52 protein-coding genes (2 of these 52 running past the window's edge) are annotated in these 56501 nt (G+C 72.5%); 18 read left to right on the top strand and 34 right to left on the bottom strand.

Annotated features, from left to right (window positions below; genetic code table 11):
* Window positions 1-214 carry the 3' portion of an alpha-amylase family protein gene (locus ABZ576_RS01500; protein WP_360734492.1) on the top strand. The gene continues 1160 nt to the left of window position 1, outside the view, so the window shows 214 of its 1374 coding nt (coding positions 1161-1374); its start codon lies off the left edge, out of view; its stop codon occupies window positions 212-214.
* A 93-nt stretch (window positions 215-307) separates the two neighbouring features.
* Here the strand turns inward: ABZ576_RS01500 and ABZ576_RS01495 are convergent, their stop codons facing one another.
* On the bottom strand, window positions 308-448 hold the full coding sequence (locus ABZ576_RS01495) for a hypothetical protein (protein ID WP_360734489.1): 141 nt from the start codon (window positions 446-448) through the stop codon (window positions 308-310).
* Between the two features lie 118 nt (window positions 449-566).
* On the opposite strand from ABZ576_RS01495, the gene pulA reads away from it, so the two are divergent.
* Together pulA and ABZ576_RS01485 are read left to right on the top strand one after the other, a co-directional pair.
* On the top strand, window positions 567-5990 hold the full coding sequence (gene pulA / locus ABZ576_RS01490) for a pullulanase-type alpha-1,6-glucosidase (RefSeq protein WP_360734488.1): 5424 nt from the start codon (window positions 567-569) through the stop codon (window positions 5988-5990).
* A gap of 33 nt (window positions 5991-6023) precedes the next feature.
* Window positions 6024-6386: an isomerase gene (locus ABZ576_RS01485; protein WP_360734485.1), complete on the top strand. Its 363-nt coding sequence runs from the start codon at window positions 6024-6026 to the stop codon at window positions 6384-6386.
* Window positions 6387-6393: 7 nt separating this feature from the next.
* Here ABZ576_RS01485 and ABZ576_RS01480 read toward each other — a convergent pair whose 3' ends face one another.
* The 4 genes from ABZ576_RS01480 to ABZ576_RS01465 all read right to left on the bottom strand — a co-directional run bounded on the left by ABZ576_RS01480 (window position 6394) and on the right by ABZ576_RS01465 (window position 11088).
* Window positions 6394-7083 carry a TetR/AcrR family transcriptional regulator gene (locus ABZ576_RS01480; RefSeq protein ID WP_360734482.1) on the bottom strand — a complete coding sequence of 230 codons (690 nt, stop codon included), beginning with the start codon at window positions 7081-7083 and terminating at the stop codon, window positions 6394-6396.
* A 36-nt stretch (window positions 7084-7119) separates the two neighbouring features.
* The gene (locus tag ABZ576_RS01475; protein WP_360734480.1) at window positions 7120-8169 is read right to left on the bottom strand and encodes a PDR/VanB family oxidoreductase; all 1050 of its coding nucleotides are present in this window, start codon (window positions 8167-8169) and stop codon (window positions 7120-7122) included.
* Window positions 8169-9068 (bottom strand): metal-dependent hydrolase, encoded by a 900-nt coding sequence (locus ABZ576_RS01470; RefSeq protein ID WP_360734477.1) that lies wholly within the window; start codon window positions 9066-9068, stop codon window positions 8169-8171. Before ABZ576_RS01470 ends, ABZ576_RS01475 begins: the two co-directional genes overlap by 1 nt.
* Before the next feature lie 100 nt (window positions 9069-9168).
* Window positions 9169-11088, bottom strand: coding sequence for a hypothetical protein (locus ABZ576_RS01465; protein WP_360734474.1), 1920 nt, complete (start codon window positions 11086-11088; stop codon window positions 9169-9171).
* Window positions 11089-11244: 156 nt separating this feature from the next.
* Between ABZ576_RS01465 and ABZ576_RS01460 the strand changes: the two genes are divergently transcribed.
* Complete coding sequence (locus ABZ576_RS01460; protein ID WP_360734472.1) at window positions 11245-11649, top strand: hypothetical protein; 405 nt, start codon at window positions 11245-11247, stop codon at window positions 11647-11649.
* A gap of 82 nt (window positions 11650-11731) precedes the next feature.
* On the opposite strand, the gene ABZ576_RS01455 is transcribed toward ABZ576_RS01460, so the two are convergent.
* The 8 genes from ABZ576_RS01455 to ABZ576_RS01420 all read right to left on the bottom strand — a co-directional run bounded on the left by ABZ576_RS01455 (window position 11732) and on the right by ABZ576_RS01420 (window position 20071).
* A complete protein-coding gene (locus ABZ576_RS01455; RefSeq protein ID WP_360734469.1) occupies window positions 11732-13234 on the bottom strand; it encodes a DUF1996 domain-containing protein in 1503 nt (500 codons plus the stop codon).
* A gap of 136 nt (window positions 13235-13370) precedes the next feature.
* On the bottom strand, window positions 13371-14024 hold the full coding sequence (locus ABZ576_RS01450; RefSeq protein ID WP_360734467.1) for a response regulator transcription factor: 654 nt from the start codon (window positions 14022-14024) through the stop codon (window positions 13371-13373).
* Entirely contained in the window at window positions 14009-15283 is a 1275-nt protein-coding gene (locus ABZ576_RS01445; RefSeq protein ID WP_360734464.1) for a sensor domain-containing protein, read from the bottom strand. Before ABZ576_RS01445 ends, ABZ576_RS01450 begins: the two co-directional genes overlap by 16 nt.
* A gap of 52 nt (window positions 15284-15335) precedes the next feature.
* Window positions 15336-16358 (bottom strand): NAD-dependent epimerase/dehydratase family protein, encoded by a 1023-nt coding sequence (locus ABZ576_RS01440; RefSeq protein WP_360734461.1) that lies wholly within the window; start codon window positions 16356-16358, stop codon window positions 15336-15338.
* 140 nt (window positions 16359-16498) lie between these two features.
* The gene (locus ABZ576_RS01435; RefSeq protein ID WP_360734459.1) at window positions 16499-17074 is read right to left on the bottom strand and encodes a winged helix-turn-helix domain-containing protein; all 576 of its coding nucleotides are present in this window, start codon (window positions 17072-17074) and stop codon (window positions 16499-16501) included.
* Window positions 17075-17559: 485 nt separating this feature from the next.
* Window positions 17560-18591 (bottom strand): glutamine synthetase, encoded by a 1032-nt coding sequence (gene glnII, locus ABZ576_RS01430; protein ID WP_360734456.1) that lies wholly within the window; start codon window positions 18589-18591, stop codon window positions 17560-17562.
* Between the two features lie 238 nt (window positions 18592-18829).
* Complete coding sequence (locus ABZ576_RS01425; RefSeq protein WP_360734453.1) at window positions 18830-19582, bottom strand: hypothetical protein; 753 nt, start codon at window positions 19580-19582, stop codon at window positions 18830-18832.
* Between the two features lie 120 nt (window positions 19583-19702).
* Window positions 19703-20071, bottom strand: coding sequence for an arsenate reductase family protein (locus ABZ576_RS01420; protein ID WP_360734450.1), 369 nt, complete (start codon window positions 20069-20071; stop codon window positions 19703-19705).
* 165 nt (window positions 20072-20236) lie between these two features.
* Between ABZ576_RS01420 and ABZ576_RS01415 the strand changes: the two genes are divergently transcribed.
* Window positions 20237-20551: a hypothetical protein gene (locus tag ABZ576_RS01415; protein WP_360734447.1), complete on the top strand. Its 315-nt coding sequence runs from the start codon at window positions 20237-20239 to the stop codon at window positions 20549-20551.
* A 140-nt stretch (window positions 20552-20691) separates the two neighbouring features.
* On the opposite strand, the gene ABZ576_RS01410 is transcribed toward ABZ576_RS01415, so the two are convergent.
* Together ABZ576_RS01410 and ABZ576_RS01405 are read right to left on the bottom strand one after the other, a co-directional pair.
* The gene (locus ABZ576_RS01410; protein ID WP_360734444.1) at window positions 20692-20946 is read right to left on the bottom strand and encodes a hypothetical protein; all 255 of its coding nucleotides are present in this window, start codon (window positions 20944-20946) and stop codon (window positions 20692-20694) included.
* 98 nt (window positions 20947-21044) lie between these two features.
* Window positions 21045-22034 (bottom strand): DJ-1/PfpI family protein, encoded by a 990-nt coding sequence (locus tag ABZ576_RS01405; protein ID WP_360734442.1) that lies wholly within the window; start codon window positions 22032-22034, stop codon window positions 21045-21047.
* Between the two features lie 133 nt (window positions 22035-22167).
* Between ABZ576_RS01405 and ABZ576_RS01400 the strand changes: the two genes are divergently transcribed.
* Complete coding sequence (locus tag ABZ576_RS01400; RefSeq protein WP_360734440.1) at window positions 22168-22758, top strand: isochorismatase family protein; 591 nt, start codon at window positions 22168-22170, stop codon at window positions 22756-22758.
* A gap of 109 nt (window positions 22759-22867) precedes the next feature.
* Here the strand turns inward: ABZ576_RS01400 and ABZ576_RS01395 are convergent, their stop codons facing one another.
* From ABZ576_RS01395 to glnA, 3 genes are all read right to left on the bottom strand, one after another.
* On the bottom strand, window positions 22868-24961 hold the full coding sequence (locus tag ABZ576_RS01395; protein ID WP_360734437.1) for an ATP-dependent RecD-like DNA helicase: 2094 nt from the start codon (window positions 24959-24961) through the stop codon (window positions 22868-22870).
* Window positions 24913-25311, bottom strand: coding sequence for a hypothetical protein (locus tag ABZ576_RS01390; RefSeq protein ID WP_360734435.1), 399 nt, complete (start codon window positions 25309-25311; stop codon window positions 24913-24915). The genes ABZ576_RS01395 and ABZ576_RS01390 overlap by 49 nt, the downstream gene beginning before the upstream one ends.
* A 268-nt stretch (window positions 25312-25579) precedes the next feature.
* Complete coding sequence (gene glnA, locus ABZ576_RS01385; protein WP_360734432.1) at window positions 25580-26989, bottom strand: type I glutamate--ammonia ligase; 1410 nt, start codon at window positions 26987-26989, stop codon at window positions 25580-25582.
* A 210-nt stretch (window positions 26990-27199) separates the two neighbouring features.
* Here glnA and ABZ576_RS01380 point away from each other — a divergent pair, with 210 nt between their 5' ends.
* Window positions 27200-27667, top strand: a complete 468-nt coding sequence (locus ABZ576_RS01380) for an RDD family protein (protein ID WP_360734430.1) — start codon at window positions 27200-27202, stop codon at window positions 27665-27667.
* Between the two features lie 87 nt (window positions 27668-27754).
* Here ABZ576_RS01380 and ABZ576_RS01375 read toward each other — a convergent pair whose 3' ends face one another.
* The gene (locus ABZ576_RS01375; RefSeq protein ID WP_360734427.1) at window positions 27755-29413 is read right to left on the bottom strand and encodes an FAD-dependent monooxygenase; all 1659 of its coding nucleotides are present in this window, start codon (window positions 29411-29413) and stop codon (window positions 27755-27757) included.
* A gap of 200 nt (window positions 29414-29613) precedes the next feature.
* On the opposite strand from ABZ576_RS01375, the gene ABZ576_RS01370 reads away from it, so the two are divergent.
* Genes ABZ576_RS01370 through ABZ576_RS01340 form a run of 7 tightly spaced genes read left to right on the top strand, consistent with a single transcriptional unit; the run spans window position 29614 to window position 34786 of the window.
* Window positions 29614-30699: a SchA/CurD-like domain-containing protein gene (locus tag ABZ576_RS01370; RefSeq protein WP_360734425.1), complete on the top strand. Its 1086-nt coding sequence runs from the start codon at window positions 29614-29616 to the stop codon at window positions 30697-30699.
* Window positions 30700-30733: 34 nt separating this feature from the next.
* On the top strand, window positions 30734-31171 hold the full coding sequence (locus ABZ576_RS01365) for a cupin domain-containing protein (protein ID WP_360734422.1): 438 nt from the start codon (window positions 30734-30736) through the stop codon (window positions 31169-31171).
* Complete coding sequence (locus ABZ576_RS01360; RefSeq protein ID WP_360734419.1) at window positions 31168-32427, top strand: beta-ketoacyl-[acyl-carrier-protein] synthase family protein; 1260 nt, start codon at window positions 31168-31170, stop codon at window positions 32425-32427. The genes ABZ576_RS01365 and ABZ576_RS01360 overlap by 4 nt, the downstream gene beginning before the upstream one ends.
* Window positions 32428-32434: 7 nt before the next feature.
* Entirely contained in the window at window positions 32435-33676 is a 1242-nt protein-coding gene (locus tag ABZ576_RS01355) for a beta-ketoacyl synthase N-terminal-like domain-containing protein (protein ID WP_360734416.1), read from the top strand.
* Between the two features lie 22 nt (window positions 33677-33698).
* Window positions 33699-33953 (top strand): acyl carrier protein, encoded by a 255-nt coding sequence (locus ABZ576_RS01350; protein ID WP_360734413.1) that lies wholly within the window; start codon window positions 33699-33701, stop codon window positions 33951-33953.
* A gap of 1 nt (window position 33954) precedes the next feature.
* On the top strand, window positions 33955-34434 hold the full coding sequence (locus tag ABZ576_RS01345; RefSeq protein ID WP_360734410.1) for an SRPBCC family protein: 480 nt from the start codon (window positions 33955-33957) through the stop codon (window positions 34432-34434).
* A gap of 19 nt (window positions 34435-34453) precedes the next feature.
* The gene (locus ABZ576_RS01340; RefSeq protein WP_360734407.1) at window positions 34454-34786 is read left to right on the top strand and encodes a TcmI family type II polyketide cyclase; all 333 of its coding nucleotides are present in this window, start codon (window positions 34454-34456) and stop codon (window positions 34784-34786) included.
* Between the two features lie 75 nt (window positions 34787-34861).
* On the opposite strand, the gene ABZ576_RS01335 is transcribed toward ABZ576_RS01340, so the two are convergent.
* From ABZ576_RS01335 to lipB, 6 genes are all read right to left on the bottom strand, one after another.
* A complete protein-coding gene (locus tag ABZ576_RS01335) occupies window positions 34862-35926 on the bottom strand; it encodes a methyltransferase (protein WP_360734404.1) in 1065 nt (354 codons plus the stop codon).
* Window positions 35927-35969: 43 nt separating this feature from the next.
* A complete protein-coding gene (locus ABZ576_RS01330) occupies window positions 35970-37055 on the bottom strand; it encodes a right-handed parallel beta-helix repeat-containing protein (protein ID WP_360734402.1) in 1086 nt (361 codons plus the stop codon).
* 123 nt (window positions 37056-37178) lie between these two features.
* On the bottom strand, window positions 37179-37880 hold the full coding sequence (locus ABZ576_RS01325) for a DUF4191 domain-containing protein (protein ID WP_360734399.1): 702 nt from the start codon (window positions 37878-37880) through the stop codon (window positions 37179-37181).
* A 60-nt stretch (window positions 37881-37940) separates the two neighbouring features.
* Window positions 37941-38138, bottom strand: coding sequence for a hypothetical protein (locus ABZ576_RS01320; protein WP_360734396.1), 198 nt, complete (start codon window positions 38136-38138; stop codon window positions 37941-37943).
* A 231-nt stretch (window positions 38139-38369) separates the two neighbouring features.
* The gene (lipA, locus tag ABZ576_RS01315; protein WP_360734394.1) at window positions 38370-39335 is read right to left on the bottom strand and encodes a lipoyl synthase; all 966 of its coding nucleotides are present in this window, start codon (window positions 39333-39335) and stop codon (window positions 38370-38372) included.
* A gap of 128 nt (window positions 39336-39463) precedes the next feature.
* Window positions 39464-40261, bottom strand: coding sequence for a lipoyl(octanoyl) transferase LipB (gene lipB, locus ABZ576_RS01310; RefSeq protein WP_360734391.1), 798 nt, complete (start codon window positions 40259-40261; stop codon window positions 39464-39466).
* Window positions 40262-40500: 239 nt separating this feature from the next.
* Between lipB and ABZ576_RS01305 the strand changes: the two genes are divergently transcribed.
* Complete coding sequence (locus tag ABZ576_RS01305) at window positions 40501-41970, top strand: regulator (protein ID WP_360734388.1); 1470 nt, start codon at window positions 40501-40503, stop codon at window positions 41968-41970.
* 51 nt (window positions 41971-42021) lie between these two features.
* Here the strand turns inward: ABZ576_RS01305 and ABZ576_RS01300 are convergent, their stop codons facing one another.
* The gene (locus tag ABZ576_RS01300; RefSeq protein ID WP_360734385.1) at window positions 42022-43395 is read right to left on the bottom strand and encodes an NAD(P)/FAD-dependent oxidoreductase; all 1374 of its coding nucleotides are present in this window, start codon (window positions 43393-43395) and stop codon (window positions 42022-42024) included.
* A gap of 180 nt (window positions 43396-43575) precedes the next feature.
* Window positions 43576-44472, bottom strand: a complete 897-nt coding sequence (locus tag ABZ576_RS01295) for a TIGR01777 family oxidoreductase (RefSeq protein ID WP_360734382.1) — start codon at window positions 44470-44472, stop codon at window positions 43576-43578.
* A gap of 72 nt (window positions 44473-44544) precedes the next feature.
* Between ABZ576_RS01295 and ABZ576_RS01290 the strand changes: the two genes are divergently transcribed.
* Complete coding sequence (locus tag ABZ576_RS01290; RefSeq protein ID WP_360735491.1) at window positions 44545-45033, top strand: GNAT family N-acetyltransferase; 489 nt, start codon at window positions 44545-44547, stop codon at window positions 45031-45033.
* A 3-nt stretch (window positions 45034-45036) separates the two neighbouring features.
* Here the strand turns inward: ABZ576_RS01290 and ABZ576_RS01285 are convergent, their stop codons facing one another.
* On the bottom strand, window positions 45037-46221 hold the full coding sequence (locus ABZ576_RS01285; RefSeq protein ID WP_360734379.1) for a MarP family serine protease: 1185 nt from the start codon (window positions 46219-46221) through the stop codon (window positions 45037-45039).
* Between the two features lie 199 nt (window positions 46222-46420).
* Between ABZ576_RS01285 and ABZ576_RS01280 the strand changes: the two genes are divergently transcribed.
* Window positions 46421-47287 (top strand): peptidoglycan recognition protein, encoded by an 867-nt coding sequence (locus ABZ576_RS01280; RefSeq protein ID WP_360734376.1) that lies wholly within the window; start codon window positions 46421-46423, stop codon window positions 47285-47287.
* Window positions 47288-47311: 24 nt separating this feature from the next.
* On the opposite strand, the gene ABZ576_RS01275 is transcribed toward ABZ576_RS01280, so the two are convergent.
* Window positions 47312-47830, bottom strand: a complete 519-nt coding sequence (locus ABZ576_RS01275; RefSeq protein WP_360735489.1) for a DUF4240 domain-containing protein — start codon at window positions 47828-47830, stop codon at window positions 47312-47314.
* A gap of 137 nt (window positions 47831-47967) precedes the next feature.
* Complete coding sequence (locus tag ABZ576_RS01270) at window positions 47968-48948, bottom strand: WYL domain-containing protein (RefSeq protein WP_360734373.1); 981 nt, start codon at window positions 48946-48948, stop codon at window positions 47968-47970.
* A 94-nt stretch (window positions 48949-49042) separates the two neighbouring features.
* Between ABZ576_RS01270 and ABZ576_RS01265 the strand changes: the two genes are divergently transcribed.
* Window positions 49043-50320: a protein kinase gene (locus ABZ576_RS01265; RefSeq protein ID WP_360734370.1), complete on the top strand. Its 1278-nt coding sequence runs from the start codon at window positions 49043-49045 to the stop codon at window positions 50318-50320.
* Window positions 50321-50436: 116 nt separating this feature from the next.
* Here ABZ576_RS01265 and aceE read toward each other — a convergent pair whose 3' ends face one another.
* The 4 genes from aceE to lpdA all read right to left on the bottom strand — a co-directional run.
* Window positions 50437-53139, bottom strand: coding sequence for a pyruvate dehydrogenase (acetyl-transferring), homodimeric type (gene aceE / locus ABZ576_RS01260; RefSeq protein WP_360734368.1), 2703 nt, complete (start codon window positions 53137-53139; stop codon window positions 50437-50439).
* Window positions 53140-53480: 341 nt separating this feature from the next.
* A complete protein-coding gene (locus ABZ576_RS01255; protein WP_360734365.1) occupies window positions 53481-54104 on the bottom strand; it encodes a GntR family transcriptional regulator in 624 nt (207 codons plus the stop codon).
* A gap of 216 nt (window positions 54105-54320) precedes the next feature.
* Window positions 54321-56180, bottom strand: coding sequence for a 2-oxoglutarate dehydrogenase, E2 component, dihydrolipoamide succinyltransferase (gene sucB / locus ABZ576_RS01250; RefSeq protein WP_360734363.1), 1860 nt, complete (start codon window positions 56178-56180; stop codon window positions 54321-54323).
* Between the two features lie 61 nt (window positions 56181-56241).
* Window positions 56242-56501 carry the 3' portion of a dihydrolipoyl dehydrogenase gene (gene lpdA, locus ABZ576_RS01245; protein WP_360734360.1) on the bottom strand. 1129 nt of this gene lie beyond the right edge of the window, so only the last 260 of its 1389 coding nucleotides appear in the window; the start codon falls outside the window, past its right edge — the gene reads right to left on this strand; it ends in the stop codon at window positions 56242-56244.

The following is a 56501-nucleotide window of genomic DNA, read 5'->3' as shown; positions in this document are numbered from 1 at the left end:
CGCGATCGCCTTCGGCCGGGGCGCCAAGGGATACGTGGTGATCAACCACGAGACCGGCAGCCTGACCCGGACGTTCCAGACCTCGCTGCCCGCGGGCACGTACTGCAACGTCCAGAACAACACGACGGTGACGGTGAACTCCGCCGGGCAGTTCACCGCCACCCTGGGCTCGAACACGGCTCTGGCGGTCTACGCCGGAAAGCCGAGCTGCTGAGCCTGGAGGACCACCTCCAGGTGTCGTTCGCCGTGCAACCGGACGAACCGCCCGTCGCGCACGCGCGGTTCGTCCCGGACTCCCCGGTCACGTTCACGACAGTTTCACCGCCTTTGCCGGGTCCCGGCCGCCGAGCGCCGGGACCGGCCCGACGACGTACACGGTGGTGCCGGAGGGCGCGGGCGCCGACGGCAACCACCGGTGGGCGAGGGCGAGCCGAGAAGAGCGCGTCAAGGTGGAAGGTGAAACTTCTTGCCAGGGGTTTCAACCCTCTTGCTGTAAACCTTTCGTCGGCGATACGGTCGCGCGGGGTCGGACCCAAGAGAGCCGCAATCGCAAGGAGTTTCCGCCTGTGATACCGAGATGGCCGGCGCCCCGGACGCGCCGTACCGCCCACCTGAGACGGGCGGCGGCCGTCACCGCCGCCGCCCTCGCCGCCGCGCTGATCCAGCCACTGGCCGCCGAGGCGGCCACCCCGCCCGCACCGCCCTCGGACGCGGCCCTCGCAGCCCAGCCCGCCCGGCACGACGCCACGCGCGAGCAGTTCTACTTCGTCCTGCCGGACCGTTTCGCCAACGGCGACACGTCCAACGACCGCGGCGGGCTCACCGGCTCCCGGCTGAAGACCGGCTACGACCCCACCGACAAGGGCTTCTACCAGGGCGGCGACCTCAAGGGCCTGACGAAGAGGCTCGACTACATCAAGGGGCTCGGCACCACCGCCATCTGGATGGCGCCCATCTTCAAGAACCGTCCGGTCCAGGGCACCGGCAACAACGCCTCCGCCGGCTACCACGGCTACTGGATCACCGACTTCACCCAGGTCGACCCGCACTTCGGCACCAACGGCGACCTCCGGACCCTCATCTCCAAGGCCCACGCCAAGGGCATGAAGGTCTTCTTCGACGTCATCACCAACCACACGGCCGACGTCGTGGACTACGAGGAGAAGTCCTACGACTACCTCTCCAAGGGCGCCTTCCCGTACCTGACGAAGGACGGCGTGCCCTTCGACGACGCCGACTACGCCGACGGGCGGCACGGCTTCCCCGCGGTGGACCGGGACTCCTTCCCGCGCACACCGGTGGTCACCGGGAAGAACAAGGTGCCGTCGTGGCTCAACGACCCGACGATGTACCACAACCGCGGCGACTCCACCTTCGCCGGTGAGAGCTCCACCCACGGCGACTTCTCCGGGCTCGACGACCTGTGGACCGAGCGGCCCGAGGTCGTCCACGGCATGGAGAAGATCTACCAGCGCTGGGTGCGGGACTTCGACATCGACGGCTTCCGGATCGACACCGTGAAGCACGTCAACATGGAGTTCTGGACCCAGTGGGCCACCGCGCTCGACGCGTACGCCGCCAAGCGGGGCCGGGACGACTTCTTCATGTTCGGCGAGGTCTACTCGGCCGACACGGACGTCACCGCCCCCTACGTCACCCAGGGCCGGCTCGACGCCACCCTCGACTTCCCCTTCCAGGAGGCGGCCCGCCAGTACGCCTCGCAGGGCGGCAGCGCCCGGAAGCTCGCGGGCGTCTTCGGCGACGACTACAAGTACACGACCGGCAAGGCCAACGCCTACGAGCAGGTGACCTTCCTCGGCAACCACGACATGGGCCGGATCGGGTCGTTCCTGAAGCAGGACAACCCCGAGGCCACCGACGCCGAGATCCTCGCCAGGGACGAGCTCGCCAACGAGCTGATGTTCCTCAGCCGCGGCAACCCCGTCGTCTACTACGGCGACGAGCAGGGCTTCACCGGGCCCGGCGGCGACAAGGACGCGAGGCAGAGCATGTTCGCCTCACGCACCGCCGACTACCTCGACGACGACCGGATCGGCACCGACCGCACCCACGCCGAGGACGCCTACGACACGCGAGCACCGCTCTACCGGCAGATCAGCGCTCTCGCCAAGCTGCGCAAGGCCAACCCGGCCCTGACCGACGGTGTGCAGCAGGAGCGGTACGCGGCCGACGGGCCGGGCGTCTACGCCTTCTCCCGCACCGACGCCAAGACCGGCACCGAGTACGTCGTCGCGTTCAACAACGCCGGTGAGAAGCGGACCGCGACCTTCCCGACCGGCTCGGCCGGCATGGCCTTCCGCGGCGTCTACGGCACCGACGCCTCGGTGAGGAGCGACGGCGACAAGAAGCTCACCGTCACGGTCCCGGCCGGCTCGGCGATCGTCCTCAAGGCGGCGGGCAGGCTCCCGAAGCCCGCCACGGAACCGGCGATCACCCTCAAGGCCCCCGCGGCCGGCGCCACCGGCACGGTCGAGGTCACCGCGGACGTCGACGGCGGCCGGCTCGACCGGGTCGTCTTCGCCGCGCAGACCGGCAACGGGAAGTGGCGGGTCCTCGGCTCCGCCGACCACGCCCCCTACAAGGTCACCCACACCATCGGCAAGGACGTGGCACCGGGCACGGCCCTGCGCTACAAGGCCGTCGTGGTCGACTCGGCCGGCCGCACCGCGAGCGCCCTGGCCGCCTCCACCACCGGCACCCCGCCCGCCCCCCAGCCGCCCACCGCCTCCTCCCGCGACCACGTGATCGTCCACTACAAGCGCGCGGACGGCGACTACGCCGACTGGGGCCTGTACGCCTGGGGCGACCTCGCCGACGGCGAGGCCACCGAATGGCCGAAGAGCCACCCCTTCACCGGCCGGGACGCCTACGGCGCCTTCGCCTGGGTCAAGCTCAAGCCCGGCGCCTCGAACGTCGGCTTCCTCGTCATCGACAAGGACGGCACCAAGGACGTCGCCACCGACCGCACGATCGACGTCACCAAGACCGGTGAGATCTGGATCGAGCAGGGCAAGGAGACCGTCACCACCGAGCGGCCCGAGTACCCGGCGCCCGACAAGAGCAAGGCCGTCCTGCACTACCACCGGGCCGACGGGGACCACGACGGCTGGGGGCTGCACGTGTGGACCGGCGCCGCGCACCCCACCGACTGGTCGAACCCCCTCGAGCCGGTCAAGACTGACAGCTATGGCGCAGTCTTCGAGGTGCCGCTCACCGAGGGTGCCACCAGCCTCAGCTACATCATCCACAAGGGCGACGAGAAGGACCTGCCCACCGACCAGTCGCTCGACCTCAAGGCCATCGGCCACGAGGTGTGGCTGGTGAGCGGCCAGGAGAAGTACCTGCTCCCGCAGCCCGCGGGCAGCGCCGCCGCGCTCGACCTCACCACCTCCAAGGCGGTCTGGATCGACCGGAACACCGTCGCCTGGAACGGCTCCGACGCCGCCTCCACCCAGCTGCTGTACTCCCGCGACGGCTCGATCAAGGCCGAGGACGGCGCCCTGACCGGCGACGCCAAGTGGCTGCGCCTGTCGAAGGGGAAGCTGACCGACGCCCAGAAGGCGAAGTTCCCGCACCTGAGCGAGTACACCGCCTGGACCGTCGACCCCCGTGACCGCGACCGGGTCCGCGAGGCCCTGCGCGGCCAGGTCGTCGCCACCCGGCGCGCGGCTGGGGGTACCTCCCAGGCTTCCGGCTCTGGGGGAGGGGCCGTGCTCGCGGCGACCGGCGTCCAGATCGCCGGCGTCCTGGACGACCTCTACCCCGGCGCGACCGAGGCCGACCTGGGGCCGACGTTCGACAAGGGCCGCCCCACCCTGTCCGTGTGGGCGCCGACCGCGCAGTCCGTCGCCCTGGAGATCGGCGGCACCACCGCCGCGATGCGCCGCGACAACACCACCGGCGTCTGGTCCGTCACCGGCCCGGCGTCCTGGAAGGGCAAGCCCTACCGCTACGTCGTGAAGGTCTGGGCGCCCAGCGTCCGCAAGGTCGTCACCAACAAGGTCACCGACCCCTACGCCCTCGCCCTCACCGCCGACTCCGAGCGCGCACTCGTCGTCGACCTGGACGACGAGGCGCTCAAGCCCTCCGGCTGGTCGTCGTACACCAAGCCCGAGGCCGTGCCGCTGCGGGACGCCCAGATCCAGGAGCTGCACATCCGGGACTTCTCCGTCGAGGACCGCACGGCGAAGCACCCCGGCACCTACCTCGCCTTCACCGACAAGGCCGGCGACGGCAGCAGGCACCTGCGCGAACTGGCGAAGGCCGGCACCTCCTACGTCCACCTGCTGCCCGCCTTCGACATCGCCACCATCCCCGAGCGCAGGGCCGACCAGGCGAGGACCGACTGCGACCTGGCCTCCCACCCGGCGGACTCCGACAAGCAGCAGGAGTGCGTCGGCAAGACCGCCGCGAAGGACGCCTACAACTGGGGCTACGACCCGTACCACTACACGGTCCCCGAGGGCTCCTACGCCACCGACCCGGACGGCACCGCCCGCACGGTCGAGTTCCGCGAGATGGTCAAGGCCCTCAACGACGACGGCCTGCGGGTCGTCATGGACGTCGTCTACAACCACACCGCGGCGAGCGGCCAGGCGGACACCTCCGTCCTGGACCGGATCGTGCCCGGCTACTACCAGCGGCTCCTCGCCGACGGCTCGGTGGCCAACAGCACCTGCTGCGCCAACACGGCCACCGAGAACGCCATGATGGGCAAGCTGGTCGTGGACTCGGTCGTCACCTGGGCCAAGCAGTACAAGGTCGACGGCTTCCGCTTCGACCTCATGGGCCACCACCCCAAGGAGAACATCCTCGCCGTGCGCGAGGCCCTGGACGCGCTGACCATGGAGAAGGACGGCGTCGACGGCAAGAAGATCATCCTGTACGGCGAGGGCTGGAACTTCGGCGAGGTCGCGGACGACGCCCGGTTCGTGCAGGCCACGCAGGAGAACATGGCCGGTACCGGGATCGCCACCTTCTCCGACCGCGCCCGCGACGCGGTGCGCGGCGGCGGCCCCTTCGACTCCGACCCCCGCGTCCAGGGCTTCGCGTCGGGGCTGTACACCGACCCCAACACCTCCCCGGCCAACGGCACCGAGGCGGAGCAGAAGGCGCGGCTGCTGCACTACCAGGACCTGATCAAGGTGGGCCTGTCCGGCAACCTGAGGTCCTTCACCTTCACCGACACCGCCGGCCGGCGGGTCAAGGGCTCCGAGGTCGACTACAACGGCGCGCCCGCCGGCTACGCGGACGCTCCCGGCGACGCCCTCGCCTACGTGGACGCGCACGACAACGAGTCGCTCTTCGACGCCCTCGCCTTCAAGCTGCCCGCGTCGACGGGCGCCGCCGACCGGGCCCGGATGCAGGTCCTGGCCATGGCCACGGCCGCCCTCTCGCAGGGACCGGCCCTCTCCCAGGCGGGCACCGACCTGCTGCGCTCGAAGTCCCTGGACCGCAACTCCTACGACAGCGGTGACTGGTTCAACGCGATCCACTGGAACTGCGCCGACGGCAACGGCTTCGGACGCGGGCTGCCCATGGCGGCCGACAACGCGTCCAAGTGGGAGTACGCCCGGCCGCTGCTGGGCTCCGTGAAGGTCGGCTGCCCGGAGATCACCGGGGCCTCCGCCGCCTACCGGGACCTGCTGCGCATCCGTACGACCGAGGAGGCGTTCTCGCTGGGTACGGCCGCGCGGGTGCAGGAGCGGCTGTCCTTCCCGCTGTCCGGCACGGACGAGACGCCCGGCGTGATCACGATGCGCATCGGTGACCTGGTCGTCGTGTTCAACGCCACGCCCGAGCGGCAGGAGCAGCGGGTGCCCGCGCTGGCCGGCGACCGGTTCCGGCTGCACCCGGTGCAGGCGGAGGGCGCCGACGCGGTCGTGAAGACCTCCGCCTACGCGGCCGGCTCGGGCACCTTCACCGTGCCGCCGCGGACCGTGGCGGTGTTCACCCGGACCGGGAACTAGGGTGAGGCCGTTGCCGTAGAACAGGAGCGCGCCATGCCGCAGATCACCGTCGACTACTCCGACACCATGGAGAACGCCTTCGACCGCGCGGGCCTCGCGCGGGCGCTGCACGAGGCGACCGTGGAGATCGCGGCGGCCAAGCCGGAGGCGTGCAAGACGCTGTTCCGGCCGAGCACGTACACGGCGTTCGGGTACGAGGATCCCGGGGCGCGCGGGCACGCCATCGTGCACGTGACGATCGGGCTCCTCGCCGGACGCGGCGAGGAGACGAAGGCGCGGCTCACGGAGGCGGTCCTGGAGGTGCTGCGCGCGCACGTGGCGGACGCGGCGTTCACCCTGCACGCCTCGGCCGAGATCCGGGACCTCGACCCGTCGTACCGGAAGTTCGACCGGTAGCCGTCGCTCAGGACGCCAGGGACACGAGCCGGCCGGCCAGCTCCGCGAAGGGGCCGTCGGCCGGCTCGTCCCGCACCATCGTGCGCAGCAGCCCGGCCATGTCCGCGTCGTAGGCCGCGCTGACGGCGGCGAGCGCGGCGAAGTCGTGCACCAGCTGGAGCTCCAGCTCGGCGCGCGGGATGCGCCGGCCCTCCAGCCAGAGCAGCGCCGTCGACTCGGCGAGCGAGATCCAGGAGCGGACGACCAGCTCCAGCCGCGCCGACGCCTCGGTCACACCCAGGTGCGAAAGGATCTGGACATAGGCGGCCTGCCGTACGGAGTCGACGAGCGCGTTGGTCGTCGAGGACCCGACGGCCGGGCCGCCGCGCATCAGCGCCGAGAAGCCGGGGCCGTGCTCGTCCACGAAGTCGAAGAAACGGCGCATCACGCGCAGCAGCCGGGCGCCGAGCGGACCCTCGTGCGGCTCGGCGAACCGGCCCGCGAGATCCTCCGACGCGCGTTGCAACGCGGCCTCGTACAGGCTGAGTTTGCCGGGGAAGTAGTGGTAGACGAGCGGACGCGAGATGCCCGCCGCCGACGCTATCTCGTCGATGGAGACCTCGTCCGGCGAGCGGCGGCTGAACAGCTCGAGGGCGACACCGATCAGCTGCTGCCGACGTTCCTCGACACCCATCCTGCGGCGAACCCCGGTACTCATGGGCACACCTTACCGATCGGATTCGGCCGCGGCTGTTCACATGTCGAGCACCAGGCGATCACTCCGCGCCCGGGACACGCAGATCAGCATCGAGTTCTGCCGTTCCGCGTCCGTCAGCAGCTCGTCCCGGTGATCGATCTCCCCCTCCAGCACCCGCTGTTGACAGGTCCCGCAGAAGCCCTGCTCGCAGGAGTAGGCGAGGTCCGGCAGCTCACGGCGCACGGCCGCCAGCACCGTCGAGCCGGCCGGCACGGTCAGCGTGCGCCCGCTGCGGCGCAGTTCCAGCTCGAAGGCGGTGTCGCCGCCGGCCGCCGCGGGCGGCGCGAACCGCTCCAGGTGCAGGGTGGCCGTCCCGGGCAGTGCCTCCGCCACCGCCGCCGCCAGCCCGTCCGGGCCGCAGCAGTAGACCGCGGTGCCCTCTGGTATGCCGGCGAACAGGGCGGGAAGGTCCACCCGCCCGTCCTCGTCGTCGGCGACGACCGTCGCCCGGTCCCCGGCGAGCGCCCGCACCTCCTCCAGGTACGGCATCGACGCCCGCGTCCGCCCGCCGTACAGCAGCCGCCACGCGGTGCCCTCCGGCAGGGCCCGCAGCATCGGCAGGAGGGGGGTGATGCCGATGCCGCCGGCGACGAACACGTAGGCGGGCGCGTCGACCAGCGGGAAGCGGTTGCGGGGGCCGCGCACCTCCAGCTCCATGCCCTCGGCGAGCCGCTCGTGCACCTCGCGGGAGCCGCCCCGGCCGTCGGCCACCAGCCGGGTGGCGACCGTGTAGCAGGAGGTGTCCCCGGGGTCCCCGCACAGCGAGTACTGCCGGACGAGCCCCGAGGGCAGCACGAGGTCGACGTGGGCCCCCGGCTCCCAGCGCGGCAGCCCGGCGCCCGCCAGGCGGAGTTGTACGACCCCGTCGGCGATCGTCTCGTGGGCGGCGAGCCTCAGCCGCAGGGCCCGGGAGCGCGGCCGGCCGGAGACCGGCGGGTCCAGGGCGGGCAGCGGCCACAGCGGCGAGGTCCGCACCCGGCGGCGCAGGGCCCGCCGGGTGAGCAGGGCGGCACCCGTCACGAGCGCGAGGGTCAGCGGCTTCGGCATCAGGCGGCCCCCCTCTCCTCGGCGGCGAGCGCGGCGGGGGAGCCGGCCAGGTAGGCCACGGCCTGGGCCGTGGAGCACTCGTGCGAGGGGTGGTAGGCGCGGCTGAGGTAGCGCGGGACGGACTTCAGCATGTCCCCGGTGGCGGGCAGGGTGCCCTGCCGGCCGCGCCGGTGGAAGTCCCGGAGGGACGCCTTGGCGCCGACGAGCGTCGGGTCGTTCTCCAGGAAGAAGCGGATCCCGCGCTGCCACAGGAACACCAGCGCCGAGAAGGCCGTCGCCCAGGTGCGCACCCGGCGCCGGTAACCGCCGTCGACGTGCAGGAACAGGTCGAAGGCGACGGACCGGTGCTCGACCTCCTCGGCGCCGTGCCAGCGCAGCAGGTCCAGCATGGTGGGGTCGGCGCCGCGCCGGTCCAGCTCGGTGGCGTTGAGCACCCAGTCGCCGAGGAAGGCGGTGTAGTGCTCGATGGCCGCGATCAGCGCGACCCGCTCCAGCAGCCACCAGCGCCGGGCCCTGCCGGGCGGCAGGGTCCGGTCGCCGAGCAGCTTCTCGAAGAACCAGTCGACCTGCGCGGTGTACGGCGTCGGGTCCAGACCCTGTGCGCGCAGGTGCGGCAGGACCTCGTCATGGGCCTGGGAGTGCATGGCCTCCTGCCCGATGAACCCCAGGACGTCCGCGCGCAGCCGGTCGTCCCGGATCAGCGGCAGCACCTGCTTGTACACGTGCACGAACCACCGCTCACCGGCGGGCAGCAGCAGGTGCAGCACGTTGATGGTGTGCGTGGTGAACGGGTCGCCGGGCACCCAGTGCAGGGGGGTGTCCTGCCACGAGAAGGACACATTGCGGGCCTTGAGCGCGACGCGCTCGGACTCCACCGGCCGGGCCTGCGTGTGAGACATGGCGTCAATGTACTGGCGGGTAGCTGCCCTGAGAACCCCTGCGGCGGGGCTTGTTTACGCCGGTGTCAACAAGCCCTCCCGGGCCGTGGCGGTGCCGCCCCTACCGCAGCCCGTGGATCGATCCGCCGTCCGCGAGCGTCCCCGCCAGGTCGGCCCGCGCCCCCCGCGCGGCCTTCACCGCCAGCAACGGACCCTGCCCCGAGGCGGTGACCCCGCCGGTCGCCGAGATCGACGACGTCCCCTCGCCGCCCGCCGCCAGCAGGTACCAGCTCCCGGCCGCCGACTTCCACAGCACCCCGGCCAGCACGTGCGGGTCGCGCGGCCCGCAGGCCGGCACGTCCGTGCCCTTGGCGACGACCGCGCCGGCCGCCCCGCCCGGCGTACGGAACTGGGCCAGCGCCGCCGTGCCGTCCCCGCGCCAGGTCTCGGCCCGGGTGCACACCCACGCCGCGGACCCGCTGCCGTCGGGCAGGGGCTGCTCGGCGTAGGGCCAGGCGTTGACGCTGCGGACGCCCGCCGTGCGCTCGGCCGCGAGGGAGCAGGCGAACGGCGCCCAGGAGCGCAGGCCCGCCGCGCCGGACACCTCCCCGGCCGAGCCCGGCCGCCCGGCCGTCAGGTGGGCCGGCACCAGCTCGCCCAGGTCGGTGGCCAGCCGCGTCCCGGAGGCGTCGGTCAGCTGCAGCACGGTCCACGAGGTGCAGGCGCCCGGCCGCATCACGGGGCTGGCCAGCGGCGCGGTGACGCCGTCGGCCAGGGTCAGCGGGGTCGCCGCCGCCTCCGGCTTCGTCAGGTCCCGCTGGGCGGCCTTCCGCACCCAGGGGGCGGTGAGGTAACGGACGTTGCCGTCGGAGCGGCCCAGCACCAGTGCCCCGGCCTCGGCGCCGGACGCGCCGTCGGCCCGGGCGAAGTCCAGCGCCGCGCCCTGCGTGCCGCTCCTCGGTTCGGCGTAGCGGACGACGCGCAGGCCGTCGTAGAGGATCACCACACGGGCGGCGTCCACCTCGCCCGCGTACAGCAGCTGGGGCGGGCCGGCCGGGCCGCCGGTCTGGGTACCGGGAGTCGACGAGACGCGGACCGTCCCACCGGGGCGGGCCCAGACGGCGAGGGCGCGGCGCAGCAGGGCCCGGTCGCCGGTGAGCGGGCCGCGCGCGGGCCACACCGAGAAGTCGGTGCGGGCCGAGGTGCGCCAGGCGGTGGGGGAGACCCGGGTCAGCTTGCCGGGGTCGAGCGCGGCGACGGCGGCCGGGTTCTCGGCGGAGGCGGGGGCGGCGGCGCCGTCGGGGCCCCAGCCGCCGCCCGGCAGCGCGACCAGCGCGCCGCACACCGCGAGCGCGGCCGCGGCGGCGAGGGCGGCCTTGGTGTGCTGGCGGCGGCGCATCAGATCGGTGGGCCGGGCCTGCAGCGCGCACGGGTCGAACTCGGCGGAGGAGAGCAGCCCCGGCTGCGCGGGCACGCCGTTGGCCGAGGCCAGCGCGCCGCCCGGATCGGCCACCCCGGCCGCCGCGAGGAGTTCGCGGATGCCGGTGTCGGGCAGCTGCTCAAGGCCGCGCAGGACGTAGGCGGCGCGGGCCGGGCCGGACAGGGCGGACAGCCGCTGGTCCAGGGCGAGTTCGTCGGCGCCGCCCGAGCGCGGGAACAGCCGCAGGCCCCACACCTGGGGGAGCAGCGGCGGGAGCTGGGAGAGCCGGGGCAGCCCCTTGCGCGGGCGCGCGGCCTCCAAGGCCGACCGCAGGACCCGCTCGCGCAGACAGGCGTACGCCGGGTCGCCCTCCCGGCCGGTGGCCTGGGCCGGGAGCACGGACGGCCGCTTGCGGCCCCGGGGCAGGGCGCGCTGGGCGAGGGCGTGTGCGGTCAGTACGCGGCGGCCGCGGCCGAGGCCCGGCGGCAGCACCAGGTAGGCGAGCCGGACCAGCCGGGGGTAGTGCTCGACGAGCGCGGCCTCGGCCTGCTCGACGTCGACCGGGCCGGTGCTCGGGGCGGAGGCGGGCGCGTGACGCTGGTCTACATCCTGTGACTGCACGTCCGGGAGAACGAGCCAACGTCGAGTTGGTCACCGCCGTACGGGTGACGCCACGGCCCGCGGCCCGGCCGGCCGGGCGACGGTGAGCGGAACGCCGGGCACAGCCGTATCCCAGGGGGCTGGGGCATGCTTGGGCGACCGAGACCGGAGGAACAGATGAGGTTGGCAGGAGCGCTGCTCGGAGCCGCCGCCGTACTGGCGCTGGCGGGGTGCGGCGCGGGAGGGGACACCGCGTCGGTGCCGCCCACGGCGACCGGCAGCCTGGAGCACCTGGCCGCCGAGGTGAAGTGCGAGCCGGACATGCAGACCGACGCGGACGAGATCCGCCAGGCCATCTGCCGCACCGGCGAGGGCAGGTTCGTCCTCGCCACCTTCGCCACCGACCGCGGCCAGCGCGAGTGGATCGACGAGGCGAAGGACTACGGCGGTCACTACCTGGTCGGCCGCAAGTGGGTCGCCGTCGGTGACGACGGGGTGGTCGAGACGCTGCGCGGCACGCTCGGCGGCGATCTGGAGGAGGGCGTCGACCACCACGCGCACACCGGCGCGCACGGCGGCTGACACGGCCGAGGGACACGGCGAAGGCCGGTGACGGGAGGGGGATCTCGTCACCGGCCTTCTGCCGGGGGGCCCGCGGTGGGGGTCAGGCGCAGTTCTGACCGCGGTTGATGCAGTTGGCGATCTTGTTGGCCAGTCCGTTCCGCGTGACGCTGATGAAGTCGTCGTGGTCCGTGGCCGCCTTGTGCAGCTGCTCCGGGAAACCGTCCACGGCGTAGGCGTTCTTCACCTGGCCGTTCTGGATGGTCGGCGGGTTGATGTTGTAGACGAGCCGCATGGTCAGCTGCGGGATCGCCTTGAACCCGTTCGGGCAGACACCGCTCGCGGGGTCGGCGAAGGCCACGTGCGTGCGGTGGTTGGCGCTGTCGACGTTCTGCCCGTCCCAGCAGCTCTGGAAGGCGAACGTCCGCACCACCTTGCTGCCCTGCGGGCAGATCGGGTACTGCTCGGTCAGCTGCACCTTGTTCTCGAAGCCGGTGCAGCTCCAGTGCGCGTTGGCGTTGGCCAGACCGTTGGTCGTGGTCTTGGCGTCACCGGTGATGATGCGCAGGAACTGCGGCATCGCGACCACCTTGCTCGCCGGGCTGCCCACGTACTTGATCTGCGCCTGGACCGGGGTCAGGATCCGGCCGACGTTGCCTTCCTTGCCGCCGCCGTCCCGGTTCTGGTCGAAGTCCTGCGTGCCGTCCTGGACGCGGACCACCGGCCAGTAGTACGACGACAGGTCGTTGCGGTTCTGGCAGCTGGTGCCGCCCTGCAGGAACGTGTTGTTGCCGGCGAACGCGTTGATCTTCTGGTTGCCGACGTAGTCGTGCAGGTGGTGCGCGCCGTTGGTCACACCGGGCGCCACGATCACGTTGTCGGTGTTGAAGTTCTTGTTGGCGTTCACACCGCAGCGCGTGGTGAAGGTGCCGGTGGAGGCGTTGCCGGTCCGGCGCGGCTTGCCCTGGACGTTCGGCGCCACCTTGGTGATGTCGACGAAGTCGGCCGCCACGGGGCCGTTTCCGGCCTGCCCGCCGATGTTCCCCTGCTGCCCGTTCTGGCCTTGCTGCTGGCCGCCGTTCTGCTGCTGGCCGCCGTTCTGCTGCTCGCCGCCGGCGGTCGTCTGGTTCGCGGTCCGTGTCGTACAGGCGGCGAGCTGCTTGAGCGCGTTGTCGAAGGAACCGCCGGCCCGCTGGATGTCGATCCGGATGCGGTCGATCGTCGCGGCCCGCTTCTCCTTGAGGGGGCCGACGATCGAGTTCTGCACGAAGCTCGCGTCCCTGGCCTGGGCGTCCCTGGTGGAGGCGAGCCGGTTGTAGGCCTCGGTGATCTGCTTGTCGAGGTTCGCCAGCTCCGTCGCCACCCCCTGGCGGGCCGCGTTCGGCACGTTCGTCAGCTTCTGGCCGACGTCCGGGCAGGAGATGGTCGCGACCTGCGCCGTCGCGGCCTTGGTCGAGTTGCCTCCCCATGTCTGGTTGCTCGACTCGTGCGCCGAGGCGTAGAAGTTCGCCCAGATCAGCCCGCCCCCACCGAGCGCTAGGGCCGCCGATGCGGCAATGGCCTTGGCGGCCAGCGGCGTACGGCGTTTTCGTGTGTTGCGTCCCATGGAACTCCTCTGACTTCCTTGCGGGGCAGCATCGAGGCGCCCGACAGGAGTGAAGCGGCGCCCCTACATACGGACTCCGTCCCGGAGGTGTTCACCGGTCCCGCGAATTCTCCGTGGCCACACAGGAGTTGGCAGGTCAGCGGTCGCGGTCCAGATGGGCGAGCACCGCGAGGACGCGCCGGTTGTCGTCGTCCGACACCTCCAGGCCCAGCTTGCCGAAGATGTTGGAGGTGTGCTTGGCGACCGCCCGCTCCGTCACCACCAGCTGCGCCGCGATACCGGCGTTCGACCGGCCCTGCGCCATCAGCTCCAGCACCTCCCGCTCGCGCGGGGTGAGCCGGGCGAGCGGCCGGTCGCCGCCCGCGCCCCGGGACAGCAGCTGCTGGATCACCTGCGGGTCCATCGCCGTACCGCCCGCGGCGACCCGGCGTACGGCGTCCACGAACTGCTCCGCGTCGAACACCCGGTCCTTCAGCAGGTAGCCGATCCCGCCGGTGCCGTCGGCCAGCAGCTCGCGTGCGTACAGCTGCTCCACGTGCTGGGAGAGGACCAGCACCGGCAGCCCGGGCCGCGCCCGCCGGGCCGCGAGCGCGCACTGGAGGCCCTCGTCGGTGTGCGTCGGCGGCAGGCGTACGTCGACCACCGCCACGTCCGGGCTCAGCTCGGCCAGCGCCCGGGCCAGTTCGGGACCGGACTCGACGGCCGCGGCGATCTCGAAGCCGTGGGCCTCCAGCATCCGCACCAGCCCGTCGCGCAGCAGGAAGAGGTCTTCGGCTAGGACAACACGCACGGGATCTCCATGGTCACCATGGTGGGGCCGCCGACGGGGCTGCCGACGGCCAGGACTCCGTCGAATGTACCGAGCCGGCGCTCGACCCCGGCCAGCCCCGAGCCGGCTCCGACGCGGGCACCGCCCCCGCCGTTGTCGGTCACGGTGATCCGCAGCCGGCCGTCGGTGTGGTGCACGTCGATCCAGACCCGGTCGGCCCCCGCGTGCTTGACGGCGTTGGTGAGCACCTCGTTGACCGCGAAGTAGGCGGCCGACTCCACCGGCGCGTCCGCCCGGCCGGACAGCTCCACGGTCACCTCCGCGGGCAGCGGCAGCCGCAGCGCCAGCGCCCGGACGGCGTCGCCGAGGCCCCGTTCGGCGAGGACCGGCGGATGGATGCCGCGCACCAGGTCGCGCAGCTCCTCCAGGGCCTCGGCGGAGTTCCGGCGGGCCTGGGCGAGCAGCTTCTTCGCCTGGGCCGGGTCCCGCTCGACCAGCATCTCGATGGTGCCGAGGTCCATGCCCATGGCGACCAGCCGGGCCTGGGCGCCGTCGTGCAGGTCCCGCTCGATGCGGCGCAGCTCGGCGGCGGAGGTGTCCACGGCGTCGCGCCGGGTCTCGGTCAGCACCCGTACCCGTTCGGCGAGTTCCGCGTCGCCGCCGAGGACGGCCCGGGTGAGCCGGAAGTGGGCGGTCAGCAGTGCGGGGGTGTAGCGGTGGGCGACCACCAGCAGCACGGCGCCGAGGGCCGCGGCGAGGAAGGCGGTGGCCTGACCGGTGACCGGCACGAACGCGTACCAGTAGGTGTCGCCCGGGCCGGGGACGTACGCGCGCCACAGCCCGGCCGGCAGCAGGAGCCCCTCGACCGGGAAGAGCAGCAGCACCGCCGGGAGCAGCGCGGTGACGAAGCCGGCCGTCATGTCGACCAGCAGCCAGCGCACGTCCCGCCAGGTCTGCGGGTCCCGGAGCATGGTCAGGGCGCGCGTCCAGGGGGCGGCGCCCGCCGGGACCGGCCGGTACGCCGCCGGGATCCGCACCCCGCACCACTCGGCGGCCAGCCGGCGGCGCGTGTTCGCGTACTCCCTCAGCGCGCCGAGCGTCCAGGGCAGGAGGAACAGGCCGAGACCGATCGGCAGGAGTTCCAGGGAGACGACGGTCAGCACGAAGAGCAGCACCGTCACCGGCAGCATCGCCAGGGCCAGGACCAGTCCCCGTACCGCGGCCAGCACCACCTCCCGGGCGCGGGTGCGGACGTCGTACCCCTGCGTGTCGGTGTTCATGGCGCCAGTTTCTCCGACCCGCCCGTCGCCGGTCACTGGGCGCAGGCCCACGTCAGGGGGTGGTGCCGGGTACACCCCCGGCGCGGGCCAGCACCTCCGCCTCCACCGCGGGGTCCAGGCCCAGGCGGGCGCGGTCAGGCCGCCGGGGCGCGCTGCCGCCGATCTCCCTCAGCCACCGCCAGGTGTCCGCGACGGTCTCCTCCACCGGCCGGCACACCAGCCCGGTCGCCAGCGCCCGCGACACGTCCGCGCCGTGCGCCGCGTCGTACATCTCGCCGCCCGGCGGCACCCACACCGGCAGTTCGGTCCACGGCTGCACGCCCGCGTCCAGGATGACCCGCGGGTCGGTCCAGCGCAGCTCCGCGTCCGCGCCGGTGACCCGCAGGCACGCGTCCAGCAGCTCGCCCATGGTGGTGTGGCCGGGCGGGCTCACCAGGTCGTAGGGACCGCTCAACTCCCGCTCCAGCGCGCCGAGGAGCCAGTCGGCGAGATCGCGCGCGTCGATGTACTGGAGCGGCAGTCCGCGCGGCCCCGGGGCCAGCACCGGGCCGCCGCGGGCGATCCGGGTCAGCCACCAGGGCAGCCGGCCGACGTTCTCGTGGGGCCCGAGGATCAGCCCGGCCCGGACCAGCAGCGAGCCGTCGTCCCCGAAGGCCCCGGCGGCGGCCAGTTCACCGCCGCGCTTGTCGGCCGCGTACTCCGTCGCCTCCGCGTCGGCGGCGCCGTCGACCAGCGGCGCGCCGTGCGAGCTCCCGCGCGGCCAGGGCCAGGCGTACACCGACCGGCTGGAGACGTACGCGTACCGCCCGGCCCGGCCGCGCAGCGACCGGGCCGCCTCGTGCACCGCACGCGGGGCGGCCGACCAGGTGTCCACCACGGCGTCCCAGCCGCCGCCGGCCGAGGAGAGCGCGGCGAGGCCGTCGGGTGCGGTGCGGTCGCCGTGCAGCGACCGCACCCCGGCGGGGGGCCGGTGCCGTCCGCGGTGGAAGACGGTCACCTCCCAGCCGCGGCCGAGCGCGGCCCGCACGACGGCCCGCCCCACGAACTCCGTTCCGCCCAGCACGAGAAGTCTCATGCCGGCATCCTGCCCGGCCCGGACCGCCGCCGACCCGGACCTCTGCCGAGGGCAGAAGGCCCGGGGGTGTCTCGCCGGTCTCGCCGGGCTCCCGGCGCCCGGCACCGTGCCGCGCCTCGCCTCGCCGGACGAGACGGCCCCTAACGGCCGGCCGGCGGGGCGTACTTGTAGCCGACCCGGCGCACCGTCTGGATCGTCTGGCGGTGCTGGGCGCCCAGCTTGCGGCGCAGCCGGGCGATGTGCACGTCGACGGTGCGGCCGTCGCCGACATGGCCGTACCCCCACACCGTGGTGACCAGCTGGTCGCGGGTGTGCACCCGGTGCGGGTGCGCCACCAGGTGGGCGAGCAGCTCGAACTCCAGGTACGTCAGGTCGAGTTCGCGGCCGTCGACGTCGGCGGTGCGCCGCACGGTGTCGATGCGCACCAGCGGCCCGGTGCCGGGCTCCGCCGCGTCCTCCGGCCGGTCCGGCACCGCGACCGGCAGGAACGGGGGCCGCCGGTCGGCCGGGACCAGCACCAGGTAACCGACCATCGGCGGCTGGCCCGGCAGGGTGGGCAGGGTGTGCTGCGGTGCGGGCAGCCAGGTGGCGCCGGGCGGCAGGAAGTCCGTCACGTCGGCCACTTCGTCCCGGTCGACGGCGCGCAGCCGGTGCCGGGGGCCGTTCGCGACGGGGGTGGTCAGGGTGGCGGTGGAGAGGGAACGGGTGGTCGCCATGAGAGGTCAGCTCTTTCGCGCGAGAGGTTCGTCGGACGATGCGGCGGCCGCGATTCGTGGTCGGGCGCGCCGGAGGACGTACGTCGTTTCGCGCTGGCCGAAGCCGGGGGTACGGCTTTCAGAGGGCCCGCGCGTGCGTCGCGCGGCAACACACACGGTCGAAGTCGTGGTGCTGACGAGAAGGCCAGAACGGCTCCAGGTCGTGACGACCCGTCGCGGGGATGTGCTGGATACCGGCCATGGGCCCATTGAAGCAGAGGCGCGCGGCGGGCAGGAGTCTCCTCTCACTGCTTGGACGCTTCGGTGGCGTGAAAGTGCCGTGGCAACCGTGCCGTTACGCGGTGTAAGGCCCTGGTCAGCGCCTTGCGCGCGCGTTTTCGTGGCCGGAACGGCGTCTCACTCCTCGGACAGTGCGCCCGCGGCCCGGACATGCCCGAAGGGGCGCCCGCCGTGTCGGCGGGCGCCCCTTCGGGACGTCGGGCGGCTCAGACCTGGCCGGCCTTCTCCAGCGCGGAGCAGCAGGTGTCCACCAGCAGGCGGGTCACCACGTACGGGTCGACGTTGGCGTTCGGGCGGCGGTCCTCGATGTAGCCCTTACCGTCCTTCTCGACCTGCCACGGGATGCGCACCGAGGCGCCGCGGTCGGAGACGCCGTAGGAGAACTTGTCCCACGGGGCCGTCTCGTGCAGACCGGTCAGGCGGTCGTCGATGCCGGCGCCGTAGTTCTTGACGTGGTCCAGCGGCTTGGAGCCCTCACCGAGCGACTCGCACGCGGTGATGATGGCGTCGTAGCCCTCGCGCATCGCCTTGGTGGAGAAGTTGGTGTGCGCGCCCGCGCCGTTCCAGTCGCCCTTGACCGGCTTGGGGTCCAGGGTCGCGGAGACGCCGAAGTCCTCGGCGGTGCGGTACAGCAGCCAGCGCGCCACCCAGAGCTGGTCGGAGACCTCCAGCGGGGACAGCGGGCCGACCTGGAACTCCCACTGGCCCGGCATGACCTCGGCGTTGATGCCGGAGATGCCGAGACCGGCCTTGAGGCAGTGGTCCAGGTGGGCCTCGACGACGTCACGGCCGAAGATCTCGTCGGCGCCGACACCGCAGTAGTAGCCGCCCTGCGGGGCCGGGAAGCCGTTCTCCGGGAAGCCCAGCGGGCGGGAGCCGTCGAAGAAGGTGTACTCCTGCTCGATGCCGAAGATCGGCTCCTGCGCGGCGAACCGCTCGGCGACCTCGGCCAGCGCGGCCCGCGTGTTGGACCGGTGCGGGGTCATGTCGATGTCGAGGACCTCGCACAGCACCAGGATGTCGTCGCCGCCGCGGATCGGGTCCGGGCAGGTGAAGACCGGCTTGAGCACACGGTCCGAGGAGTGCCCCTCGGCCTGGTTGGTGGAGGAGCCGTCGAAGCCCCAGATCGGCAGTGCGTCGAGACCGGCCGGTGCACCCGTGATGATCTTCGTCTTGGAACGGAGCTTGGCCGTCGGCTCGGTGCCGTCGATCCAGATGTACTCAGCCTTGAAGGTCACGGGGGCCACATCCTTCGGGGGTGGGTCGGGCGCACTCGCGGGTGCTGCGGCGCTGCGGCACGGGGGCGCCGCTCGATCTGCCGGGCAGCCTGTCAACAGGCCGTTTCCCGGTCATTGCTCGTATGTGAACCCCGTGTTACCTGGTGCTTCTGTGGCGCGTCACACATGGTGAGGTGAAGGGTGGTGGGGTATGGGACGGCCGGCGACCGCCACCCCCGTAACGGTCGCCGGCCCCGCCTCATCCGACCTTCTCGATCACCGCCCGGCGGATGAGGAACTTGCCGGGCTCCCGGACCTGCTCGAAGGCGGCGTTGTTGAGCAGGACGCAGCTGCCGGAGACCGAGGTGACCTTCACCGTCGTGGACTTGTCGTTGTCCAGGTTGGTGACCTTCAGGGTGGTGCCGGCCGGGAACTGGTTGCTGGACGCGGCCGGGGCGCCGCCCTCGCCGGAGAGCGTCACGGTCGAGCCCTTGCAGACCTGCTCCCCGGAGGCCGCGGCGCCGCCGCCGTCGCCGGCGGCCTGGCCCTGCCCGGTCTTGGCGCCCCCGGCCTGCTCGCCGCCCTTCCCGCCGGCGGCGCCCTGACCGCCTGCGCCCTGCTGGCCCGCGTTGCCCTGCTCGCCGGCGGCGCCCTGCTCGCCGGCGGCGCCCTGCCCCGACTGGGAGCCCTGAGCCGACTCCCCAACGGTGCAGCCGGCCGCCTTCTGCTGGACCTTGATCTGCTCGATGACCGCCTTGCGGTTGGCGATCCGGGCCGCCGACTGGGCGTCCGGTTTCGCCTGCTGGTCCGCGATGAACCTCTCGTTGTTGCCGAGGGCGGTGGCGAGTCCCTGGCAGGTGGTCGAGTCCGCGGACAGCGTCTTGGCGTCCTTCGCGGGCTGCGCGGCGTTCGAGGTGGTGGCGAGCGCGAAGGCTCCGCCGCCCGCCACCGCCGCGGCGCTGACGAGCAGCGCGAGCTTCTTCTTCGTGCCGAGTGTTCGCCTACGCGACATGCGCGCCTCCTGAAGAGGTAGGGGAGCGTACGCCGCTATGTACGAGATGCCGAACGAGGTTACTCAGTGGTCACCGGAACCATCCGTAGTTACCTGTGTCACAAGGGAGTTGAGCTCTTCTCAGCTCCTGCTGCGGGCGAGGGCCTCCTGTACGGCCTCCTCGGTGCGGGCGACCAGGGCCGTTCCGTCGTCGGCGGTGATGATCGGGCGCTGGATCAGCTTGGGGTGCTCGGCCAGTGCGGTGATCCAGCGGTCGCGCGCGGTCTCGTCCCGCGGCCACTCCTTGAGGCCCAGCTCCTTCGCGGCCGCCTCCTGGGTGCGGGTGATGTCCCACGGTTCGAGGCCCAGCCGGTCCAGTACGGCCCTGATCTCGTCCTCGCCCGGCACGTCCTCCAGATACTGCCGGACGGTGTAATCGGCCCCCTCCGCGTCGAGCAGACCGAGCGCGCTGCGGCACTTCGAACAGGCCGGATTGATCCAGATCTCCATGCCGCACACGGTACGCCAGACCCACCCGGCACGTCTGTCACCGGCACCCCGAAAGCCCTTGTGGCCAGGGGCTTTTGTCAGTGGTGGGCCGTAGAATAGAAGCAGTGTTCGAGGACGGGCGCCGGATCCCCGGTGCTGCGTCCTGACCGCGACAGGAGGATGCCCGTGCCCGCTGCCGCCGTGAAGCCGAAGCCGTTTCCGACCCAGTCCACCGCCCACCGTTCCGTACTCTTCGACTCGCCCTACGAGCCCGTGGTGAAGCGGCCGCTGCCGGCCGGACGGCCGCGGGAGTGGTACGTCACGCACAACCGGCGCCTGAAGGCCATGCGCCTCGCCATAGCCCTGCTCGACTCCGGGGTCTACCTGCCGGGCCAGGCGCAGAACGAGACCATCCGCGGCGCCGCGGAGCGCATCGGCATGCGTCCGCCGTCCGACACCACGTGCCACATGGTCCGCGCGCTGATGCGCTACTCGCGCTGAGCCGCCGCCGGGTGGCCCGCACCGCCGCGGGGCACCCGGCACCCCAGGCCGCCACCTGCCCGGGCCGCGTATACGAACCGCCCGGCGCGGCGACGGCCGGCGGTGGCCGGCCGTCGAGCCGATGGGGGACCGGCGGGGGACTAGTAGGGGGAACGCATCTGCGCGTAGCCCAGCAGCACGATCACCACGGCCACGCAGCCGAGCACCACGGCCGTCGACACCCACGACGACCGGCGCGGCACCGGGTCCGGGTCGGCGCGGAAGGGCAGCGGCTCGGGCGGGTTGTCCTTCCAGCGGGCGGCGAGCATCCGGGCCCGCGCGGAGGGCTCCTTGTGCTCGGCGGAGTTCGCCCACGTGTGGTCGAACTCGCGCTCCCAGTCGTCCTTTTCCGGCATCCCCGTTCAACCTCTCTCGTCCGACAGAGTCCGGAGGGATGATCCCCCGACAATAGGAAGTCTGGGAAGCCGGAAAGGTTGCACGCTGTTCCGCACGGCTAGCCGGAGTGGCGGAAACGCGTGCGGTACTCCGTGGGCGTTGTGTCGAGAGTGCGGCGGAACGCCCGTATGAGGGTGTCGGTGGTGCCGAAGCCGCAGCCGGATGCGATGCGGTCGAGCGTGTCGTCCGTGGTCTCCAGCCGGTTCCGCGCCGCCTCCACACGGGCCGCCTCGATGTAGGCGGCCGGGGTGGTGCCCAGTTCCGTCTTGAAGATCCGGGTCAGCTGGCGCTCGCTGACGTGGGCGTGCCGGGCGAGGTCGGCGATGGTCAGCGGCCCGGCGAGGTGCTCGGTGACGAAGTGGCGCAGCTCGGCCATGCGCCGGGTCGGCGAGACGGGCTCCAGGGGCACGCTGAACTGGCTCTGCCCGCCCGGCCGCTTCAGGTACATCACGAGCTGGCGGGCGACCCGCAGGGCGACGGCCTCCCCGAAGTCCTCGGCGACCAGCGCGAGGGACAGGTCCAGGCAGGCGGTGACGCCCGCGCCGGTCCACACCCGGCCGTCCCGGATGTAGACCGGGTCGGCGTCGACCTTCACCGCAGGATGCTCGGCGGCGAGTTGCCGCGCGGTCGACCAGTGGGTGGTGGCGCGCTTGCCGTCCAGCAGGCCGGCGGCGGCGAGCAGGTGGGCGCCGACGCAGACGGACGCGATGCGCCGGGCCCGGCCGGCGAGCGTCTTCACCCAGTCCACGAGGTCCGGATCGGTCACGGCCCGCACCCGGCCCTGCTCGTCCGAGTCGACCGAGCCGGGCACCAGCAGCGTGTCGACGGCCCGCCGGGACACCTCCGCGAAGGTGAGGTCGGGCAGCAGCCGGACCCCGGCGGAGGTGGTGACGGGGTCCAGGGTCGCGGCGGCCAGCGCCACCTCGTAGCCGGTCTCGCCGTCGGTCTCCCGCCCGAGCAGGGCGAACACCTCCGGCGGCCCGGTGACGTCCAGCAGATCGACGCCGTCGAACAGCATGACGACGACCAGCCGTCGGACACGGCTCACGTGTTCCCCCCTCGGCTCGCGCGCCCGGGCCCTCCCGTGCATGTCCGGATCTGCAAGCTACATGACATTGCTGCCGTCCCGAGCGGCTCCTAGCGTGGTCGGCACACCCACTGCTCCCTGGAGAAAGGCCGTCATGCCGACCACGACCCTGCGCGAACTGAACGGTTTCGACCAGACCCCGGCCTCGCTCGCCGGCTCGACGCTGATCATGGTCGACTACCAGAACACCTACACGCGGGGTGTCATGGAGCTGACCGGCTGGGACGCCGCGCTGGACGCCGCGGCCGACCTGCTGGCCAGGGCGCGGGCCGCGGGGGCGCGCGTCGTCCACGTCGTCAACGACGGCGGTGCGGGCAGCCCGTACGACATCCGCGCCGAGATCGGCGCCATCCACCCCCGCGTGGCCCCCGCCGACGGCGAACCCGTCGTCGTGAAGCACACCCCCAACGCGTTCCTCGACACCGACCTGGCCGAGCACGTCGACGCCGCCGGCGGCAAGGACGTGGTGATCGCCGGCTTCATGACCCACATGTGCGTCCTGGCCACCGCCCAGGGCGCGTTCCTGCGCGGCAACCGGCCCACGGTGGTGGCCGACGCCTCCGCGACCCGGCCCCTGCGGACGGCCGTCGCCGAGGTGCCCGCGGAGCAGATCCACCACGGCGCGCTCGCCACCGTCTCCGACCTCTACGGGGTCGTCGTGCCGTCCGCGTCAGCGCTGAGCTGAGGCGGCGAGGGGGGAACGAGGGGGAACGCCGGGGCCCCGCCGCTCCACGGGGGGAGCGACGGGGCCCCGGCCACGCCCGGGAGCCCCGCGTGGGCGCCGGCACCCGCGGCTACGGCTGCCGGCGGGCCGTCTGGATCCTCGGTCGCCTGGCGACCGGGGTCACGCCCCGGCGGACCTTCAGCAGGTGGTCGTCCCTGCCGTTCTCGCGCACGGCGAGACGGCTCAGGACGCGTTGCTGCGTCTCCGGAGTCCAGAAGACTTCGAGACGCTCACGGGCGCGGGTGATCGCGGTGTAGAGGACGCTGTGGGAGATGCTCTCCTCGTTGGCGTCCGTGATGACCACCTTCACCGACGTGTACTCAAGACCCTGCGCCTTGTGGATGGACACGGCGTACGCGATCTGGAACGGCACCAGGGTGTTGACCGTGTCGTCGTCGTCATCGCTGTTGCCGCGCTCGAAGACGTCGAACCGGACGGTCGAACCCTCCACCAGGTCGAGGTCGGTGAAGGCCACGTCGGCTTCCGTGACGTCCCGTTCGAGATCCACGTCGAACGTGATGCGGCCGGGCGCGCGGTCGATCCCGACGATCCTGCCCTTCAGGTTGTTGAAGACGACCGGACGGAACCGGCCGGACTCGTTGAAGAGCACGGGATCGCCGACCTTGTACGTGGCCTCGCGCCAGGTCACGGCCGGATTCGGGTTGCTCGCCTGCAGGAACCGGTTGACGTTGTTGATGCCGTAGAGGCCGTCGTAGTTCAGGCAGAGCACGATCTCGTCGCCACTGTGCCGCTGGAAGAGCGACTCTCCGAGCACGGTCGAGTAGCCGTTCTTGGCCAGCGATTCCTCGATCCGGTCGTCCAGTTTCCGCACCCGGTCCCACAGGGTGAGCAGGGCCTGGTCGGTGGTCCTGAAGGGCTGGGTCAGTTCGAACACGGACGCGCTCGGGATGTACGAGCGTATGGTGCCGAACCAGTTGCCGAACTCGATCGACTCGATCTGGTAGACGTCGCCGACGAGGACGAGCAGCTCGAACGAGGTGGTCTCGAGGACGTCGAGCAGGCTCGCGTTGCTCACCGTGCTGCACTCGTCGATCACCAGCACGTCGTACGTCACGCCGAACGACGTGCCGCCGCGCACGTGCTTGCTGACGGTGCTGAACTCGGAGTTCGGAGCCTTCACCCGTCGCTTCAGGTTGTCGACGGCCGGGTTGGTGTGCGCCAGGAACAGCTTCCGGCCGTCCTTGAAGTAGTGCGCGATGTGATCGACCATCGTCGACTTCCCCGTGCCGGCCGCGCCGTACACGAGGGCCACTTTCGAGTGCGCGAAGAGCTGCGTCAGGGCCTCGGCCTTCAGGGGGTCGTCGATGGCCTGCGGGTGTGCGCGGAGCCATGCCCGCACGTCGCCGCTGTGGCCGGGGACGCCATCGACGGCGATCGCCTGCAGCTTTTCGATGATCGCGACCGTGTCGTCCTCGTACCCGACGATGAACACGTGCCCGTTCGCATGCGCCAGCCTCCGCCGCGCGTGTCGTTCCTTGGCCGGGAGCAGCCGGTTGTGGCGCGCGATCAGCTCGTCGACGTCGCCGAAACCCTTCAGTTCGGATGCCGGTGTGTAGATCACACCGTGCTGCTCGACATTGCTCCTGACCCGTCTCGCCAGCAACTCGTGGGGCCGGCTCCCCGCGTCCAGGCTCTCGGCGAGGTCCGTGAAGGAAGGGTTGTGTCTGCGCGGTGACGTGCAGAACGGCATCGTGTCGAAGGGCTTGCAACTCCAGGAGACGCGCAGCCCGGACAGTCCGGCGCAGGCGTCGCGGTGGAACTGGTCCTTGATGACGCGATTGTTCATGCGCAGCATCAGGTACCGCACCAGACGGGCGCCCGGCCGGTCCTCGCGGACGAGTTCCCGCGCACGGTCGAGTACGGGGAAGATCAGCGGAGCACGCTGCGCACCGTCGAGCGCCCGGGACCGGACCCGCTCGTAGTCCTTGTCGGTCATGTCCATGAGATCGAGGAGATTCGACCGGGTCGCCGTGAGGTGCTGCATCAGCTTGCGGTACTCGGAGTGCGAGGAACTGACCTGTTCCTGCGGGACCTCGAAGAAACGCGCGAAGTTGTTGAACTCGCACGGACGGATCGACACCTCCCACGAGCGGATCAGCGTGATCGGCATCGTCTGGCCCAGCACGTCGATCGTGTCGCCCACCAGCTCCAGGACGGCCGCGTACTTGTCGGTGAGGTCGATGTCAGGTACTCGTGGTACTTCAGCATCAGCCGCTCGGAGGGATCGCGGTCCAGCGTGTAGTGCGAGACGCTGGCCTGGAGCAGGCCGTGGAACCTGCCGAGCAGCCTGAACCTGGCGAGCCCCCTGACCGCGTCCAGAGCCGGTCCGACCTGGTGGTAGTGGAACTCGGCCGCACCGTCCCCGCGGTGCGCCCAGACGACGAGCCCCTCGACGAGGTTCCGGAGCTGGGCCAGCACGTTCTGCGAGAGGAAGCCCCGGTCGCCGGCCGAGTGGGCGATGTTCTCGCGGATCACCCTGTCGGAGCTCGTCACTTGCTGTTCCACCGATGCCATCGCTCCCGCTCCACTTCCCCGTCGGATCGTGCTCGCAGTCACCCTCGATGCCGGGGTGCCCCCGGTGATCAGCTTGCCAGCGCACCCGGACCGCGGGGGCGGAAAGCAGCCCCGGCTCCCGGCGGCCGATCGGGGCGCGGGGCACGAAACGGGCCGCCGGCCGTGCCCTTCCGGTGGGGAAGGACACGGCCGACGGCCCGAAGACGGCCCGGGCCGAAGCGGTCGCCCGCTCCGGCCCGGGGTGCTGTCACACGTCGAAGTACAGCTCGAACTCGTGCGGGTGCGGGCGCAGCTGGAGCGGGGCGATCTCGTTGGTGCGCTTGAAGTCGATCCACGTCTCGATCAGGTCGGACGTGAACACGTCGCCCTGGAGGAGGAACTCGTGGTCGGCCTCCAGGGCGTCGAGCACGGCGTTCAGCGAGGTCGGGACCTGGGCGACGTTCGCGTGCTCCTCGGGAGCCAGCTCGTACAGGTCCTTGTCGATCGGCTCGGCCGGCTCGATCTTGTTCTTGATGCCGTCCAGGCCCGCGAGGAGCAGGGCCGAGAAGGCCAGGTACGGGTTGCCGGAGGAGTCGGGCGCGCGGAACTCCACACGCTTGGCCTTCGGGTTGGAACCCGTGATCGGGATACGCATCGCGGCGGAGCGGTTGCGCTGCGAGTACACCAGGTTGATCGGCGCCTCGAAGCCCGGCACCAGACGGTGGTACGAGTTCACCGTCGGGTTGGTGAAGGCCAGCAGCGACGGGGCGTGCCGGAGGATGCCGCCGATGTAGTAGCGGGCGGTGTCCGACAGGCCCGCGTAACCGGCCTCGTCGTAGAAGAGCGGGTCGCCGTTGCTCCACAGCGACTGGTGCACGTGCATGCCCGAGCCGTTGTCACCGAAGATCGGCTTCGGCATGAAGGTCGCGGTCTTGCCGTTGCGCCAGGCGACGTTCTTCACGATGTACTTGAAGAGCTGGAGGTCGTCGGCGGCGGCGAGCAGCGTGTTGAACTTGTAGTTGATCTCCGCCTGGCCGGCGGTGCCCACCTCGTGGTGCTGGCGCTCGACCTTCAGGCCGGACTTCTCCAGCTCCAGGGAGATCTCGGCGCGCAGGTCGGCGAAGTGGTCGACCGGCGCCACCGGGAAGTAGCCGCCCTTGTAGCGGACCTTGTACCCGCGGTTGTTCTCCAGGGCGCCGGTGTTCCAGGCGCCCGCCTCGGAGTCGATGTGGTAGAAGGACTCGTTCGCCGAGGTGGCGAAACGGACGCTGTCGAAGACGTAGAACTCGGCCTCGGGACCGAAGTACGCGGTGTCGGCGATGCCCGTCGACGCCAGGTACGCCTCCGCCTTCTTCGCCACGTTGCGCGGGTCACGGGAGTACTGCTCGCCCGTGATCGGGTCGTGGATGAAGAAGTTGATGTTGAGGGTCTTGTCCCGGCGGAACGGGTCCACACGGGCGGTGGACAGGTCCGCACGCAGAGCCATGTCGGACTCGTGGATGGCCTGGAAACCACGGATCGACGATCCGTCGAAGGCGAGCTCCTCGTCCGGGTCGAACGCCTCGACGGGCACCGTGAAGTGCTGCATGACGCCCGGCAGGTCGCAGAAGCGGACGTCGACGAACTTGACGTCCTCGTCCGCGATGAACTTCTTGGCTTCGTCGGCGTTCTGGAACATCCAGCTCCTCCTACTCCCGACCGTTCTCGCCGGGGTGGTAGATCGTTCGTGCGGCCAGTGCGGTGGCACACGCTGGTCTCGACCCTAGGGACGGGTGATTTCTCGGGCGTGACCCGTTTGTTTCGCCGAAGTTAACCGGCCACGTGTCCACCGTAGCCCCGACACACCCCTGCGCGTAGTGCCCGAAACCGGGCGCAGTACCGTGGACGGGTGGACAACAGGCAGGCAATCGGATCGTGGCTCTCCGGGCCGCGCGCGGCCATGGAAGAGGCGGGCGCCGACTTCGGATACCGGGGCGAACAGCTCGGTCTCCCGGAACACGGCCCGCACTCGATCGCACGGCCCGGACGGCGGCTCGGCGCACTCGCCGTGGACTGGGCGCTGTGCGTCCTGATCGCATACGGCCTGATCACGCAGGGCAACACGCCCGCTACCAGCAACTGGGCGCTGGCCGTCTTCTTCGTCCTGAGCGTCCTGACCGTCGGCACGGTCGGCTACACCCCCGGCAAGCGCCTCTTCGGCATCCGGGTGGTGGCCCTGGCGACCGGCGCGGTCAGCCCGCCGCGCGCCCTGCTGCGCACGGTCCTGCTGTGCCTGGCGATCCCCGCGCTCGTCTGGGACCGCGACGGCCGGGGCCTGCACGACCGGCTCGCGAAGACGGTCGAGGTCCGCCTCTGACGAGGTGACGTACGGCACGAAGGCCACCCGCACCGCCCGGTGCGGGTGGCCTTCGCCGTGTGCGCGCCGCTCTCACCCCCGCCGCTCTCACCCCCGCCGCAGGACCGCCGTCAGCACCTGCCGCAGCTCGGCCTCCGGGTCCGCCGCGGCGCCGGACGCGCGCCAGGCGACGAACCCGTCCGGCCGCACCAGGACCGCGCCGTCGGCCGTCGTGCCGTGCACCGCCGCCCAGTCGCCGCCGCCCGCGGGCCCCTCCCCGTCACAGGTCAGCTCGGCGTCCGGCCCGGCCCCGATCCGGTACGCCTCCAGCCGGACGCCGTCCGCGCCGGCCACGCGGCGGGCGGCCGCGTGCCAGGCGGTGCCCGCGGCCGATCCGGCGTCGCTGAGCAGCACCATGGACCGCTCGTAGAGGTCGACCGTGGAGAGCCGTTCGCCCGCGCGGCGCAGCCACAGGTGCGGGGCCCGGCTGCCCGGCTGCCCGGTCAGGTCCATCCCGTCGGGTACGACCGGCTGGGCGGGGTCGGCGCCCACGACGGCGCCCTCCAGGTAGCGGTAGCCGAGGACGACGGGGAGGATGCCGCTGCGCGGGCCGCCGCCGACGCCGGGAGTGGGGGCGAAGCCGGGGTGGCTGTGCTCCACGGAGCGGGCCGAGGCCCGGGCACTGGTGGCCAGGGCGACGGGCCGGCGCTCGGTGTCGTAGGTCTCCAGCAGCTCCTGTCCGGCCCAGCCGTCGAGGACGGCGGCGAGCTTCCAGGCCAGGTTGTGGGCGTCCTGGATGCCCGTGTTGGAGCCGAAGGCGCCGGTCGGGGACATCTCGTGGGCGGAGTCGCCGGCGAGCAGGACCCGGCCGGCGGTGTACCGCTCGGCGACGCGTTCCGCGGCGCGCCAGGACGCCTTGCCGGTGACCTCGACGTCGAGGTCGGGGACGCCGACGGCCTGGCGGATGTGCCGCTGGAGCCGCTCCTCGGTGAACTCCTCCAGCGTCTCGCCCTGCTCCGGGTGCCAGGGGGCGTGGAAGACCCAGTGCTCCTTGTTGTCGACGGGCAGCAGCGCACCGTCGGCCCCGGGGCTGGTGAGGTAGCAGCAGATGAAACGCCGGTCGCCGACCGTCTCGGCGAGCAGCTTGGAGCGGAAGGTGACGCTCACGTTGGCGAAGAGGTCGCCGGGGCCGCTCTGCCCGATGCCGAGCCGGTTCCGGACGGGGCTGCGCGGGCCGTCGCACGCCACCAGGTACCGTGCGCGGACCGTGTGGAGCCGGTCGCTGTCGCGGTCCCGGACGAACGCCGTCACCCCTTCGGGGTCCTGCTCGAAGCCCTCCAGCTCATGGAAGTAGCGCAGGTCGCCGCCGAGCGCGCGGGCCCCCTCCAGCAGCACCGGCTCCAGGTCGTTCTGGCTGCACAGGCACCACGTCGTCGGGCTCCACCTCGCCAGTCCGCCGCCCGGGTCGATGTGCTTGAACAGCCATTCCCCGGCGTCCCCGGCCAGCGTCGGGGTCTGCAGGATGCCGTGGTTGTCCGCGAGGAGCGAGGCCGCCGCCTTGATGTCCGGCTCGATGCCGGCCACCCGGAACAGTTCCATCGTCCGGAGGTTGTTGCCGCGGCCACGCGGGTGGATCGAGGTACCGGAATGCCGCTCGACGAGCATGTGCGGTACGCCGAGACGGCCCAGGAACAGGGAGAGGGACAGGCCCACCAGAGAGCCGCCCACGACGAGGACGGGGACCTGGTGATCGGCTTTCTGCTGCATCGGGGCTCCAGAGACATGCGTCGGATTGTGCTGCGCGTTGCTGTTTGTGTGCCCTGTGTGAGGGCTTTCGCGTGCTCAATCACCCACGTGGTTCACGCGAGTCGCGCGCACCGCGGGAAGCGGCACAGGATCAAGAAGCGCTGACGTCGCGTCATCGGCGGCCGGCGTTCGCCTCTGCCCCCGTGAAGGAGATGCGCAGCATGACCACCTTGTCGGAAAAGCCCTCGGCCCCGTCGACGCGGCAGGTGTCGAAAAGGGTCTCCCAGTCCGTGTTCGACGGCTCCCGTCTCCGGGTCGTCCTGCTCGTGGACGTCAACGACGGAGCCCAGCAGCAGTTCCTGGAGGCCTACGAGCAGCTGTGCAACCAGGTGGCGCAGGTGCCCGGCCACGTCAGCGACCAGCTGTGCCAGTCGATCGAGAATCCCTCCCAATGGCTCATCACCAGTGAGTGGGAGAGCGCCCCGCCGTTCCTCACCTGGGTGAACAGCGAGGAGCACGTGCGGATGGTGGAACCGCTGCACAGCTGCGTCCGGGACACCCGGTCGCTGCGCTTCCACATCGTCCGTGAGACGGGCGGCGAGCCGGCGGCCCCCTCGGCGACCCGGCGCCGGCTCCAGGCGTCCCCGCGGATCGGCGACGGGGTGATCCGGCACGCGCTGACCTTCACGGTCAAGCCGGGCAGCGAGGCGGAGGTCAAGCGGATCCTCGCGAACTACTCCTCGCCCCGGGCGCGGGTCGACGATTCCACCCGGCTGTGCCGTACCTCCCTCTTCATGCACGGCAACCGGGTCGTACGGGCCATCGAGGTGCGCGGCGACCTGCTCGCGGCCCTGCGGCACGTCGCCCGGCAGCCCGAGGTGCGCGCCGTGGAGGAGGCCATCAACCCCTACCTGGAGCAGGAGCGGGACCTGGACGACCAGGAGTCCGCGCGGGTGTTCTTCACCCGGGCGGCGCTGCCCGCCGTGCACCACGTCACCGCCGACGAACTCACCGAGGGCGAGCGGCAGGCGCTGTACTACCCGGCCCGGCCGGGCGACGGCATGCGGCTGGCCGAGCAGCTCGCCCAGCAGGACACGGTGGCGGCCGACGACCCGGCCAGCCCGGTCCTGCGCAGCACGATCTTCCAGCGCGACGACGTCGTCGTACGGCTGCTCGACGTACGCGCCGGCCTGCGCGCCGATGCCGTCCTGCCGGAGGCCGGACACCGGGCCGCACTGCGCGGCCTGCTGGACGGCGAGCCCGTCGGCATGGACCTCGTCACCGACCGCCGCTCGCCGGACGCCTGACCCGGCACGCCCAGCACACCAACGGAGGAACGCCGTGATCCAACACCTTCCGAAGATCATCGACCTGAGCGACGTCGAGCCCAACACCCGGCGCGGCGGCGACCTGCGCGCCATGCTCACCCCGGCCACGGTGGGCTCCACCAGCGGTTTCATGGGCGTGGCCATCGTGCAGCCCGGCGACCGCATCGGGGAGCACTACCACCCCTACTCCGAGGAGTTCGTCTACGTCGTCTGCGGACAGCTGGAGGTGGACCTGGACGGCGAGCCGCACCCGCTGCGGCCCGAGCAGGGGCTGATGATCCCCATGAACATGCGGCACCGCTTCCGCAACGTCGGCAACGTGGAGGCGCGGATCGTCTTCCACCTCGGTCCGCTGGCCCCGCGGCCGGCCCTCGGCCACGTCGACACCGAGGAGACGGAGGCCGTCGCCGCCACCGCCGAGCCGGCCGGCCGGGAACAGGTCCGCTCATGACCCGGCGGGTGGCGGTCACCGGCATAGGCATCGTCGCTCCGGGCGGGATCGGCGCACCGGCGTTCTGGGACCTGCTGGCCGAGGGACGCACCGCGACGCGGGGCATCACGTTCTTCGACCCGGCCGGGCTCCGGTCCCGGATCGCCGCCGAGTGCGACTTCGACCCCGCCGCGCACGGACTGGACGCCGAGCAGGTCGAGCGGGCGGACCGGTACATACAGTTCGCCCTGGTCGCCGGCGAGGAGGCGGTCCGCGACTCCGGCCTCGACCTCGCCGGGGAGGACCCCTGGCGGGTCGGCGTCTCGTTGGGCACCGCGGTCGGCGGCACCACCCGCCTGGAGCACGACTACGTCCTGGTCAGCCATCGCGGGCAGCGCTGGGACGTCGACCACACCGAGGCGGAGCCGCAGCTGCACCGGGCGTTCTCGCCGAGCACCGTGGCCTCCGCGGTGGCGGAACGTTTCGGCGCCCAGGGGCCCGTCCAGACCGTGTCCACCGGGTGCACCTCCGGCCTGGACGCCGTCGGATACGCCTTCCACACCGTGCAGGAAGGCCGGGCCGACATATGCATCGCGGGAGCCTCGGACTCCCCGATCTCCCCGATCACCATGGCCTGCTTCGACGCGATCAAGGCCACCTCCCCGAACAACGACGACCCCGAGCACGCGTCCCGGCCCTTCGACAACAACCGTGACGGCTTCGTCATGGGCGAGGGCGGCGCGGTGCTCGTCCTGGAGGAACTGGAGCACGCCCGGGCCCGCGGTGCCCACGTGTACTGCGAGTTCGGCGGCTACGCCACCTTCGGCAACGCGTATCACATGACCGGTCTGACCAAGGAGGGCCTGGAGATGGCACGAGCCATCGAGCAAGCCCTCGGCCAGGCGCGGCTCGACCCGACGGCGATCGACTACGTCAACGCGCACGGCTCCGGCACCCGGCAGAACGACCGCCACGAGACGGCGGCCGTGAAGCGGGCGCTCGGCCACCACGCCTACGACACCCCGATGAGCTCCATCAAGTCGATGGTGGGGCACTCCCTCGGGGCGATCGGCGCCATCGAGCTGGTCGCCTGCGTGCTGGCCCTCGCCAAGCAGGTCGTACCGCCGACCGCGAACTACGAGATCCCCGACCCCGAGTGCGACCTGGACTACGTCCCGCGCGTCGCCCGCGAACGGAAGCTGACCAGCGTGCTGTCGGTGGGCAGCGGGTTCGGCGGCTTCCAGTCCGCGGTGATCCTGACCCGTCCCAGGGAGTGAGGACACGATGAGCGAACCGCACGACCGGCGTGCGGCCATCACCGGTATCGGGGTGGTCGCGCCCAACGGCACCAGCACCGACACCTTCTGGAAGGCGACCCAGGAGGGTCTCAGCGTCCTCGACCGGGTCACCCGCGAGGGCTGTGAGCACCTTCCGCTCAAGGTGGCCGGCGAGGTCCGCGCCTTCGACCCGGCGGCGACGATCGAGGAGCGCTTCCTCGTCCAGACCGACCGGTTCACGCACTACGCCATGGCCGCGGCCGACTTCGCGCTGGACGACGCCCGGCTCGCGCTGGCCGACATCCCCGACGCGCCCTACTCCATCGGCGTGGTCACCGCGGCCGGATCCGGCGGCGGCGAGTTCGGCCAGCGCGAACTCCAGCAACTGTGGGGCAAGGGCAGCCGGTTCGTCGGGCCGTACCAGTCCATCGCCTGGTTCTACGCCGCGAGCACCGGCCAGGTGTCCATCCGCCGCGGCTTCAAGGGGCCCTGCTCGGTCGTCGCCTCCGACGAGGCCGGCGGTCTCGACGCCCTCGCCCACGCGGCCCGCGCGGTGCGGCGCGGCACCGACGTGATCGTGGCCGGCTCCACCGAGGCGCCGCTCGCGCCGTACTCGATGGTCTGCCAGCTCGGTTACGAGGAGCTGAGCCGCGAGACGGACCCGTCCCGGGCCTACCGCCCGTTCACCGACGGGGCGTGCGGTTTCGTGCCCGCCGAGGGCGGCGCGATGCTCGTCGTCGAGGCGGCGGACTCCGCCCGGGAACGCGGCGCCGAGCTCCGGGCCGTCGTGGCCGGCCACGGGGCCACCTTCACCGGGGCCTCCCGCTGGGCGGACTCCCGGGACGGCCTCGCCCAGGCCGTCCGGCGGGCCCTGCACGAGGCCGAGTGCGCGCCCGAGGAGATCGACGTCGTCTTCGCCGACGCCCTCGGGGTGCCGGAGGCGGACCGGGCCGAGGCGCTGGCCCTCGCCGACGCCCTCGGCGAGCACGGCACCCGGGTGCCGGTCACCGCACCGAAGACCGGAATCGGCCGCGGCTACTGCGCGGCCCCCGTCCTGGACACCGCGGCGGCCGTGCTCGCGATGGAGCACGGCCTGATCCCGCCGACGCCGAACGTCTTCGACGTCTGCCACGACCTCGACCTCGTGACCGGCCGCGCCCGGGTCGCCGAGCTGCGCACGGCGCTGGTGCTCAGCCGCGGACTCATGGGGTCGAACTCGGCGCTGGTGCTGCGACGCGGCACCGCGTGAGCAAGCAAAGGAGGAAACCACCATGCCCCAGATCACCGTGGAAGAACTCGCCGCACTGATGAAGAAGGCAGCCGGGGTCACCGTCAGCCCGGAACAGCTCCAGGCGAAGCCGGACACCGGCTTCGACGTCCTCGGCGTCGACTCGCTGGGCCTGCTCGGCATCGTCGGCGAGCTGGAGAACACCCACGGCACCCCGATGCCGGTCGACGCGGAGCGCTGCAAGACGCCCCAGCAGTTCCTCAACCTCGTCAACAGCACCCTGATGGCAGGAGCCTGAGATGGCAGGACACACCCAGAACGAGATCACCATCGCCGCCCCGCTGGACCTGGTCTGGGACATGACCAACGACCTGGAGCGGTGGCCCCAGCTGTTCAGCGAGTACGCCTCGGTGGAGGTCCTCAAGCGGGAGGGCGCGAAGACGACCTTCCGGCTGACCATGCACCCGGACGAGAACGGCACCGTCTGGAGCTGGGTCTCCGAGCGGGAGCCGGACCGCGACTCGCTCACCGTCACGGCGCGCCGGGTGGAGACCGGGCCCTTCGCCTTCATGAACATCCACTGGCGGTACGAGGAGGTACCGGCCGGCACCCGGATGGTCTGGACGCAGGACTTCGGGATGAAGCCGGACGCACCCGTCGACGACGACTGGATGACCGACAACATCAACAAGAACAGCAAGGTCCAGATGGCCCTCATCCGGGACAAGATCGAGAAGGCGGCCGCCGGACACCGGCCCGCCCCGGCGCTGGCCGACTGAGCCGGACGAGGAGACGACCGTGCACCAGGCCCTGATCGTCGCCCGCATGGCCCCGGGCTCCGCCCCCGACATCGCCAAGGTGTTCGCGGAGTCCGACCGGGGCGAGCTGCCCCACCTCGTCGGCGTCGTCCGGCGCAGCCTCTTCCAGTTCGGTGACGTCTACATGCACCTCATCGAGTCCGACCGCGAGCCCGGGCCGGCCATCGCCGAGGTCACCTCGCACCCCGAGTTCCGCGAGGTCAGCGAGCGCCTGTCGGCGTACGTCAGCGCGTACGACCCGGAGACCTGGCGGTCCCCGAAGGACGCGATGGCGCAGCGCTTCTACCTCTGGGAGCGCGACGCCCGCGGCTGAACCCCGTCCGGACCACCGGTGCCGGGCCCGCGTACCACGCGGACCCGGCACCGGTGTGTCCGGACGGGGAGCCGCTCACCCGGAGACCGTGCAGTCGAAGGCGTGCAGGAAGGGGTTGACCGGCCGGATGTCGCCGACGGCCAGGCCCGCGGCCTCCAGCCGGCCCACCATGCTGTCGGTGGTGTGCTTGGCACCGCCGACGTTGAGGAGCAGCAGCAGGTCCATGGCGGTGCTGAACCGCATCGACGGGGTGTCGTCCACGAGGTTCTCGATGACCACGACCCGGGCGCCGGGGCCGCCCGCCTCCACGACGTTGCCCAGCAGCCGCGCGGTGGACTCGTCGTCCCACTCCAGGATGTTCTTGATGATGTAGACGTCGGCCTCGACCGGGACGGACGCCCGGACGTCGCCGGGCACGATCCGCGTCCGGTCCGCGAGGTCGCCGCCCTCCCGCAGCCGCGGCAGCGCCTTCTCCACCACCCGGGGCAGATCGAGCAGGTAGCCGCGCATCGCGGGGTACTTGTCGAGCAGGCTCGCCACGACGTGGCCCTGCCCGCCGCCGATGTCGGCGACGGACGAGCTGCCGGACAGGTCCAGGAGGGCGGCGACCTCCCGGGCCGACTGCTCGCTGGACCTCGTCATCGCCTGGTTGAAGACGTCGGCCGACTCCGGGGCGTCCTCGTTCAGGTAGGTGAAGAACTCCTTGCCGTACAGGTCCTCCACGACGTTCCGGCCGGTGCGCACCGCCTGGTCCAGCCTCGGCCAGGCGTCCCAGGTCCACGGCTCGGTGCACCACAGGGCGATGGCCCGCAGGCTGTTCGGGTCGTCCTCGCGCAGCAGCCGGGACATCTCGGTGTGGGTGAACGTCCCGTCGGGCCGCTCGGCGAAGACGCCGTAGCAGGACAGGGCGCGCAGCAGCCGGCGCAGCGGCTTGGGCTCGGTGCGCAGCGCGGCCGCCAGGCCCTCCACGGTCATGGGGGCGTCCCCGAGCGCGTCGGCGACGCCCAGCCGGGCGGCGGCGCGGACGGCCGCGGCGCAGGCCGCTCCGAACACCAGCTCGCGCAGCCGCATCGAGGGCGGAGGGGAGGGGGCTGCCCCCGGCTCCAGCGGAGCCGAGAGCTCGGAGGATGGTGCGGTCATGTGCCGCCTTCCTTCCTGGTGTGGGCCGGGTACGGCCGTCCGGTCAGCACAGGCCCGCGGGCTTGGAGGCCCGGCAGGCGTTGCCCTGGAAGGAGTTGCCGCTCTTGGCGGCCTCCTGGTTGACGAGGTCCGCCGGCGCGTTGTTCTCCAGGCGGTTGTCGGTGATGCGGTTCTTCTCGCTCTTGACGCCCACGAAGCTCTTGAACAGGACGATGCCGCCCGACAGCGGGGACTTGCCGGTGTGGCCGACGACCGTGTTCCGCGTCACCAGGGCCTTCTCGGTCCCGGTCAGCACGATGCCGGTGCCCTTCAGATAGGGCAGACGGGCGGTCTTCGGGCAGTACTTGTTGTTCCGCTCGACGAGGTTCTCGGCGACGGCGAGGGCGCCCGCCCGCGGCTTGTTCTCGTCACCGACGACGAACACGCCCGCGCAGTTGCCGACGACGTGGTTGTGGGCGACGGTGAGGTTGCGCAGCCGGCGGACGGTGATGCCGATCCGGTTGTCCTCCAGGTGGTTGCGCTCGATCAGCGCGCCCTTGCTGTCCCTGGCGCCCTGCTCGGCCTTGACGCTGTTGGCGAGGAACAGACCGGCGTCCTTGTTGCCCCGGGCGGTGTTCTCCCGGAAGACCCCGCGGGTGGAGTGCTCCTGGGCGATGCCCCACTGGCCGTTGTCGTCGGCGGTGACGTGCTCCACGGTCAGCCGGTCGGTCCCCATGGACCACAAGCCGGTCTTGGCGAAGCCGGTCACCTTGAGGTCGGCGACGGTGACGTTCTTGAGGGCCTTGTTCTTGCCTCCGACGACACAGATGCCGTTGCCGGCCGCGAGGCAGGTGGGGGAGGCCTTCTTCCCGCGCGAGGCGGACCCGGCCTTCTTCGGCGGCTTGATCACCGTGCGGTGGTCCACACCGCGCAGGGTCAGGCCCGGTGTCCGCACCGTGACGCTCTCGCGGTAGGTCCCGGCGAGCACGAGCACGGTGTCACCGGAGCGGGCGGCGTTCACCGCTTTCTGGATCGACTCGCCCGGATGCACGACGAGGGTCCGGTGGGCGGCCGAGGCCGGGGTGGTGCCGACGAAGGCACCGACGAGTGCTGTGGTGCATGCGAGGTACGCAATATGGCGTTTTGTCACATGCCGAAGGCTAGGAGCGCATGAGCCGATTACCCGCTGGATGCTCCGTTCGGCGGCGTGTCAGCGGGCCGGGAAACGGCGAAGCGCCCCCGCGGGGGCGCTTCGTGACGGGTGCGGTGCCGCTCAGCGGCCCCGGGGGCCGCCCTTGGGCAGCCGCATGCCCTTCGGCATCGGGCCCTTGGGCAGCGGCATGTTGCTCATCAGGTCGCCCATGGCGCGCAGCCGGTCGTTGGTGGCCGTCACCTGGGGCCCGGTCAGCACGCGCGGGTACTTCAGCATGGTCGTGCGCAGCTTCTTCAGCTCGACCTGGCCCTCGCCGGTGCCGACGATCACGTCGTGCACCGGTACGTCGGCCACGATGCGGTTCATCTTCTTCTTCTCGGCGGCGAGCAGGGTCTTCACCCGGTTCGGGTTGCCCTCGGCGACCAGCACGATGCCGGCCTTGCCGACGGCCCGGTGCACGACGTCCTGGTTGCGGTTCATCGCGACCGCCGGGGTCGTCGTCCAGCCGCGGCCGATGTTGTCCAGCACCGCGGCGGCGGCGCCCGGCTGGCCCTCCATCTGGCCGAACGCGGCCCGCTCGGCCCGGCGGCCGAACACGATCGCCGTCGCCAGCAGGGCGACCAGCAGGCCGAAGATGCCCAGGTAGACCGGGTGGCCGATCAGAAAGCCGATCGCGAGGAAGACACCGAGCGTGCCGATGCCGACGGCCGCGAGTACCAGGCCGATCTTCTTGTCGGCCTTGCGGGTCATCTTGTACGTGAGGGCGATCTGCTTCAGTCGCCCTGCGTTCGCGGCGTCCGCCGCGGTTTCCTTCCTCGCCATGCCACGAAGTCTACGTGCCCCCGGGAGCGCCGACGACGGCAGTGCCCGGCGGGGGAGGCGTCAGGGGCGGGTGGCGGCCCGGTCCAGGACCTGCTGGGCCTCGACCCGCGCCCTGGCGCGGCGGCGGTCCTCCAGGACGGAGGTCCAGGCGTTGCGGCGGGCGGTGCGCTGGCCGCCGCTCATCAGCAGGGACTCGACGGCGCGGAGGGCGGCGGTGAAGGACGGGATGGCGGTGGCGCGTACGGGCGCGGCCTGCATGATCGAGGTCCCCCCTCGGAGTGGTGGTGAGACGGGATGTGACACCAGAGTCACTGATTGGTGTTACCAGGACGTGACCGGCCGGTCAAACACCCATGAAACCCCGGCGTGCGCAGCCGGAACGCCGACGCGGCCCCGGCGGCCCCCTCATCAGCGAGGACGGCCGGGACCGCGTCGACTCGGCCATTACTGGCCGGTAATGACTTGTGCGTGAATTCACACGCGCGGGGGTCACACCGCCTGGGCGGCGATGTAGTCACCCCGCTTCTCGACGGCCATCTGGTACAGCCGCCCGGCGCGGTACGAGGACCGCACCAGCGGCCCGGACATCACACCGGAGAAGCCGATCTGCTCGGCCTCCTCCTTCAGCTCCACGAACTCGTGCGGCTTGACCCAGCGCTCCACCGGGTGGTGGCGCACCGAGGGGCGCAGGTACTGGGTGATGGTGACCAGCTCGCAGCCCGCCTCGTGCAGCTGCTTGAGCGCCTCGCTGACCTCCTCGCGGGTCTCGCCCATGCCGAGGATCAGGTTCGACTTGGTGACCAGGCCGAAGTCGCGGGCCTCGGTGATGACCTTCAGGGAGCGCTCGTAGCGGAAGCCGGGGCGGATCCGCTTGAAGATCCGCGGGACCGTCTCGACGTTGTGCGCGAAGACCTCGGGGCGGGCGGAGAAGACCTCCGCGAGCTGCTCGGGGACGGCGTTGAAGTCGGGGGCCAGCAGCTCGACCTTGGTGCGGCCGGCCTCCCGGTCCGCGGTCTGCGCGTGGATCTGGCGCACGGTCTCGGCGTACAGCCAGGCGCCGCCGTCCTCCAGGTCGTCGCGGGCGACGCCGGTGATGGTGGCGTAGTTCAGGTCCATGGTGACCACGGACTCGCCGACGCGGCGCGGCTCGTCCCGGTCGAGCGCCTCGGGCTTGCCGGTGTCGATCTGGCAGAAGTCACAGCGCCGGGTGCACTGGTCGCCGCCGATGAGGAAGGTCGCCTCGCGGTCCTCCCAGCACTCGTAGATGTTCGGGCAGCCGGCTTCCTGGCAGACCGTGTGCAGGCCCTCGCCCTTCACCAGGTTCTGCATCTTCGTGTACTCGGGACCCATTTTCGCCCGGGTCTTGATCCACTCGGGCTTGCGCTCGATGGGGGTCTGGCTGTTGCGGACCTCCAGGCGCAGCATCTTGCGTCCGTCGGGTGCGACTGCGGACACGACCGGCTCCCTGCTGTTTGCTTCGTGCTCTTCGAATCGTCGGCGTAGACCAGCCTACGCCCGCGCTGTGTGCGCCCTGCCGCTGAGGCCAACCCCGCAGTCGCAGGGCGCATTCCCCGGGTGGACGATCAGGCGGACGCCTTCTCGACCACGCGCGGTTTCGGCTCCGCGTTCTCCAGGACGTCCCGCAGGTGCCTCTCCACCACCGGCAGGACCTCCTCGACCGTGATGTCCCGGCCCAGCTCGTTGCCGAGCGAGGTGACGCCGGCGTCGCGGATGCCGCACGGGATGATCCGGTCGAACCAGACGTTGTCCGGGTTCACGTTGAAGGAGAAGCCGTGCATGGTGACGCCCTTGGCGACCCGGATGCCGATCGCGGCGATCTTGCGGTCCTCGCGCCGCTGGCCCGCGTTGGAGGGGGCGTACTCGGGGCCGTTGAGCCGGGGGTCGAACTCCTCGTCGGTGAGCCGCGGGTCGAAGTCCAGGGACAGCCCACCGAGCGCCGGCCGCCGCTCCACCGGGTCGCCGAGCACCCACACCCCGCTGCGGCCCTCGACCCGGGTGGTCTCCAGGCCGAACTCGGCGCACGCCCGGATGATCGCCTCCTCCAGGCGCCGCACGTGCGCCACCACGTCCACCGGGCGGGGCAGCTTCTGGATCGGGTAGCCGACCAGCTGGCCCGGCCCGTGCCAGGTGATCTTGCCGCCGCGGTCCACGTCGATCACCGGGGTGCCGTCCAGCGGGCGCTCGCTGTCCTCGGTACGCCGGCCGGCCGTGTACACCGGGGGGTGCTCCAGGAGGAGCACGGTGTCGGGGATCTCGTCGGCGAACCGGGCGGCGTGCACCCGGCGCTGCTCGTCCCAGGCCACCTGGTAATCGACGGCATCCGCACCGAACCCCATGCGGACGAACCGCAACTCGCTCACGGCAAGCGCCTCCCTCGGCGATTGGTGTGTCAGGCATGTATCGCGCCCACGCCACTGTACGTCCGACCGGCCTGCGTCAGCCCGGTGGACGTTCCTCACACGATCGGATGAATGCCCCGCGAAGTATGCGACCGTCTGCTCACTCTCCGCTACATTCGCGCCGTTCGTGAGGCCATAAGGGCTGCTCAAAGGCAATCCGGGCACTTCGTAGGCCCGGAAGGCAGGAGACCGCACCGCAGATGACGGACCGACCCGCGCAGCGCACCCCCAACCGCCAGCTCGCCGCGCTCATCGCAGAAGCGGGGTTCTCCAACGCGGGTCTGGCCCGTCGTGTCGACCAGCTCGGGCTGGAACACGGGCTGGATCTCAGATACGACAAGACCTCGGTCACCCGCTGGCTGCGCGGACAGCAGCCGCGCGGCACGACGCCCGCGCTCATCGCCGAGGTGTTCACCCGCCGGCTCGGCCGCCGGCTCACGGCCCAGGACCTCGGCCTGGACGCCTGCGCGCCGGTCTACGCCGGGCTGGAGTTCGCGGCCACCCCGGAGGAGGCCGTGGACATCGTCAGCGGGCTGTGGCGCAAGGACTCCGGCAGCCACGCCGAGCTGCGCAAGATCGCCTTCACCCCGGCCGGGCTCGTCGTGCCCAGCCGGGACTGGCTGATCGGCAAGGCCGACGACCGGGTGGCGCGCGAGCCGGTGCCCCGGGTGCCGCCGCAGGGCCGGCCCGGTGCGGCCAGGCCCCTGCCGCCGCAGGCGTTGCCGGCCCCGCCGCGGGTGCGCGGGCAGGCCGAGCGGGCCCCCGGCCACCGGGTGAGCGGCGGCGACATCGCCGCGCTGCACTCGGTCGGTGAACTGTTCCGCACGCTCGACGACCGGTTCGGCGGCGGCCACGCCCGGCAGGCACTGGTGCGCTACCTGGAGCACGAGTGCGAGCCGATGCTGCGCGGCAGCTACGACGAGCAGACCGGCCGCCGGCTGTTCGGCGCCGCCGCCGACCTGACCCGGCTGGCCGGCTGGACGTCGTACGACATCGCCGCGCACGGGCTCGCCCAGCGCTACTTCGTGCAGGCCCTGCGGCTCGCCCAGGCGGCCGGCGACCGGGCCTACGGCTCCTACGTCCTGGTCACCATGAGCCGCCAGGCCGTCTACCTGGGCCACGGCAGGGAGGCCGTGCAGCTGGCGCGGGTCGCCCAGCAGGGGGTGGGCACCGGTGGTCCGCCGGTCGTCCAGGCCCTGCTGCACGCCTCCGAGGCCCGGGCGCACGGCGTCCTCGGCGAGGTGCGGGCGTGCACCGCGGCCCTGGTCCGCGCCGAACGCGCGCTGGAGGCGGCCCGGCCCGGGGACGAGGTGCCGTACTGGGCGGCGTTCTTCGACGAGGGGCAGCTCGCCGACGAGTTCGGGCACTGCCACCGGGATCTCCAGCAGTTCCGGGCCGCCGCGCAGCACGCCGAACGCGCCCTCCAGCTGCGGGCGCCCACGTACGCCCGCAGCCGGCTGTTCTGCCGGGTCGTCCTCGCCACCGCCCGGCTGGGCCTCGGCGAACTCGACCAGGCGTGCGCGCTGGCCGCGGAGGCCGCCGGCCAGGCGGCGGAGATGCGGTCGGCCCGCGCGGTGGAGTACGTGAAGGAGTTCGAGCGCCGGCTGGAGCCGTACCGGGACGCGGCACCGGTGCGGGGGTACCGGGAGAAGGTCGCGGCGCTGGGGTAGCCCGCCCCGCGCCGCCGGGACGCCGGACGCGGGCCGGCGGTCGTCCGGGCGTCAGGCCGCCCTCGGCAGCGTCGGGGCCGGGTCGGCGGTGTGCATCGGCCCCGCCGCGCCCAGGTCCGCCAGGACGGCCGACGCGGCCCGGTGGGCCGAGTGCAGGGCGCCCTGGACGGTGCTGGTGTCCCGGTGGTCGCCGCAGACGTACAGGCCCGCGAGCAGCCGTACCGGGCGGCGCAGGTCGTGCGGTGGGCGCATCGCCGGGACCGCCTCCGGGGTGTGGTGGACCGCGAGGGTCTCCCAGCGGCGCGTGGAGGTGCCGTAGAGCCGCGCCAGATGGATGCGGACGGCGGTGTCCACGCCCTCGGGCGGCGGGCCCAGCACCGTCGAGGAGACCAGCACCCGGCCGGCCGGCGCCCGGCTCGGGTCCACGTTGCTGAGCACCGCCGTGTGCGCGACCGGCCCGCCGCGGTCGGCGTCCAGCAGCAGCGAGGCGCCCGTCGTGAACGCCGCCGCGGGCTCGTCGGTGGTGTGGTGCACCACCGTCACCGGGTGGAAGTCCGGCACCCTGAGCCCGGGCAGCAGCTCCGCGGCGGCGCGCGCGTCGGTCGCCAGCAGCACCGCACGGCACCGGACCACGCCGTGCTCGGCGGTGGCCACGGAGGTCGTGGAGACGGAGGTGACCCGCACCCCGGTGTGCACGGTGCCCGGCGGCAGGGCCCGGGCCAGCACTTCCGGCAGCATCTCCGCGCCGCCCTCCGGCACGCACAGCCGGCCGCTCGCGAAGGCGCGCAGCGCCAGGTCGGCGCACCGGCTGGACGTGGTCAGCTCCGGGTCGCACAGCAGCGCGGCGAGCAGCGGACGCAGGAAGCCCTCGATGGTGCGGGCCGGCACCCCGCGCTGCGCGAGGGCCTGGGCGGCGGGCATCTCGGGGCGGGCCAGGACGCGTTCGACGGGGGTGGTGGCGATCCGGCCGAGGGCGGCGCCGAGGCGGGCCTGGTCGACCGCGCCGCCCACGGGCGTGCCGGTCCGGGCCGGGGTGGCCACCGTGCCCCGCGGGGTGCTCGCGAGGGCACGCACTACATGAAGTGCGCCCCGTGCGCCCCTGGCGCTCCCGCCGGCCGCCGGCCCGCCCGCGCGCTGGGTGCGCCCGTCGCGGTGCAGCAGGACCCCGGGCGCGAAGCGGCGCACGGTCAGGGCGTGCAGGCCCGGGGTGAGGCGGAGTTCGGGATAGGACGTGGACAGCAGCTGTCCGATGCGGTCGAGCCGGAAGCCGTCGACCTTCTCGGTCGACATGCGGCCGCCGACGTACGGGGCGGCCTCCAGGACCGCGGTGGTGATTCCTGCGCTGGTCAGTCGATGAGCCGCCGACAGTCCGGCGATTCCGGCTCCGACGATGACGACGTCCACCTGGTACGCGGGCTCAAGCACGAGGCCCCTCCTGTGGTTGCGCGGCCGGTGGAGGCGTCATGCCCCCAACAGGCCCCAGGGATACCCGAGTTCGGGTCGAGGGTAGGGCCGTGATCGGTCAAGAGCAGTCGCGCATCAAGAGGGCACGGTCGCATGGAGGTCGCATACGGTCACTTTCGTTCGCCGACGTAGTCAACCGGCTCACGCCGCCGCGCGGATCGCCTCGTCGATGCCCGGAAAAGCGAACCGGAATCCCGACTCCAGCAACCTCCTCGGCACCACCCGCTGACTGCCCAGCACGTCCCCGGCCATCTCGCCCAGCACCGCCCGCAGCACCGGAGCGGGCACCGCGAACACCGCCGGCCGGCGCAGCACCCGCCCCATCGCCTCCGTGATCTCACGGTTCGTCAGCGGCTCGGGAGCCGTCAGGTTGAACGGCCCGGACAGGGTGTCCCGGTCGATGAGGTGCCGGATCGCGGCGACCTCGTCGTGCAGCGCGATGTACGACCAGTACTGCCGACCGTCGCCCAGCCGTCCCCCGAGCCCCGCCCGGAACAACGGGAACAGCCGCCCCCAGGCCCCGCCGCCCCGGGCCACCACCAGCCCCGTGCGCAGGAACACCGTCCGCACCCCCGCCTCCCGCGCGGGCGCCGCCGCCTGCTCCCACTCCACGCACAGCGAGGGCAGGAAGCCGTCGCCCGGCGGGGCGTCCTCGTCCACCGCCCGGTCGCCGGTCTCGCCGTAGAAGCCGATCGCGCTGCCGTTCAGGAACGCCCGCGGCGGCCGCGGCAGCGCGGCCACCGCCTCGGCGAGCGCGGCCGTGCCCAGCACCCGGCTGTCCCGCACCAGCCGCTTGTACTCCGGCGTCCAGCGCCGGTCACCGACCCCGGCCCCCGCCAGGTTGACCACCACGTCGCACCCGGCCAGCCCGGCCGTGTCGACGTACCGCCCCGCCGGATCCCAGCACACCTCGTCCGCGCTCCGGGCCGCACGGCGCACCAGCCGTACGACCTCGTGCCCGTCCGCGGCCAGGGACCGCACCAGAGCGCCACCGATCAGACCGGACGCGCCGGCCACCGCGATACGTGAACGTTCCATGACCCCAGCATGACCGCACAGCCGGTCCTCGACCCGGTGGACGCCCCGGCCGCCCGTCGTAGGGTGTCCGTCATGCCCGAGCCGTACATACGCATCGCCCAGGCCGACGACGAAGCGGAACTGGCCGCCCTCGACCGGGCCACCTGGTCCACCCTGCACGCCGTGACACCCCCGCCCCAGCCGCCCTACCAGCCGTTCTTCGACGAACGGCACCCGGCCGAGGAGTTCCTCGTCGCCGAGGACGGCGGACGCCTCCTCGGCTACGTCCGGCTCACCCGCCCCACCCCCCTCCCCTCCCACGCGCACGTCCTCGCCGTCCAGGGCTTCGCCGTCGCCACCCGGGCACGCGGACGGGGCGTCGGGCGCGCGCTGATCCGGGCCGCCGTCGCGGAGGCGCGCCGGCGCGGCGCACGGCGCCTCACCCTGCGCGTGCTCGGGCACAACACCCCGGCCCGCGCGCTGTACGCGTCCGAGGGTTTCGCCGTCGAGGGCGTCCTCCCGGGGGAGTTTCTCATCGACGGCGCGTACGTCGACGACGTCTGCATGGGCCGCGCCCTGTGAGCCTCACGAACTGACCAGCTCGCCCGTGTCCACCGGCGCCGTCGCCGTGGCCGCCCGCCGGGCGTCCCCCGCCACCTCGGCCGCCGTCAGCGCGTACCCCGTCTCGTCGTCCGAGGTGGACCGGGCGAAGACCACCCCGAACACCCGTCCGTCCGTGGTCAGCAGCGGGCCGCCGGAGTTGCCCGGCCGGACCGTGGAGCGGATCGCGTAGATCTCCCGGGTGACGGAGCGGTCGTTGTAGATGTCCCGGCCCGTCGCCCGCACCCGGCTGCCGACCGTCGCCGCCTGCAGGTCCAGGGCCCCGTCCTGCGGATAGCCCGCCACCACCGCCGAGTCCCCGCGCGCCGCGCTCGGGTCGAACAGCAGCACCGGGGCGCGCAGGTCGGGCACGTACAGCACCGCCACGTCCCGGCCCGGGTCGAAGAGCACCACCCGGGCCGCGTACGACGGCCCCACCCCGCCGACCCGCACGCCCGGGCGATCGATGCCCGCCACCACGTGCGCGTTGGTCATCACCCGCCGGGGCGCGTAGACGAACCCGCTGCCCTCCCGGCCCTCGGCACCCGAGGCGCCCTCGATCTTCACCGTGCTCAGCTTGGCCGCGCGGGTCGCGGCCGGGGTGACACTGTCCCCGGTCGGCCGGGCCACCCGGGCCGTCGACTCGTTCTCGAACGGGTTGAACACCTGCGGGAAACCCGCCTCGGCCAGCGCGGACGTGGCCCGCGAGAACCAGGCGGGCGTCGTCTGCGGCATCACCTCCTGCACCGCGCCCAGCAGCGCCGAGTTCCGTACCGCCGTGGTCAGGGTCTGCGAGGGGGCCGCGCCCAGCACGCTCGCCGCCACCCAGGCCACGACCAGCACCGCGACCGAGTTCGCCGCCGCGCCCCCCACCCCGTCCGCCACCCGCAGCGGACCCCGGTCCAGCTCGCCGCGCAGCCGCAGCGCCAGCCGGCCCGCCAGCTCGTGCCCCACCACCGCCGGCACCAGCACCGTCAGCACCGCGAGCACCGTCGCCGCCGCCGTGCCCCGCTCCACCTGGCCCGTCACCCAGGGCAGCAGCCACACACCGACCACGGCACCGCCCACGAACCCGGCGAGCGAGACACATCCGGCCACCAGGCCGCGCCGGTACCCGGACACCGCGTAGACGGCGACCACCAGCACCAGCAGCAGGTCGAGCAGGTCCACGGAGCCGCCTTTCTCTCGGACCCCCCAGTACGGACGGCACGGGCCCGCTGATCAGCCGGGCGCCCGCACAGCGGCCACCGGGCCGCGGAACCGGCCACCTACGTCTGTACCCCCGGGAACGTCCCGGACCGGGACCATGGTTCCGCCAGGTGGCACAGTGCGCATCGCGGGCACGGCACAGCCGCCCGACAGTGGGGGCATGCGTGCCGTCCGAAGAGCCCCGGCGGCCGGGAAGCGGCGTACCGCACGGACACCCCGCACCCCGCGGATCCCCGGGCCCCTGCCGGCGCTGCTCGGCTGCCTGCCCGGGCTGCTCGCCGTCCTCGCCCTGGCCCTGTGCGCCGTCGGGGTCGAGCGGGCCGCCGCGCCCCGGCCCGGCCTGCCCGCGGCGGCGGCCCGCCCGCCCGAGGCCCACCGCGCCGCCCGCCCGCCGATCGTGCCCCGCTCCGCCTGGCTGGACCGCACCACCGGGCGCACCCAGCCACCGCCGCGCTACGACGACAAGGTGATCGCCGTCTTCCTCCACCACACCGACTCGCCCAACGGCTACCGCTGCGCCGACGCGCCCCGCATCATCCGCGACCTGTACGCCGGCCAGACCGGCGCCCGCAGCTGGGACGACATCGGCTACAACTTCCTCGTCGACCGCTGCGGCACCCTCTACGAGGGCCGGGCCGGAGGCGTCGAGCGGCCCGTCACCGGCGCCCACACCCAGGGCTTCAACCACCGCACGGCCGGCATCGCCGCCCTCGGCACCTTCACCGCCGGGGTGCCCGTGCCCCGGGCCATGAGCGAGGCGATCGCCGCGCTGACCGCCTGGAAACTCGGCCTGGCCGGCATCGACCCGCGCGGCCACGTCCGGCTGGTCTCCAGCAGCGGCCTCAGCCGCCACAGGGCGGGCACCGCCGCCACGCTGCCCGCCCTGGCCGCCCACAAGGACGGCTTCATGACCAACTGCCCCGGCGCGGCCCTCACCGCCCGCCTCCCGGCGATCCGCGAACGGGCCGCCCGCCTGCAGGGGCGGACGCGGGGACCGGCGCGGACACCACCCGGCGTCACGCCGTAGCGGGACGGGCGCGCACATGCGGCGTCACGCCTTGAACCGCTCCCACAGACGGGGATACCGCTGCGCGAGCACCTGCTCGTTCTCCAGGTCCAACGGCGTGCCCTCCGGCTCGGCCGGCGCCGGGGCGATGCCCAGGTCGGGCGCGACCGTGCCGGTCAGCTGCTCGTACGCCTCGTCCGCCGCGTACCCCAGCTCCTCGCCGTCGCCGTCGATCTCCTCGTCGAACTCGCCGAGCAGCTCGGCGAGCGCGTCCGGCTCGTGCAGGGCGCCCTCGAAGACCACCCGGCCCTGGCCGATCAGCCAGCACCGGAAGAAGTCGAACGCGTCGTCGCTGCACCCGTCCAGCAGCAGCCAGGCGGCCCCCCACAGGTCCCAGCGGTAGGCCCGGTTGTAGCGGGCCTCGAAGTGACGGGCGAAGTCCAGCACCAGGTCGGGGTCCAGCTGGAGCAACCGGTCCAGCAGCGCGTCGGCCTGCTCCTCCGGGTCGCCCCCGGCGGCCTCGCGGGCGGCGTCGATCAGCTCCCAGAACTCCGTCTCGTCCATCACGGCACCAGCATCGGGCCTCGGCCGGTGGGCCGCACGCGGAGCACGACGCACCGTGGCCGGCCGTCCGCGCGGCGGGTCGTCGTCGGCCGTCAGTGCGGCGGACTGTGGCCGGCCGTCCATACGGCGGGTCGTCGTCAGCCGTCCGTACGGCGGTAGCGCGCGGCGAGCCGGGCCGCGTCCGCCGCGCACCGTTCCCGCAGGCTCGCCGGGGCCAGCACCTCCGCCTCCGCGCCCAGCGCCGTCAGCTGGCCGTGCGCGACCTCCTCCGACTCCACCGGCAGCGTCACCGTCACCCAGCCCTCGGCGTCCGGCTCGCCCGGGCTCTCCAGCGCCGTGCGCGCGGCGAGCGGATCGACGGCGTACGGCAGCCGGCGCACGCCGTCCGGGGAGAGCCGTACGACGACCTCGGCGCGCAGCAGCGACCGGGCGAACCCCTCGGCCTGCTCCGCCCAGAACCCCGGCAGGTCGAAGTCCGCGGCGCGGACGAACCGGGTGTCGCAGGCGTCGACGGAGGCGAACCGGTCGATGCGGTACGTGCGGAAGACGCCGTCCGGCACCCGCGCGCACAGGTACCAGACCCCGGCCTTCAGCACGAGCCCGTACGGCTCCAGCTCCCGGTCGACGTCGCCGTCCGGGCGCCGGTACACGGCGCGGACCCGCCGGTCGTCCCAGACCGCCCGCGCGAGCACGGGCAGCAGCGCGGGCGTCTCCGGCTCCCGGAACCAGGCGGGCGCGTCCAGGTGGAACCGCTGGGCCGCGCTGTCCGGGGCGTCCCGCAGGGACGGCAGCAGCGCGGCCGACACCTTCAGCCGCGCGGCGGAGGCCGCGTCCTGGAGGCCCATCTCCCGCAGCGCCCCCGGCACCCCGCTCAGGAAGAGGGCCTCCGCCTCGCTGCGGGCCAGCCCCGTCAGCCGCGTCCGGTAGCCGCCGATCAGGCGGTACCCGCCGGCCCGCCCCCGGTCGGCGTACACCGGCACGCCCGCCTCCGACAGCGCCTGCGCGTCCCGCGTCACCGTCCGCTCCGACACCTCCAGCTCCCGCGCCAGCTCGGCGGCGGTCATCGAGGGGCGGGACTGCAGGAGCAGCACCATTTTGATGAGACGGGCAGCACGCATGCGTTCATGATGCAGGGGGGCGCGCCTCTCCGCTTTGGCGCTCCCATCTCCTAAGCTGGTCAGGGGAGTTGGGATCGCACGGGAGGGGCGCGCGATGCGGGGGACCGTGCTGGACGACCGTTACGAGCTGGTCCAGTGGCTGGGCCACGGCGGGATGGGAGAGGTCTGGGGAGCACGGGACACCCGGATGGACCGCGACGTGGCCGTCAAGCTGCTCAAGTGGCCCCCGGGCGCGGACGGGCACGCGGCCTTCGTACGTTTCCGCAGGGAGATCAGGTCGGCCGCCCAGCTGCCCGGCCGCCACACCGTGATCGCCCACGACTGCGGCGAGACCGTCCTCGACGGCAGACGCGTCCCCTACCTGGTGATGGAGCGGCTCACCGGCCACACCCTGCAGCAGGCGGTGGTCGAGCGGCGTCCGTCCTGGCAGCGGGCGGTGGAATGGGGCTGCCAGGTGCTCGCGGCCCTGGAGGCCGCGCACGCCCAGGGCATCGTGCACCGCGACATCAAACCCAACAACGTCATGTTCACGGCCGACGGCGAGCTGAAGGTGCTCGACTTCGGCATCGCCAAGTTCATGGACGGCACGATCGGCCTCACCGCCACCGGCACCGGCATCGGCTCCATCGGGTACATGTCCCCGGAGCAGTGCCGGGGCACGCGCACCCTGGACCACCGAGCCGACCTGTACTCCTTCGGCTGCCTGCTGTACTTCATGCTCACCGGGCGCCCGCCGATCGTCGCGGACAGCGCGTTCTCCTACGCCCACCTGCTGATGCACGGCGAGGTGGACCCCCCGCACGCCGTCGAGGCCGGCGTCCCCGGCGCGCTGAGCGACCTCGTGATGCGGCTGCTCGCCCGCCGGCCCGAGGAGCGCCCCGGCTCCGCCCGCGAGGTCCGCGACCGCCTGGGCGCCCTGCTCGCCGGCCACGAGGCGCACTCCCGGCCGGACGTCGCACGGCTGCGGACGGAAGCCGAGGCGGAGGCCGACGCCCTGCGCAGGGCCGCGCTCCAGGACGCCCACGTGATGCGCGAGGAGACCCGCCGCGCGGCCCGGCGGCATCGCGAGCTCGTCGAAGCGGCGGCGCAGCAGGTCCGCGACGACGTCGAGGCGTACGCCGCACAGCGCAAGGCCGACGCCGAGGCGGATGCGCGTCGGATCGTCGACGAGGCGTGGCGCCGCAAGGCGCAGGTCCTGACCGGCCTGGACCACCTGCGGGAGAAGGTCGCCGCCGTGCTCGCCGACAGCAAGTACCTGCCGGTCGGCGAGCTCGTGGAGCAGCGGGCCGCCCTGCTGGCCGAGCTGACGGCGCTGCACGCCTCCCTCGCGGACGCGTCCGGCGCGTCCAGGATCCCGAACGCGCGGCTCTGAGGGGCCTGCCGCACCGCCCGCACGACGAACGGGGCCGCCTCGGTCCGAGGACGGCCACGGCGAACGGGGCCGCCCTCGGACCGAGGGCGGCCCCGTTCGTCGTGCGGCACAGGCCCTTACAGCCCGTACTTCTCCCGCGCTTCCTTCACCGCGGTCGCCTTGACCTCGCCGCGCCTGGCGAGCTGGGCCAGGGCCGCGACGACGATCGACTCCGCGTCGACGCCGAAGTGGCGGCGGGCGGCCTCGCGGGTGTCGGAGAGGCCGAAGCCGTCGGCGCCCAGCGAGGACCAGTCCTGCTCGACCCACTGCGCGATCTGGTCCGGGACCTGGCGCATGTAGTCGGACACGGCCAGTACCGGGCCCTCGGCGCCCTGGAGCGCCTGGCGGACGTACGGCACCCGCTCCTCGCCGCGCAGGAGGGCGGCGTCCGCCTCCATCGCGTCGCGGCGCAGCTCGGACCAGGAGGTCGCCGACCAGACGTCGGCCGCGACACCCCACTCGTCGGCCAGCAGCCGCTGCGCCCGGAGGGCCCAGTGGATCGCCGTGCCGGAGCCCAGCAGCTGGATGCGCGGGGCGCCCGCCGGGGCGTCGACGCCCGCCGACTCCGCCGTGTTGAAGCGGTACAGGCCCTTGACGATGCCCTCGTCGATGCCGAGGCCCTGCGGCTTCGCCGGCTGCGGCAGCGGCTCGTTGTAGACCGTCAGGTAGTAGAAGACGTCCTGGTCCTCGCCCGGCTTGGCCTCGCCGTACATCCGGCGCAGGCCCTCGCGGACGATCACCGCGATCTCGTAGGCGAACGCCGGGTCGTACGTCAGCGCGGCCGGGTTGGTGGCGGCGATGACCGGGGAGTGGCCGTCGGCGTGCTGGAGGCCCTCGCCCGTCAGGGTCGTCCGGCCGGCGGTCGCGCCGACGAGGAAGCCGCGGCCCAGCTGGTCGCCGAGCTGCCACATCTGGTCGGCGGTGCGCTGCCAGCCGAACATCGAGTAGAAGATGTAGAACGGGATCATCGTCTCGCCGTGCGTCGCGTACGACGTCGAAGCGGCGATGAAGTCGGCCATCGAACCGGCCTCGGTGATCCCCTCGTTGAGGATCTGGCCGTTCGTCGCCTCCTTGTAGTACATCAGCTGGTCGCGGTCGACCGGCTCGTACGTCTGGCCCTTGGGGGAGTAGATCCCGAGCGACGGGAACAGCGACTCCATGCCGAAGGTGCGCGCCTCGTCGGGGACGATCGGCACCCAGCGCTTGCCGGTCTCCTTGTCGCGGACCAGGTCCTTGACGAGGCGGACGAAGGCCATGGTGGTGGCCACGTTCTGGGAGCCGGAGCCCTTGTCGAAGGAGGCGAACGCCTTCTCCGCGGGGGCCGGCAGCGGGGCCACCGCGTGGGTGCGGCGGGCCGGGGCCGGGCCGCCGAGGGCCGCGCGGCGCTCCTGGAGGTAACGGACCTCGGGGGAGTCGGCGCCCGGGTGGCCGTAGGGCACCACGCCGTCCACGAAGTCGCTGTCCTTGATCGGCAGCTCCAGCAGGTCCCGCATCGCCTTGAACTCGTCCACCGTCAGCTTCTTCATCTGGTGGTTGGCGTTCTTCGACGCGAAGCCCTCGCCGAGGGTGTGGCCCTTGACCGTCTGGGCCAGGATCACGGTCGGCGCGCCCTTGTGCTCGACGGCGGCCTTGTACGCGGCGTACACCTTGCGGGCCTCGTGACCACCGCGGGAGAGGTGGAAGCACTCCAGGATCTTGTCGTCGCTCAGCAGCTTCGCCATCTCGACGAGCGCCGGGTCCTTGCCGAAGAAGTCCTGACGGATGTAGGCGGCGTCGCGGGTCTGGTACGTCTGGATCTGCGCGTCCGGTACCTCGCGCAGCCGGCGTACCAGCGCGCCCGTGGTGTCGAGCTGGAACAGCTCGTCCCAGGCCGTACCCCACAGCGTCTTGATCACGTTCCAGCCGGCGCCCCGGAACTGGGCCTCCAGCTCCTGCACGATCTTGAAGTTGGCGCGGACCGGGCCGTCGAGGCGCTGCAGGTTGCAGTTGATGACGAAGGTGAGGTTGTCCAGCTCCTCACGCGCGGCCAGCGCGAGGGCCGCGGTCGACTCCGGCTCGTCCATCTCGCCGTCGCCGAGGAAGGCCCAGACGTGGGAGGCGGAGACGTCCTTGATGCCGCGGTTGGTGAGGTAGCGGTTGAAGCGCGCCTGGTAGATCGCCGACAGCGGGCCGAGACCCATCGACACCGTCGGGAACTCCCACAGCCAGGGCAGGCGGCGCGGGTGCGGGTAGGAGGGCAGGCCGTTGCCGCCGGACTCCTGGCGGAAGTTGTCGAGGTGCGCCTCGTTCAGGCGGCCGTCGAGGAAGGCCCGGGCGTAGATGCCGGGGGAGGCGTGGCCCTGGATGTACAGCTGGTCGCCGGAGCCGTCGCCCTCCTTGCCCTTGAAGAAGTGGTTGAAGCCGGTCTCGTAGAGCCAGGCGGCGGAGGCGAAGGTGGCGATGTGGCCGCCGACGCCGTACTTCGAGCCGCGGGTCACCATCGCGGCCGCGTTCCAGCGGTTCCAGGCGGTGATGCGGGCCTCCATCTCCGGGTCGCCGGGCACGCCCGGCTCGGCGGAGGTGGGGATGGTGTTGACGTAGTCGGTCTCGAGGAGCTTCGGCAGCGCGATGCCGCCCGCCTCGGCGCGCTCCAGCGTCCGCCGCATCAGGTACGCGGCGCGGTGCGGCCCGGCCTCCCTGGCGACGGCGTCGAGGGAGGCCTGCCATTCGGCGGTCTCCTCCGGGTCGCGGTCCGGGAGCTGGTCGAGCGCGCTCGGCTGGATGGCGTTGGGGTCGGTCATGTCGCCGCCTTCCTCAGTCGAAGGGGGTTCCCTCATCGGTAAGGGTTCGGGGTTGCCCTTGGTCTTTGGCAGGACAGGGCAGAGGACTTCGGTGGAAGTCCGTCGGCGACTGTAACTCCCTGATCGATGATCGATCAAAGGGTTGAGGGCCAAAACTTCACGATTACGAGAAAGTCGGCACCGGGTGCCTTGGAAACGGGCACCCGGTGCCGTGTTCGACCAAGGTTTCCGCAGGTGAGCAGTGGTGCGCTCGGCTGCGTCAGGCCCGCGGCGCGCAGCCCAGGACGTGCGCCTTCACCGTCAGGCCCGCGGCGCGCAGCCCAGGACGTGCGCCTTCACCGTCAGGCCCGCGGCGCGCAGCCCAGGACGTGCGCCTTCACCAGCTCGGCGATGCGGGGGTCGCGCCGCTTGAACGCCTGCACCAGCTCCTCGTGCTCCTCCGCGTAGGACTGCTGGACCGTGCCCAGCCAGCGGATCGACAGCGCCGTGAAGACCTCGATGCCGAGGCCCTCCCAGGTGTGCAGCAGCACCGAGTTGTGCGCGGCCCGCACCAGTTCCCGGTGGAAGCCGACGGTGTGGCGCACCTGTCCCGTGCCGTCGGAGGCGCGGTCGGCCTCGTACAGGGCCAGCACGTGCGGCTCCAGGGCCGAGCAGTCCTGGGCCAGGCGCTCGGCCGCCAGCTCCGCCGCGATGGCCTCCAGGCCGGCCCGGACGGGGTAGCTCTCCTCCAGGTCGGCCGCGGTCAGGTTGCGGACGCGTACGCCCTTGTTCGGGGCCGACTCGATCAGCCGCAGCGACTCCAGCTCGCGCAGCGCCTCCCGGACCGGGGTCTGGCTGACCTCCAGCTCGGTGGCGATCCGGCGCTCCACGATGCGCTCACCCGGCTGCCAGCGCCCGCTGACGATCCCCTCCACGATGTGCTCGCGGATCTGCTCGCGCAGCGAGTGGACGACGGGCGCGGTCATGAGGGCTCCTTCAGGGAGGGCTGACGCTTAGACAATACGGCGGCTTCGCTCCGCGGGTAGGGCGTGCGGGGGTGCTAATGCGCAGGTGAGACGAGCCTTACACGGGAAGCACCCCGACAAACGCGAACACCCCGCCCGGAAGGTTCCGGACGGGGTGCGACGCGGTCGGGGACGCGCCGGAGGCCCGGATCGGCCTCGTCGCGTCCGCGGTCCCGGTTACAGGCCCAGCTCGACCTCGAACTCGCCCGCCTCCAGGATCGCCTTGACCGCCGTCAGGTAACGGGCCGCGTCGGCGCCGTCGACCAGGCGGTGGTCGTAGGAGAGGGTCAGGTAGGTCATGTCGCGGACGCCGATGACCGTGCCCTCCTCGGTCTCGATGACGGCCGGGCGCTTGACCGTGGCACCGATGCCGAGGATCGCGACCTGGCCCGGCGGCACGATGATCGTGTCGAACAGCGCGCCGCGCGAACCGGTGTTGGAGATGGTGAAGGTCGCGCCGGCCAGCTCGTCCGGCGTGATCTTGTTGCCGCGGACCTTGCCGGCCAGGTCGGCCGTGGCCTTGGCGATACCCGCGATGTTGAGGTCGCCGGCGTTCTTGATGACCGGGGTCATCAGGCCCTTCTCGGAGTCCACCGCGATACCGATGTTCTCGGTGTCGAAGTAGGTGATGGTCCCCTCGGCCTCGTTGATCTTGGCGTTGATGACCGGGTGGGCCTTCAGCGCCTGCGCGGCGGCCTTGACGAAGAACGGCATCGGGGAGAGCTTGACGCCCTCGCGGGCCGCGAAGGAGTCCTTCGCCCTGGCGCGCAGCTTCATCAGGCGGGTGACGTCGACCTCGACGACCGACGACAGCTGGGCCTGCTCGTGCAGCGCCTTGACCATGTTGTCGCCGATGACCTTGCGGATGCGCGGCATCTTGACGGTCTGGCCGCGCAGCGGGGAGACCTCCAGCGCCGGGGCCTTCTTGGCGGCGGCCGGAGCGGCGGCCGGGGCCGGGGCCGCGGCGGCGGCCTTCGCGGCCTCGGCGGCGGCGAGGACGTCCTGCTTGCGGATGCGGCCGCCGACGCCCGTGCCCTTGACGGTGGCCAGGTCGACGCCGTTCTCGGCAGCGAGCTTGCGCACCAGCGGGGTCACGTACGCACCCTCGTCGGTCGCCTGGGTGGCGGTCGGCGAGGTCGGCGCGGTGGCCGGGGCGGCCGGGGCGGGAGCGGGCGCCGGAGCCGGGGCCGGGGCGGCGGGCGCCGGGGCCGGGGCGGCGGGGGCCGGGGCGGGCGCCGGAGCCGGAGCCGGGGCGGGCGCCGGAGCCGGGGCGGGCGCCGGAGCCGGGGCGGCGGGCGCCGGGGCCGGGGCGGCGGGCGCCGGGGCGGGAGCCGGAGCGGCGGCGGGGGCCGGGGCGGGAGCCGGAGCGGCGGCCGGGGCCGCGTTCGCGGAACCGATGACGGCCAGCTTGGCGCCGACCTCGGCGGTCTCGTCCTCGCCGACCACGATGGCCACCAGCACGCCGGAGGTCGGCGCGGGGATCTCGGTGTCGACCTTGTCCGTGGAGACCTCGAGCAGCGGCTCGTCGGCCTCGACGGTCTCGCCGACCGACTTCAGCCAGCGGGTGACGGTGCCCTCGGTGACGGACTCGCCGAGCGCCGGCAGGACCACGTCCGTGCCCTCGGCGTCACCGGCGGCGGCCTCGGGGGCCGCGGCCTCGGCGGCGGGCGCCGGAGCCGGCTCGGCGGCCGGGGCCTCGGCGGCCGGGGCGGGAGCGGGCTCGGCGGCGGGGGCCGGGGCCGGCTCGGCGGCCGGAGCCGCCTCGGCGGCGGGGGCCTGGTCGCCGGCAGGCTCACCGGTGCCGTCGTCGATGACGGCCAGCTCGGCGCCGACCTCGATGGTCTCGTCCTCGGCGACCTTGATGAAGCGCAGCACGCCGGAGGCCGGCGCGGGGATCTCGGTGTCCACCTTGTCGGTCGAGACCTCGAGCAGCGGCTCGTCGGCCTCGACACGCTCGCCCTCGGCCTTCAGCCAGCGGGTGACAGTGCCCTCGGTGACGCTCTCGCCGAGCGCCGGAAGGGTTACGGAAACCGCCATGGTTTCGGTTGCTCCTAACGAATTGCGGAAGTCTGTGTCGTCGCGCCCGTTGACCGAAGGCTCAGTCGTGGGAGTGCAGCGGCTTGCCGGCCAGGGCCAGGTGGGCCTCGCCGAGCGCCTCGTTCTGCGTCGGGTGGGCGTGGATGAGCTGGGCGACCTCGGCCGGCAGCGCCTCCCAGTTGTAGATCAGCTGGGCTTCGCCGACCTGCTCACCCATGCGGTCGCCGACCATGTGGACGCCGACCACGGCACCGTCCTTGACCTGGACGAGCTTGATCTCGCCCGCGGTCTTCAGGATCTTGCTCCTGCCGTTGCCCGCCA

The organism is Streptomyces sp. NPDC013455, from assembly GCF_040632975.1.
In the GTDB taxonomy this organism is placed as follows: Bacteria; Actinomycetota; Actinomycetes; order Streptomycetales; family Streptomycetaceae; genus Streptomyces.
Note: the sequence above shows the minus strand (reverse complement) of the source record. Positions and strands in the feature narration are given on the sequence as shown.

What these genes read in the sequence shown, in the direction of transcription:
- ABZ576_RS01485 (WP_360734485.1), top strand. Translation starts at nt 6,024, where the DNA reads ATGCCGCAGATCACCGTCGACTACTCCGACACCATGGAGAACGCCTTC.
- ABZ576_RS01480 (WP_360734482.1), bottom strand. Translation starts at nt 7,083, where the DNA reads ATGAGTACCGGGGTTCGCCGCAGGATGGGTGTCGAGGAACGTCGGCAG.
- ABZ576_RS01475 (WP_360734480.1), bottom strand. Translation starts at nt 8,169, where the DNA reads ATGCCGAAGCCGCTGACCCTCGCGCTCGTGACGGGTGCCGCCCTGCTC.
- ABZ576_RS01470 (WP_360734477.1), bottom strand. Translation starts at nt 9,068, where the DNA reads ATGTCTCACACGCAGGCCCGGCCGGTGGAGTCCGAGCGCGTCGCGCTC.
- ABZ576_RS01460 (WP_360734472.1), top strand. Translation starts at nt 11,245, where the DNA reads ATGAGGTTGGCAGGAGCGCTGCTCGGAGCCGCCGCCGTACTGGCGCTG.
- ABZ576_RS01455 (WP_360734469.1), bottom strand. Translation starts at nt 13,234, where the DNA reads ATGGGACGCAACACACGAAAACGCCGTACGCCGCTGGCCGCCAAGGCC.
- ABZ576_RS01445 (WP_360734464.1), bottom strand. Translation starts at nt 15,283, where the DNA reads ATGAACACCGACACGCAGGGGTACGACGTCCGCACCCGCGCCCGGGAG.
- ABZ576_RS01440 (WP_360734461.1), bottom strand. Translation starts at nt 16,358, where the DNA reads ATGAGACTTCTCGTGCTGGGCGGAACGGAGTTCGTGGGGCGGGCCGTC.
- ABZ576_RS01435 (WP_360734459.1), bottom strand. Translation starts at nt 17,074, where the DNA reads ATGGCGACCACCCGTTCCCTCTCCACCGCCACCCTGACCACCCCCGTC.
- ABZ576_RS01425 (WP_360734453.1), bottom strand. Translation starts at nt 19,582, where the DNA reads ATGTCGCGTAGGCGAACACTCGGCACGAAGAAGAAGCTCGCGCTGCTC.
- ABZ576_RS01420 (WP_360734450.1), bottom strand. Translation starts at nt 20,071, where the DNA reads ATGGAGATCTGGATCAATCCGGCCTGTTCGAAGTGCCGCAGCGCGCTC.
- ABZ576_RS01410 (WP_360734444.1), bottom strand. Translation starts at nt 20,946, where the DNA reads ATGCCGGAAAAGGACGACTGGGAGCGCGAGTTCGACCACACGTGGGCG.
- ABZ576_RS01400 (WP_360734440.1), top strand. Translation starts at nt 22,168, where the DNA reads ATGCCGACCACGACCCTGCGCGAACTGAACGGTTTCGACCAGACCCCG.
- glnA (WP_360734432.1), bottom strand. Translation starts at nt 26,989, where the DNA reads ATGTTCCAGAACGCCGACGAAGCCAAGAAGTTCATCGCGGACGAGGAC.
- ABZ576_RS01375 (WP_360734427.1), bottom strand. Translation starts at nt 29,413, where the DNA reads ATGCAGCAGAAAGCCGATCACCAGGTCCCCGTCCTCGTCGTGGGCGGC.
- ABZ576_RS01370 (WP_360734425.1), top strand. Translation starts at nt 29,614, where the DNA reads ATGACCACCTTGTCGGAAAAGCCCTCGGCCCCGTCGACGCGGCAGGTG.
- ABZ576_RS01360 (WP_360734419.1), top strand. Translation starts at nt 31,168, where the DNA reads ATGACCCGGCGGGTGGCGGTCACCGGCATAGGCATCGTCGCTCCGGGC.
- ABZ576_RS01355 (WP_360734416.1), top strand. Translation starts at nt 32,435, where the DNA reads ATGAGCGAACCGCACGACCGGCGTGCGGCCATCACCGGTATCGGGGTG.
- ABZ576_RS01350 (WP_360734413.1), top strand. Translation starts at nt 33,699, where the DNA reads ATGCCCCAGATCACCGTGGAAGAACTCGCCGCACTGATGAAGAAGGCA.
- ABZ576_RS01345 (WP_360734410.1), top strand. Translation starts at nt 33,955, where the DNA reads ATGGCAGGACACACCCAGAACGAGATCACCATCGCCGCCCCGCTGGAC.
- ABZ576_RS01335 (WP_360734404.1), bottom strand. Translation starts at nt 35,926, where the DNA reads ATGACCGCACCATCCTCCGAGCTCTCGGCTCCGCTGGAGCCGGGGGCA.
- ABZ576_RS01325 (WP_360734399.1), bottom strand. Translation starts at nt 37,880, where the DNA reads ATGGCGAGGAAGGAAACCGCGGCGGACGCCGCGAACGCAGGGCGACTG.
- ABZ576_RS01320 (WP_360734396.1), bottom strand. Translation starts at nt 38,138, where the DNA reads ATGCAGGCCGCGCCCGTACGCGCCACCGCCATCCCGTCCTTCACCGCC.
- ABZ576_RS01305 (WP_360734388.1), top strand. Translation starts at nt 40,501, where the DNA reads ATGACGGACCGACCCGCGCAGCGCACCCCCAACCGCCAGCTCGCCGCG.
- ABZ576_RS01295 (WP_360734382.1), bottom strand. Translation starts at nt 44,472, where the DNA reads ATGGAACGTTCACGTATCGCGGTGGCCGGCGCGTCCGGTCTGATCGGT.
- ABZ576_RS01290 (WP_360735491.1), top strand. Translation starts at nt 44,545, where the DNA reads ATGCCCGAGCCGTACATACGCATCGCCCAGGCCGACGACGAAGCGGAA.
- ABZ576_RS01280 (WP_360734376.1), top strand. Translation starts at nt 46,421, where the DNA reads ATGCGTGCCGTCCGAAGAGCCCCGGCGGCCGGGAAGCGGCGTACCGCA.
- ABZ576_RS01275 (WP_360735489.1), bottom strand. Translation starts at nt 47,830, where the DNA reads ATGGACGAGACGGAGTTCTGGGAGCTGATCGACGCCGCCCGCGAGGCC.
- ABZ576_RS01270 (WP_360734373.1), bottom strand. Translation starts at nt 48,948, where the DNA reads ATGCGTGCTGCCCGTCTCATCAAAATGGTGCTGCTCCTGCAGTCCCGC.
- ABZ576_RS01265 (WP_360734370.1), top strand. Translation starts at nt 49,043, where the DNA reads ATGCGGGGGACCGTGCTGGACGACCGTTACGAGCTGGTCCAGTGGCTG.
- aceE (WP_360734368.1), bottom strand. Translation starts at nt 53,139, where the DNA reads ATGACCGACCCCAACGCCATCCAGCCGAGCGCGCTCGACCAGCTCCCG.
- ABZ576_RS01255 (WP_360734365.1), bottom strand. Translation starts at nt 54,104, where the DNA reads ATGACCGCGCCCGTCGTCCACTCGCTGCGCGAGCAGATCCGCGAGCAC.
- sucB (WP_360734363.1), bottom strand. Translation starts at nt 56,180, where the DNA reads ATGGCGGTTTCCGTAACCCTTCCGGCGCTCGGCGAGAGCGTCACCGAG.